Annotated in this window: 48 protein-coding genes and 1 tRNA gene; 22 read left to right on the plus strand and 27 right to left on the minus strand. The window is 40.6% G+C overall.

The features are described from left to right. Positions 1-147 precede the first annotated feature (147 nt). Complete coding sequence (gene nadC, locus ASL19_RS07960) at positions 148-1014, plus strand: carboxylating nicotinate-nucleotide diphosphorylase (protein ID WP_057177935.1); 867 nt, start codon at positions 148-150, stop codon at positions 1012-1014. A gap of 14 nt (positions 1015-1028) precedes the next feature. Here nadC and ASL19_RS07965 read toward each other — a convergent pair whose 3' ends face one another. Beyond that, positions 1029-2705, minus strand: a complete 1677-nt coding sequence (locus tag ASL19_RS07965; protein ID WP_235528952.1) for a substrate-binding domain-containing protein — start codon at positions 2703-2705, stop codon at positions 1029-1031. Positions 2706-3055: 350 nt separating this feature from the next. Here ASL19_RS07965 and ASL19_RS07970 point away from each other — a divergent pair, with 350 nt between their 5' ends. Continuing rightward, positions 3056-4144: a serine/threonine-protein kinase gene (locus ASL19_RS07970; RefSeq protein ID WP_057177937.1), complete on the plus strand. Its 1089-nt coding sequence runs from the start codon at positions 3056-3058 to the stop codon at positions 4142-4144. Between the two features lie 9 nt (positions 4145-4153). On the opposite strand, the gene aroB is transcribed toward ASL19_RS07970, so the two are convergent. After that, entirely contained in the window at positions 4154-5251 is a 1098-nt protein-coding gene (gene aroB / locus ASL19_RS07975) for a 3-dehydroquinate synthase (protein WP_006278034.1), read from the minus strand. Between the two features lie 74 nt (positions 5252-5325). Here aroB and petL point away from each other — a divergent pair, with 74 nt between their 5' ends. Further along, complete coding sequence (petL, locus tag ASL19_RS16710) at positions 5326-5418, plus strand: cytochrome b6-f complex subunit PetL (RefSeq protein ID WP_065179930.1); 93 nt, start codon at positions 5326-5328, stop codon at positions 5416-5418. Between the two features lie 82 nt (positions 5419-5500). Here petL and bioB read toward each other — a convergent pair whose 3' ends face one another. After that, positions 5501-6478 carry a biotin synthase BioB gene (gene bioB, locus ASL19_RS07980; RefSeq protein WP_276613096.1) on the minus strand — a complete coding sequence of 326 codons (978 nt, stop codon included), beginning with the start codon at positions 6476-6478 and terminating at the stop codon, positions 5501-5503. 140 nt (positions 6479-6618) lie between these two features. On the opposite strand from bioB, the gene ASL19_RS07985 reads away from it, so the two are divergent. After that, on the plus strand, positions 6619-8064 hold the full coding sequence (locus ASL19_RS07985) for a YdiU family protein (RefSeq protein WP_057177939.1): 1446 nt from the start codon (positions 6619-6621) through the stop codon (positions 8062-8064). A 67-nt stretch (positions 8065-8131) separates the two neighbouring features. Here ASL19_RS07985 and ASL19_RS07990 read toward each other — a convergent pair whose 3' ends face one another. From ASL19_RS07990 to gcvT, 5 genes are all read right to left on the minus strand, one after another. Then, positions 8132-8359, minus strand: a complete 228-nt coding sequence (locus tag ASL19_RS07990; RefSeq protein ID WP_057177940.1) for a photosystem II protein, Psb35-related — start codon at positions 8357-8359, stop codon at positions 8132-8134. 178 nt (positions 8360-8537) lie between these two features. After that, positions 8538-9539, minus strand: a complete 1002-nt coding sequence (gene petA, locus ASL19_RS07995; protein WP_057177941.1) for a cytochrome f — start codon at positions 9537-9539, stop codon at positions 8538-8540. 86 nt (positions 9540-9625) lie between these two features. Further along, positions 9626-10165, minus strand: a complete 540-nt coding sequence (gene petC / locus ASL19_RS08000) for a cytochrome b6-f complex iron-sulfur subunit (RefSeq protein WP_006278029.1) — start codon at positions 10163-10165, stop codon at positions 9626-9628. Between the two features lie 235 nt (positions 10166-10400). Further along, positions 10401-10793: a glycine cleavage system protein GcvH gene (gcvH, locus tag ASL19_RS08005; protein ID WP_200959819.1), complete on the minus strand. Its 393-nt coding sequence runs from the start codon at positions 10791-10793 to the stop codon at positions 10401-10403. Positions 10794-10951: 158 nt separating this feature from the next. Further along, on the minus strand, positions 10952-12103 hold the full coding sequence (gcvT, locus tag ASL19_RS08010; protein ID WP_057177942.1) for a glycine cleavage system aminomethyltransferase GcvT: 1152 nt from the start codon (positions 12101-12103) through the stop codon (positions 10952-10954). A gap of 73 nt (positions 12104-12176) precedes the next feature. On the opposite strand from gcvT, the gene ASL19_RS08015 reads away from it, so the two are divergent. Next, the gene (locus ASL19_RS08015; protein ID WP_006278024.1) at positions 12177-12671 is read left to right on the plus strand and encodes a pentapeptide repeat-containing protein; all 495 of its coding nucleotides are present in this window, start codon (positions 12177-12179) and stop codon (positions 12669-12671) included. 8 nt (positions 12672-12679) lie between these two features. Here the strand turns inward: ASL19_RS08015 and ASL19_RS08020 are convergent. Beyond that, positions 12680-12751, minus strand: a tRNA-Gly gene (locus ASL19_RS08020). 116 nt (positions 12752-12867) lie between these two features. On the opposite strand from ASL19_RS08020, the gene ASL19_RS08025 reads away from it, so the two are divergent. After that, complete coding sequence (locus ASL19_RS08025) at positions 12868-13980, plus strand: ABC transporter permease (protein WP_057177943.1); 1113 nt, start codon at positions 12868-12870, stop codon at positions 13978-13980. Between the two features lie 63 nt (positions 13981-14043). Here ASL19_RS08025 and ASL19_RS08030 read toward each other — a convergent pair whose 3' ends face one another. Next, positions 14044-15069, minus strand: a complete 1026-nt coding sequence (locus ASL19_RS08030; protein WP_057177944.1) for an ABC transporter permease — start codon at positions 15067-15069, stop codon at positions 14044-14046. A gap of 26 nt (positions 15070-15095) precedes the next feature. Further along, positions 15096-16733: an ABC transporter substrate-binding protein gene (locus ASL19_RS08035; protein ID WP_057177945.1), complete on the minus strand. Its 1638-nt coding sequence runs from the start codon at positions 16731-16733 to the stop codon at positions 15096-15098. A 419-nt stretch (positions 16734-17152) separates the two neighbouring features. On the opposite strand from ASL19_RS08035, the gene psbB reads away from it, so the two are divergent. From psbB to coaBC, 3 genes are all read left to right on the plus strand, one after another. After that, on the plus strand, positions 17153-18682 hold the full coding sequence (gene psbB / locus ASL19_RS08040; RefSeq protein WP_057177946.1) for a photosystem II chlorophyll-binding protein CP47: 1530 nt from the start codon (positions 17153-17155) through the stop codon (positions 18680-18682). Between the two features lie 142 nt (positions 18683-18824). After that, a complete protein-coding gene (locus ASL19_RS08045) occupies positions 18825-18932 on the plus strand; it encodes a photosystem II reaction center protein T (protein WP_006276052.1) in 108 nt (35 codons plus the stop codon). Between the two features lie 86 nt (positions 18933-19018). Then, on the plus strand, positions 19019-20224 hold the full coding sequence (coaBC, locus tag ASL19_RS08050; RefSeq protein ID WP_057177947.1) for a bifunctional phosphopantothenoylcysteine decarboxylase/phosphopantothenate--cysteine ligase CoaBC: 1206 nt from the start codon (positions 19019-19021) through the stop codon (positions 20222-20224). Here coaBC and pheA read toward each other — a convergent pair. Further along, complete coding sequence (pheA, locus tag ASL19_RS08055) at positions 20207-21079, minus strand: prephenate dehydratase (protein WP_057177948.1); 873 nt, start codon at positions 21077-21079, stop codon at positions 20207-20209. The two genes, coaBC and pheA, sit on opposite strands and share 18 nt — an antisense overlap. Before the next feature lie 87 nt (positions 21080-21166). Between pheA and ASL19_RS08060 the strand changes: the two genes are divergently transcribed. Next, positions 21167-21757, plus strand: coding sequence for a DUF1997 domain-containing protein (locus tag ASL19_RS08060; RefSeq protein WP_006276049.1), 591 nt, complete (start codon positions 21167-21169; stop codon positions 21755-21757). On the opposite strand, the gene ASL19_RS08065 is transcribed toward ASL19_RS08060, so the two are convergent. From ASL19_RS08065 to ASL19_RS08075, 3 genes are all read right to left on the minus strand, one after another. Continuing rightward, positions 21741-22382, minus strand: a complete 642-nt coding sequence (locus ASL19_RS08065; RefSeq protein WP_006276048.1) for a ribonuclease HII — start codon at positions 22380-22382, stop codon at positions 21741-21743. The two genes, ASL19_RS08060 and ASL19_RS08065, sit on opposite strands and share 17 nt — an antisense overlap. Before the next feature lie 49 nt (positions 22383-22431). Further along, positions 22432-24525: an Rne/Rng family ribonuclease gene (locus tag ASL19_RS08070; protein ID WP_057177949.1), complete on the minus strand. Its 2094-nt coding sequence runs from the start codon at positions 24523-24525 to the stop codon at positions 22432-22434. Between the two features lie 312 nt (positions 24526-24837). After that, positions 24838-27444 (minus strand): TIGR03960 family B12-binding radical SAM protein, encoded by a 2607-nt coding sequence (locus tag ASL19_RS08075; RefSeq protein ID WP_057177950.1) that lies wholly within the window; start codon positions 27442-27444, stop codon positions 24838-24840. A gap of 328 nt (positions 27445-27772) precedes the next feature. Here ASL19_RS08075 and ASL19_RS08080 point away from each other — a divergent pair, with 328 nt between their 5' ends. The 4 genes from ASL19_RS08080 (at position 27773) to ASL19_RS08095 (ending at position 30227) form a co-directional block, all read left to right on the plus strand. Next, positions 27773-27964, plus strand: coding sequence for a hypothetical protein (locus ASL19_RS08080; RefSeq protein ID WP_006276045.1), 192 nt, complete (start codon positions 27773-27775; stop codon positions 27962-27964). 198 nt (positions 27965-28162) lie between these two features. Then, positions 28163-28444, plus strand: coding sequence for an ATP-dependent Clp protease adapter ClpS (gene clpS, locus ASL19_RS08085; RefSeq protein WP_006276044.1), 282 nt, complete (start codon positions 28163-28165; stop codon positions 28442-28444). A gap of 20 nt (positions 28445-28464) precedes the next feature. Further along, positions 28465-29286, plus strand: a complete 822-nt coding sequence (locus ASL19_RS08090) for a CPBP family intramembrane glutamic endopeptidase (protein ID WP_006276043.1) — start codon at positions 28465-28467, stop codon at positions 29284-29286. A 53-nt stretch (positions 29287-29339) separates the two neighbouring features. Next, entirely contained in the window at positions 29340-30227 is an 888-nt protein-coding gene (locus ASL19_RS08095; protein ID WP_057177951.1) for a DNA/RNA non-specific endonuclease, read from the plus strand. Positions 30228-30309: 82 nt separating this feature from the next. Here the strand turns inward: ASL19_RS08095 and ASL19_RS08100 are convergent, their stop codons facing one another. The 6 genes from ASL19_RS08100 to ASL19_RS08125 all read right to left on the minus strand — a co-directional run bounded on the left by ASL19_RS08100 (position 30310) and on the right by ASL19_RS08125 (position 35786). Next, the gene (locus ASL19_RS08100) at positions 30310-30747 is read right to left on the minus strand and encodes a hypothetical protein (protein ID WP_057177952.1); all 438 of its coding nucleotides are present in this window, start codon (positions 30745-30747) and stop codon (positions 30310-30312) included. A gap of 311 nt (positions 30748-31058) precedes the next feature. Next, positions 31059-31700 (minus strand): pentapeptide repeat-containing protein, encoded by a 642-nt coding sequence (locus ASL19_RS08105; protein ID WP_057177962.1) that lies wholly within the window; start codon positions 31698-31700, stop codon positions 31059-31061. 29 nt (positions 31701-31729) lie between these two features. Further along, on the minus strand, positions 31730-33016 hold the full coding sequence (locus tag ASL19_RS08110; RefSeq protein ID WP_057177953.1) for a DICT sensory domain-containing protein: 1287 nt from the start codon (positions 33014-33016) through the stop codon (positions 31730-31732). Between the two features lie 26 nt (positions 33017-33042). After that, on the minus strand, positions 33043-34638 hold the full coding sequence (locus ASL19_RS08115; protein ID WP_057177954.1) for a photosystem II high light acclimation radical SAM protein: 1596 nt from the start codon (positions 34636-34638) through the stop codon (positions 33043-33045). Between the two features lie 51 nt (positions 34639-34689). Beyond that, entirely contained in the window at positions 34690-35148 is a 459-nt protein-coding gene (locus tag ASL19_RS08120) for a DUF4079 domain-containing protein (RefSeq protein ID WP_057177955.1), read from the minus strand. Positions 35149-35384: 236 nt separating this feature from the next. Further along, complete coding sequence (locus ASL19_RS08125; RefSeq protein WP_057177956.1) at positions 35385-35786, minus strand: DUF1830 domain-containing protein; 402 nt, start codon at positions 35784-35786, stop codon at positions 35385-35387. 222 nt (positions 35787-36008) lie between these two features. Between ASL19_RS08125 and ASL19_RS08130 the strand changes: the two genes are divergently transcribed. Next, the gene (locus tag ASL19_RS08130) at positions 36009-36548 is read left to right on the plus strand and encodes a hypothetical protein (RefSeq protein WP_006276035.1); all 540 of its coding nucleotides are present in this window, start codon (positions 36009-36011) and stop codon (positions 36546-36548) included. A gap of 10 nt (positions 36549-36558) precedes the next feature. Next, the gene (locus ASL19_RS08135) at positions 36559-37347 is read left to right on the plus strand and encodes an ATP-binding cassette domain-containing protein (protein WP_006276034.1); all 789 of its coding nucleotides are present in this window, start codon (positions 36559-36561) and stop codon (positions 37345-37347) included. Positions 37348-37355: 8 nt separating this feature from the next. Here ASL19_RS08135 and ASL19_RS08140 read toward each other — a convergent pair whose 3' ends face one another. After that, the gene (locus ASL19_RS08140) at positions 37356-38135 is read right to left on the minus strand and encodes a response regulator transcription factor (RefSeq protein WP_006276033.1); all 780 of its coding nucleotides are present in this window, start codon (positions 38133-38135) and stop codon (positions 37356-37358) included. A gap of 464 nt (positions 38136-38599) precedes the next feature. Between ASL19_RS08140 and ASL19_RS08145 the strand changes: the two genes are divergently transcribed. The 3 genes from ASL19_RS08145 (at position 38600) to ASL19_RS08155 (ending at position 41892) form a co-directional block, all read left to right on the plus strand. Beyond that, positions 38600-38854 carry a DUF6761 family protein gene (locus ASL19_RS08145; protein ID WP_057177957.1) on the plus strand — a complete coding sequence of 85 codons (255 nt, stop codon included), beginning with the start codon at positions 38600-38602 and terminating at the stop codon, positions 38852-38854. 321 nt (positions 38855-39175) lie between these two features. Beyond that, entirely contained in the window at positions 39176-40357 is a 1182-nt protein-coding gene (locus ASL19_RS08150; RefSeq protein WP_057177958.1) for a 2-isopropylmalate synthase, read from the plus strand. Positions 40358-40404: 47 nt separating this feature from the next. Continuing rightward, positions 40405-41892: an MFS transporter gene (locus ASL19_RS08155; RefSeq protein WP_057177959.1), complete on the plus strand. Its 1488-nt coding sequence runs from the start codon at positions 40405-40407 to the stop codon at positions 41890-41892. On the opposite strand, the gene grxD is transcribed toward ASL19_RS08155, so the two are convergent. The 3 genes from grxD to ASL19_RS08170 are packed head-to-tail and all read right to left on the minus strand — an operon-like array spanning position 41889 to position 43116. Further along, the gene (gene grxD / locus ASL19_RS08160; protein ID WP_006276027.1) at positions 41889-42224 is read right to left on the minus strand and encodes a Grx4 family monothiol glutaredoxin; all 336 of its coding nucleotides are present in this window, start codon (positions 42222-42224) and stop codon (positions 41889-41891) included. The genes ASL19_RS08155 and grxD overlap by 4 nt on opposite strands. Positions 42225-42259: 35 nt before the next feature. Beyond that, positions 42260-42490 (minus strand): BolA family protein, encoded by a 231-nt coding sequence (locus ASL19_RS08165; RefSeq protein WP_006276026.1) that lies wholly within the window; start codon positions 42488-42490, stop codon positions 42260-42262. A 56-nt stretch (positions 42491-42546) separates the two neighbouring features. Next, positions 42547-43116, minus strand: coding sequence for a type IV pilus biogenesis/stability protein PilW (locus tag ASL19_RS08170; RefSeq protein ID WP_057177960.1), 570 nt, complete (start codon positions 43114-43116; stop codon positions 42547-42549). A gap of 77 nt (positions 43117-43193) precedes the next feature. Between ASL19_RS08170 and ASL19_RS08175 the strand changes: the two genes are divergently transcribed. Further along, the gene (locus ASL19_RS08175; RefSeq protein ID WP_235528953.1) at positions 43194-45266 is read left to right on the plus strand and encodes a S8 family serine peptidase; all 2073 of its coding nucleotides are present in this window, start codon (positions 43194-43196) and stop codon (positions 45264-45266) included. On the opposite strand, the gene ASL19_RS08180 is transcribed toward ASL19_RS08175, so the two are convergent. Continuing rightward, on the minus strand, positions 45263-46030 hold the full coding sequence (locus ASL19_RS08180; protein WP_006276023.1) for a 1-acyl-sn-glycerol-3-phosphate acyltransferase: 768 nt from the start codon (positions 46028-46030) through the stop codon (positions 45263-45265). The two genes, ASL19_RS08175 and ASL19_RS08180, sit on opposite strands and share 4 nt — an antisense overlap. A gap of 101 nt (positions 46031-46131) precedes the next feature. After that, positions 46132-46596: a tRNA adenosine(34) deaminase TadA gene (gene tadA / locus ASL19_RS08185; RefSeq protein ID WP_006276022.1), complete on the minus strand. Its 465-nt coding sequence runs from the start codon at positions 46594-46596 to the stop codon at positions 46132-46134. Positions 46597-46851: 255 nt separating this feature from the next. Here tadA and glpX point away from each other — a divergent pair, with 255 nt between their 5' ends. Together glpX and ASL19_RS08195 are read left to right on the plus strand one after the other, a co-directional pair. Further along, a complete protein-coding gene (glpX, locus tag ASL19_RS08190; protein WP_006276021.1) occupies positions 46852-47889 on the plus strand; it encodes a class II fructose-bisphosphatase in 1038 nt (345 codons plus the stop codon). 118 nt (positions 47890-48007) lie between these two features. Beyond that, positions 48008-49294 carry a glutamyl-tRNA reductase gene (locus tag ASL19_RS08195; RefSeq protein ID WP_006276020.1) on the plus strand — a complete coding sequence of 429 codons (1287 nt, stop codon included), beginning with the start codon at positions 48008-48010 and terminating at the stop codon, positions 49292-49294. The last annotated feature ends 153 nt before the right edge of the window (positions 49295-49447 follow it).

The raw sequence follows: 49447 nt of genomic DNA on the forward strand, positions 1-49447 counted from the left end.
AACTACTTTTTTCACTTTTTTTGAAAAAAGTTTTTTACCAAAATTTTAGGGGCTGAATCCTTTATGGATTGGGCATTTGAACCATTGGTAAACTGTTGAAATCTCCGCTTAGACTTGATTATATTTAAACAACTGATGGAAAGTTCGATGAAAGGTTTTTTGGGTGTATTACCACCGGTTTTGTTGCTTGACCCCATGCTGCGGGTCTGGTTGATGGAGGATATTGGTAGGGGCGATCGCACGACCCAAGCTCTGTTATCCCAGCACCACACTAGTGTACAAGCTAGGTGGGTAGCTAAAGCAGAGGGGATAATTGCTGGGTTGCCAATTGCAGCTAGGGTGTTTTATCTATTAAATGACCAAATCAATTTTGTGCCACTCAAGGCTGAGGGGGATAAGTGTCAAGCTGGTGAAGTGGTAGCGGAAATTACAGGGGCTTGGGATGGGTTATTGATGGGGGAGCGGGTGGCACTGAATTTGGTGATGCGGTTGAGTGGAATTGCTAGTTTGACTAATATGTATGTGGAAAAAATAGCGGATCTACCCACTAAGTTTGTTGATACTCGTAAGACTACTCCCGGGTTGAGAATTTTAGAAAAGTATGCTAGTGCGGTGGGTGGAGCTACTAATCATCGTATGGGGTTAGATGATGCGGTGATGATTAAGGATAATCACATAGTCGCAGCTGGCAGTATTACTAAGGCTATTCAACAAGTGCGATCGCAAGTTCCATACCCGTTAAGTATTGAGGTAGAAACGGAAGCTATAGAGCAGGTTGAGGAAGCTCTACAGTGTCAAGCTGAAATTATTATGTTGGATAATATGTCCCTGGATCTGATGACTCAAGCAGTAAGTTTGATTCGTCAACAGGATAAACGGGTGAAAATTGAAGCATCGGGCAATATTAGCCTAGATACTATTCGCAGTGTAGCACAAGCGGGAGTTGATTTTATTTCTAGCAGTGCTCCTGTAACTCAATCACGATGGTTAGATCTGAGTATGAGGTTAATGTAGATGCCTACAAGTGGTTATAGCTCTTTATCGGGAAGATTATAGGTCCAAATGGTTTGAGAACGGGCCATGTTTAGCCACTGATGGTCATCGGTCAAATACCCGATTTCTGTCATGTACTCATGATGGGTTCTGGGAATAGCCAAGTAGTAATCTGATCCTGATTCTTCACACTCATATTCCTTAACCAAAGGAGGAGATTGAACACTTAGATCCAGATTGGTCACATCATAAAGTCTAATAGCTAGAATGTTCCCTCCTCTCTGTTTTGCCAACTGGCGATCGCTCTCGGAAATATACCAGTGAACATAGGCCCATTTGGCTGAGCGTGGTACAAAAGTAATGGAGCTTCCGGTACCGATTTGGGAAGTATTTGGGGGAATGTGATTCTCTACCACTGGTGCAGATGGTGTCAATATTGGGGATTCTGGAGAATCAAGAGTATTGATGACTGAGACTGGTGCTTCTATATCCCAAACCAACTCACCGAAATCTAAGCCTACTGCTTGATCGAAAACATCGGAGTCATTGCCAATTACTTCCTCCGTGTTTGGGTATGATGTTTCCAATTCGTTTATCCCTCCAGCAACAAGATTTTTCTTTCGTCGAGATTTTCTCCCCATTAATAGCCAAAGTAAAAACGTTAGGAATATTACTAGAAAGCATAAACCAATTAATAGTCCTAGGAGTTTTCTGTTTCCCACTACACCGGAAAATAGCCGACTAGCATAGCCAAAATAATTACCATTATTTCTTGAAGTTGAAGCGTCTGGGGAGACAGAAGTTGACAGCAGGGCATTTTGGGAATAGATGGGAACTAGAGACTCGGAACCGGGGGTGGAGTTTTGTGCCGTATTTGGTAGTGTCGCGACTGCTGACATCTCTTCTTCTTTAGCCTTGGATATAGCTTTTTTTCCTACTTGGGTAGTAGCAAGATCCACAAAATTCACCACTGTAGGATCAGAGTTACGCTTGTAAGCATAAACCAGGGGTAATGAAAAGGGATATTTGGAATGGTCGGGATAAGTACCCTGAATTTTGAGTATTCTTACTTGGGGGACTGTTTTTACCTGGCTGACTATGGCGTAGCTGATACCATCTTTACCCAATTGTTGGATAATTTCCGTAGTTTTATCTCGGATGACAGTAAGATATTTATCACTGTTACTAGTCAATTCAGGAAAATTGAACACCGGGTAACCACCGAGAGAACGGCGAGTTTCACTGGTGACAGAACGATCAATAAACCGAATTGCCATAGGAGGCCCACCTACCTGAGACCAGTTAGTAATTTTACCCCTAAATATCCTCGTAAACTCCCCAATAGTTAAACCACCCTGAAATGGATTATCAACACCAACCACAACGGCAATTTTTTCTCTGGTTAGACGAACTTGCTCCAGTCCCTGAGCTTTTTCTGCTGGAGTCAATCCTCTAGCGATCGCCGCCACATCAATTTGTCCGTCCAATAAGGATTTAATAGCTGCCTCATTACCGCTTGTTCCTATTTCTACCTGAGTATGGGGAAACAGTTCCTGAAAACTATTTTTCAGCTTTTGGTTGATCATTAACAATTTAATCGAACCATCAATTCTGACTTTATTCTTGTTGGCAACTCTTGGTAATAGTTCTAGACCATTACTTTCCGTATTTGATTGTGCTAGTGCTGGTGCAAAAAGGTTTGTTGTTAGCAAACTGCCACTTAATGTCAAAAACAACAATAATAAACTACGTGTTATTTTACTTAGACTATTTAGATTTAGATTATTATTTTTACTTTTTTTCCACATACCTTATTTACCAAAATGCTGTACTTTACATATCTGTCGAGACAGGTAGTTCATTAACCAACAACAACTGACAAAAAAAATAACACACTAAAGTTGACTTTTTGCCAATATTTTTCTAGCTTTTAATAATTATACATTATATGCCACTTTTCTTAACCATTCCACCTGGCAAAAATAACGATCACTCCCGGAACCATTCGTGCTAAAATAAACCACCTTAGATATTCAGTAACAATATCCGCTCACCAAAAGCCATGAATCAGATATGCTGTCTGAATCCTACTTATGAATGTGATAACCCCCAAGTTCCAGAGGGTACTAGTTATTGCCCTACCTGTGGCACTCCTTTAGTAATCTTGAAGAATCGTTATCAACCAGTTAAACGTTTAGGGGGTGGAGGATTTGCTAAAACCTACTTGGCGCTGGACACTCATAAATTAAATGAACTCTGTGTAATTAAACAGCTGGCACCTTCTTTAGGTAATCAAACAACACAAGCCTTAATCAAAGCTACAGAGTTATTTCTACAAGAAGCACAGCAATTACAAAAGTTGGCGGAACACACTCAAATCCCTAGCTTGTTTGCCTACTTTGAAGAAAATCGACAGTTATATTTAGTAGAGCAGTTTGTTGATGGCAAAAATTTACTCGAAGAACTACAAACCGAAGGGGTGTTAAACGAAGCTAAAATTCGCCAGTTTTTGCAGGACTTATTGCTCATCCTCCAGGAAGTTCATAAGCAAGGGATTATTCACCGAGATATTAAACCGGAAAATGTTATGCGTCGTCATAAAGATGGTAAATTGGTGTTGATTGATTTTGGTGCTTCAAAAGAATTACAAGGAGGAGCAACTTCAGGAACGCGGATTGGCACAGATGGTTATGCACCTTGGGAACAAAGAGTTGATGGTGTAGCAAGTACGGCCGGTGACTTATACAGTCTTGGTGTAACCTGTTTTTATTTGCTTACTAGTAAAAATCCCTATGAGCTTTGGCTTAAAGACGGTTACAACTGGGTTGCAAACTGGCGTAACTATTTAAATCAACCTCTAAGTCAGAAATTGCAGCAGATTCTAGATAAGTTATTAGTAGCTAATTCTGAGAACCGCTATAGCTTGGCGGAAAAGGTACTAGAAGAATTGAGACAACCCTATAGTATTATCCCATCAAACTCTCCTAAAACAATAATATCACACACTAAAAAACCTCGGACATTCGGTTATATCCTAGCACTGATTAGTGTGGTTCTACTAGGAATTGGTTACCTATTAATCACCAAAACTCCCCAACTTCAGCCTAAGACTGAGCCCAATGGAATCCAAGAAACAGATAGGGGACTTTAATAACCGCATCTAAAAACCAAAACTCGACAAAACCTGAGTAATAATATCCGTTGGTACCTGGTCTGTAACTAGAACCTTTCCTATTTGACTAGGTAGAACAAATCTCACCCTACCTGATTTAACCTTCTTATCTAATTGTAAGGCATCAATTAGTTGATTAATATCTAAACCCACTGGCAATTTAGTTGGCAGTCCGGCTTTTTGGATAAGTGTATTTTGACGCTCTGCATCTGATTTTGACCAAAGTTCCAACCTAACAGCAATTTCCCCCGCTGCTATCATACCAAGACCGACGGCTTCACCATGCTTAAACACTCGATATTTAGTGACACTTTCCACTGCGTGACCAATAGTATGACCGTAATTCAAAATTGCCCGGATTCCAGATTCTTTTTCATCTTGACTGACCACATTTGCTTTTGCTTCACAAGAATGAGTTAAGATATAGTTTATCAGGTCGGATTTTACATAGCGGAGTTGATCAAGGTGCTTGCTCGCTTCCAACTGAGTAAACAATTGGGGATCCCAAATTACCCCGTACTTGATCACTTCCGCCATTCCCGCTCTGAATTCACCACTGGGTAAGGTTTGGAGAACTTGAGGGTCAATTAGTACTAACCTGGGTTGATAAAATGCACCAATTAGGTTTTTACCATGGGGATGATTAACCCCTGTTTTTCCACCTACGGAAGAATCAACCATCGCTAGTAAACTAGTGGGTACTTGTACTAAATTAATTCCTCTTAGCCAGGTAGCAGCAGCGAATCCCGTCATATCACCGACAACACCACCACCTAAAGCTATCATGGTGGAGTTGCGCTCTAATTTATGTTCTAAAGCTGTATCATAAATTTTTTGAATAGAGTTTAATGTTTTATATCGCTCTCCAGGTGGGAGATTATAGTGAACCACATCAAAACCAGCATTTTGCAAAGAGGCGATCGCCCGCTCTCCATAATGCTTAAATATGATGGGGTTAGAAACCAAAAGGGCCTTTTTACCTAGATTGAGACTAGCCATTTGTGGGCCCAGTTGATCCAGACTACCTGGTGCAACAATGATTTGATAGGAATTTTCTGGTATATCTACTTTAATTACGGAAGTCATTGAAAAACCCGGATATAATGGGAAATTATATATGATTGAATAAATTTAGTGAACTAAATTCTGGAGCGAGATCAATGGCCGTAGTGGAATATGTGGCTTTTTTAGCCGCGTTTACAGTTATCGCAGTGGGACTATTATTTGGTCTTCGTGCTGCTAAGATAATCTAGAGACTGTGGGAGACAGGGAATTAATTCCCTGTCTGAAAGCCAAAGTCAGTTCTCAATCAACTGGTTTTGTGGGTTGGGTATATTAAGAAAGTTTAGAAGGAGGACGCATTTGCAAACCCAATAGCTTTAACATTTCCCCATCCGTGTCATAATCGGGACAAGGGGTGGTAACCGTCAACATTTTCTGGTCATCACTAGAAAAAATTGAATTGGCACCCGCCATAAAACACAAAGACTGTTCCACGGGAGAAAGTCTAGCTCTTCCAGCACTTAAACGCACGTCAGAGGTGGGCATAATGATTCTAGCAGTAGCAATCATCCGCACCACATCCCAAATAGGAACTTCCGGTTGATCGGACAGGGGTGTTCCCTCAACCTGGGAGAGGATATTAATCGGAACTGATTCAGGATGGGGTTCCAAACTAGATAGAGTATATAACATTCCCACCCGGTCTTCCACACTCTCACCTAAACCCAGAATACCACCAGAACAAACAGTCACATTAGTTGATCGAACATTTCTAATTGTATTCAGGCGATCGCTATATGTTCTCGTGGTAATAACACTACTATAATATTCTTCGGAAGTATCCAGGTTATGATTATAAGCGTAAAGACCTGCATCTTGCAACTTTTGAGCTTGACTAGCTGTTAACATGCCCAAAGTGCAGCAGACCTCCAGTCCCATAGAGGTTACATTTTTAACCATATCCAAAACTTGTTCAAATTGGGAATTATCTCGTACTTCGCGCCAAGCAGCGCCCATACAGATTCGACTGACACCATTTTCCTTAGCTTTGTGAGCAATATTTAATACTGTTTCCTTAGCTAATAAAGCTTCTGGTTTGACTTCAGTTTTATAATGGGAGGACTGGGCGCAGTAACCACAGTCTTCTGGGCAACCACCAGTTTTAATAGATATTAGCTTGCATACCTGTATTTGTTTAGGATTATGAAATTGACGGTGTACAGTAGCAGCTTGATAAACCAGCTCTAAAAATGGTGTATTGTAGATAGCGAAAATCTCATCTTTTTGCCAATCGTAGCGTATTTGCGCCATTACTATCCTTTTGCTATCCTTTATAATGAACAGAAAGACACGGAAATTTTAACCGTGGGATACAAGTAGAGTAGCATCATCTACCGACCAATGGCAATTGGTAATAATGTAGAATCAAGAAAACACCAAAAATAGTAAAAATGAACCCAGCTGAAACGCCAAATGATACAACCTCCCCCAACCGGTTACATTCTCTCAACTATGAATATAAATTGGAGTCATTAGGTAATGACTACTATGATGAAGTTGATGCGGAAGAATTTCCCCAACACATTTTACGCTGGCGAAATAATTCATTATTAGAACGTTTAGGAATAGACCATCAAATAATTACAGACCAAAACTTTATTGATAGCTTTGGCAAATTTGAAGGAAAGAAACCATTTTTAGCACTGCGTTATCACGGCTATCAATTTGGTGAATATAACCCCCATTTAGGAGATGGTAGAGGTTTTCTTTATGGACAAGTTAGGGGTGTGGATGGAGAACTATATGATTTTGGCACTAAGGGATCAGGGAGAACGCCTTATTCCCGTGGTGGTGATGGAATGCTAACCCTCAAGGGAGGGGTGAGAGAAGTTTTAGCAGGGGAAGTATTACATCGTTTAGGTGTGAGAACATCCCGGTGTTTAAGTATGATTGAAACTGGATTATCTTTATGGCGAGGAGATGAACCTTCTCCCACCCGTTCATCAGTCATGGTGCGCATGAGTAAATCCCATATTAGATTTGGCACTTTTGAGAGATTACATTATTTAAAACGCCCGGATTTAATCCAGAAATTATTAGATCATGTGATTGATCAATATTATCCAGATCTAAACAATCAGGAGAATAAATATGCTTTGTTTTATGCTGAACTAGTGAAGAGAGTAGCCCAGTTAGTGGCACAATGGATGTGCGCGGGTTTTTGCCATGGTGTTTTAAATACTGACAACATGTCTATTACAGGGGAAAGTTTTGACTATGGACCCTATGCTTTTATCCCCACCTATGATTTAAATTTTACTGCTGCCTATTTTGACTATTATCGGCGTTATTGTTATGGTCAGCAACCAAGTATTTGTTATTTAAATTTAGAACTGTTGCAAGAGCCATTAAAAGCGGTGATTGACCCAGTGGATCTGGATTATGGGTTAGCAAAATTTCAGGAATACTATCATGCAGAATATGGGAATTTGATGTTGAAAAGATTAGGTTTTGCCCAACCCAAATTTCCAGAAGCTGATGATTTGTTAGATCTCACAATTGGTTTTTTAAAAGAAAGTCAAATTAATTATCATCAGTTTTTTGCCGATATGGCAAAGACATTTTCCCCCAGATGGCGTGAGGAACCTAGTTTAATTATGGAGGAATCACAAATTTTGCCGAGGTCATTATCTGTTTTTAAAAACTGGTGCGCACTTTATCATCAAGTCCTCAACAACTCGGTTTCCCAAGAAATGACGAATGTTGGCACAACCTTAATCCAATATAATCCCCAGTCTAATTTACTAAGACCAGTAATTGAAGAGATTTGGCAACCAATTGTGGAACAGGATAATTGGCAACCTTTTTATAATTTGATCCAAAATTTTCATACCTAATATAACAAACCGTACTGTCTAAACTTTTGACAGCACGGCTATTTGCTCTATTTATTATTTACAAACTCTACTCAGATAAGCCTTGGCTGGTATAAGCATCCATACCATAAGCAGGAGTGCGGGTTTCATAATTAATTTCTTGACCGGTAATTGACTTGGCTAGTCTTGCAAACGACTCAGAACGCCAGTTACGTTCATGAATGGGCTTGCTTTGCTCACCCATAAAATATGCTAGGGAACCAATCAACCCAGCTGCAACCCAACCAATAACAAATAATGCAATTAACACAACCATTTGAGTAACTCCTTGTTGAATAAGTCTTTATTACTCTATGTAAACAAAGATAACAAAATGTTAAGAAAATTGTCAAATGGGTCTCAAGTGTGGTATCCGCCATTTAAAGTAGGGTTTACTAGAAAAAAAGACAGGCTTTTTGCCTGTCCCAAGAAAAAAGTGCGATCTAGCAGGGAATTTAGAAATTCATCTCAGCAGCTTGGACTTTTTCTATTTGTTTCTTCTTCAGCACTAACATTACCTGTGCCATCATGACTAAACAGATAAAGGCAATCAGCCACACAACCCTAGAACTATCTTGTAAGACAATTTCTGCGTCTTTCTGACCAAAACCACCCACATTAGGGTTATTGGTTAAAGCATCACCAGATGCTACAGTTTGTCCCTCAGAAACAATTAATTCCGGACCTGCGGGCACAGTATCTTCCACCACATCTCCCGATGCAGTGGTGATGCTAACTATATATTTGACATTACCATCTTCATCTTCGGTTTGAGCAATCTTACTAATTGTCCCCCCAGCAGAAGCATTGTAAATGTTATTGTTACTCTTTTCACCTGTGGGGTAAACTTGTCCACGTCCCCGATTTCCGCCAACATGAATGGAATATTTGCCAAAGTGGATATTTTTGTCGGTAGCAGGGTTAGGTGACAATACAGGAAAAACAATTTCTTGATATTCTTCCCCAGGTAATGGCCCAACAATAATTACGTTTTCTTGATCTTCCTTGTAGGTTTGGAATGGTAGATCCCCTACTTCTTCTTTGAGTTCTTCTGGTATGCGATCTTCTGGAGCAATCTTAAACCCTTCCGGTAACATTAATACCGCTCCAACGTTTAAACCAACCTTAGAACCATCCGCTCCTACTTGCTGTACGCTGGTATCGTATGGTATTTTGACCACCGCTTTAAATACGGTATCAGGTAATACGGATTGTGGTACTTCTACTTCTGTGTTCTTGGCAGCTAGGTGACAGTTGGCACATACAATTCGCCCTGTGGCTTCGCGAGGTGTTTCAGGAGCAGTTTCCTGCGCCCAAAAGGGGTAAGCAGCAGCACTTTGGGGTTGAACGAAATCGCTAACCAAGGAAAATGTCACGGAGGCGATCGCTATTAGTAATGTATTTAGCATTACCTTAGCAGCGCGAGTTAACCTCGCTGGTGTAAGGGCGTTTCTCATCTCTATAAAGTCATGTTTCGGTTTTAGTTAGTCAGTTGTCATTGGTCAGCATTGACTAATGATTAGTTACTCAGCACTTTATTCTATTAAGCCCACCATGGGTTTTCATTAGTGCGGAAGTCGGTTTCCGTCCAGGGGGTCAAAACGATAGTGTCATCGTTGACATTAGCATGAGCTAAAGCTAGAGATTTAGGTGCAGGTCCGCGTACAACTTTACCAGTCGCATCGTATTGAGAACCATGGCAAGGACATTTAAACTTATTCTCTGCTACGTTCCAGGGAACAACACAACCCAGGTGGGTACAGATAGCATTAATGCCATAATCAGCAATTGCTTCTTTAGTTTCCACCACGATGTAGGTAGGGTCTCCCTTTAATCCTTGAACTAAAGTCCGATCTCCCACATTGTGACTAGAAAGGAACTTGCTGAGACTAACATCATTGCCCAGTTCATCCTTTGCGACTGAACCGCCACCAGCACCACCGCTGGCGGGCGGGATGAAGTAGTTCACAACGGGATAAAGAACTCCAGCAGCTACCCCGGTTACAGTCCCAAAGGTAAGTAAGTTCATAAACTGGCGACGACCCATATCAGGTACGTCCATTGATTCAGAAAATTGAGCCATAGTCTACACGCTCTTTGTGTGATTTGTTGAGTATTTTGACAAGAGTGGTAGCACTATATCAACTCTTGTCTGAGTCGAAATGCTAACGCCCCCAGTGATGTCTGATCTTATAGGATTGATCTGGCATCATCATTTATTAGCATTACATTTCTTTATATCCCTATCATACTTGAGTTAGGGAACTTAATATCATGACTCCATTTTTTATCTGGAGAGGGTGGAATCCAAGCAAAAGTTATGCTCCCTCCACCAAAGCAGCATATTTTTCAGCAGACATTCCCTGCACCACTTCTTGGGCATTACTTATATGCACTTTAATAAACCAGCCATCCCCATAGGGGTCCTTTCCTATGGATTCTGGAGACTCAATCAAGGACTCATTTCTTTCTATAACTACTCCTGTGACTGGGGATTTTAATTCTTCCACTGCTTTAACTGATTCGATTGTGCCAAATGATTCTCCTTGGGAAAGGTCATTTCCAACCTCTGTCAGTTCTAAAAATACTATATCTCCCAATTGGTCTATGGCAAAATTAGTAATGCCCACAGTAGCAATTTCACTATCTAGTCGTACATATTCATGAGTATCGAGATACAGTAAATCTTCGGGATATTTCAGCTCCATAATTTTCCTTTCTACATTCAATAATGTTCTACATAATTGACACTCCCCGGTCTAAATACACGGGGATTCTACATTCATCGTCAAAACTTGCTCAACCAGGTTTGCACCAAGTGGAGGCTTTACGCCATGCTCCAAAACTTAACCTCAAGGTTTTTCAACCATTATTTGTGGGCACGATTTTGGGATTTATAAAAAGGGCGTTTTACTACTTGGGCTGGATAGGTTTTACCACGTATATCCACTTCTATTTGCTGTTTAATATTTGCTAACTCAGCAGTTACATAAGCTAGAGCAATAGGATAGTTTAAGGTGGGAGACAGAGTACCACTGGTCACCTGTCCAATGATTTTTCCAGATGATAGAAGGGAGTAGCCATGACGGGGAATATTTCTTCCCTGAGTTTGTAAACCCACCAATTTACGCTCCACACCCTGGATTTTTTGCCTTTCTAAAATGTCTCGACCAATAAAATCACCTTTTCTATCTAAATGGACTAACCATGCCAAACCAGCTTCTAAAGGTGTAGTATTATCATCAATATCTTGACCATAAAGTGACATAGCTGCTTCTAACCGCAATGTGTCCCTACAACCTAATCCGCAAGGGGTGACACCTGCACCATGGAGACGTTGCCAAAATTCCAGTCCCGTTTGCGAATCTACCATGATCTCAAAGCCATCTTCCCCTGTGTAACCAGTACGAGCTAAAAAGGCCCCACCACCCAAAATTTCGGTTTCTAAATGGCCAAAAGCTTTGATAGGTGTCAAATCATCAGCTACAAAAGACTGTAATATAGCAGTAGCTTTTGGACCCTGGAGGGCAATTAATATCTTATCCCTAGACAGGTCTTCAAATTGAATTTGATTCAAGTCCAGATTTTGCGACAACCAATTCCTGTCTTTATCTGTAGTAGAGGCGTTAACAATAATGACAACTTTTTCATTATCTGTATTTTTTCCACTTTGACGGTAAATAATGATATCGTCAATAATCCCACCTTGAGGATTTAACAGTACAGTGTATTGAGACTGACCAGGTTGCAACCTACTTAAATCAGAAGGGACTAGTTTTTCCAGTTGGACCATGAGGTTTTTACCCTGGAGGTTAAACTTACCCATGTGGGAAATATCAAACATTCCCGCACCATTTCTCACAGCTTGGTGTTCCTCAATAATACTGGTGTATTGTAAAGGCATTTCCCAACCGCCAAAGTTGGTAAATCTGGCTTTCATTTCCACACCAGTTTGATATAGAGGGGTTTTTCCCCCTGGTGAAGGAACAGAATGATTTACAGGACTGTCTGATTTGATCACGAGTTTTGAGTTAACTGACTGTATTTTAGATATTCTAATATTGTAGATTGATAAGATTTATTACTCAAAAATCATGAAGTATTGGCAAATATTTGTCGGTTTAGTTTTAACCGCAGTGTTCTTTGTATCTAACTTATCCGCACAAGCAGCCAGTTCTTCTAGTATTACCCGGTCTGCAGGGAGTAAGATAGAAATTCAAGATTATTCGGGAAAAAGTTTAGTAGGTAAGGAGTTCACCAACATTAAATTGGAAAATGCTAACTTTAGCAATGCTGATTTGCGAGGTGTAGTATTTAATGGCACACTGTTGATTGATACAAATTTACATGGAGTCAACTTTAGTGACGGAATCTCTTACTTGTCTAATTTTAAGAATTCTAATTTAAGCGATGCCATTTTTACTAATGCCATGATGTTACGCTCGACATTTAACAATGTGGATATTACCGGTGCTGACTTTACCAATGCCATTTTAGATGGAGTGGAGGTGAAAAAATTGTGTGCTGATGCTAGTGGAGTTAACTCTCAAACGGGAGTTGACACTCGTGAATCCCTAGGTTGTAGATAGGGACTAAAAGCGGGTGATGGGACTCGAACCCACGACATTCTGCATGGGAGGCAGACATTCTACCACTGAATTACACCCGCATTAAAGAGTTGAATAAGCCATTGAACCCAGGTTCAATGGTAAGGCAAAAATCTGTTACTGTCAAGATATTTTTGCTATATCGCTCCTATTGTAATTAAAATCAGAAATTAGAACTATGAACTGGTGGCAAAGACTAAAGAATAACAACTTAGCGCGATTTGGTGCAATAATACTGTTAGTATTTTACATAGGAGTAATTGGTGCCGATTTTATAGCGCCCTATAATCCCTATGATTCTCAACCTCACGGTTCCCTATTACCACCAACCAAAATTTATTGGAAAACGCCAGATGGTAAATTTATTGGACCACATATTTATCCCACAACTCAGGGGGATACAAATTTAGAAACCGGAGAAAGAAAACTAATTGTTGATTTTCAAAAACCATCATCTCTGGGTTTATTTGTAGTTGGTTCTGAATATACATTATTCGAGGTAAAATTACCCTTACCTCCCGCATGGGAAGAAGTAAAGATTATTCCTGGTATCACCCTAAATTTACATTTGTTTGGTGCTAAAGATTCAGCCAAATTTAACCTATTGGGAACAGATGAACAGGGTAGAGACCAATTTAGTCGGTTGCTACATGGAGGAAGGATTAGTCTATTTATTGGGATTTTTGGGATTATTATTACCTATCCCTTAGGTTTAATCATTGGTGGTATTTCTGGCTATTTTGGTGGTTGGATTGATATTATTATTATGCGGTTGGCAGAAGTTTTGATGACCTTTCCTAGTATTTATTTATTAGCAGCACTGTCAGGAATTTTAAGTCCTCAATTGACCAGCACACAAAGATTTCTGCTAATAGTCTTAATTACTTCAGTGATTAGTTGGGCTGGTTTGGCCAGAGTAATTCGTGGTCAAGTCTTGTCTATTAAAGAACAGGAATTTGTTCAAGCGTCACTAGCTATGGGAGGCAAACCTTTTTATATCATCTTACGTCATATATTACCTCAAACTGCCAGTTATGTAATTATTTCAGCTACTTTAGCTATTCCTAGTTTTATAGGTGCAGAAGCAGTATTAAGTCTAATTGGTTTAGGTATTCAACAACCTGATCCTTCTTGGGGAAACATGCTTTCTTTAGCCAGTAATGCTTCTATTTTAGTTTTACAACCGTGGTTAGTTCTAGCTCCAGCTATGCTGATAATATTGACGGTTTTAGCATTTAATTTGCTTGGTGATGGATTGAGAGATGCTCTTGACCCCCGGAGTATTCGTTAAACCCACCCAAATCTAAGATTTAGGTGGTTCCATTCAAATCAGGAGAACTAAACAAGCCTACACCTAATATCTAATTCTTGGATCTATATAAGCATTGAGAATATCAATCACAATACTAGCACTAACAACAATTCCCCCGAAAAATACTAACACTCCCTGCACGGTGGTATAATCCCTGTCAGCAATTGCTTGATATAGTCTATTGGCCAATCCAGGCCAAGAAAAAGTCACCTCGGTTAAAATTGCTCCTCCCAATAGGGAAGCAAATGTTAACCCTAAAACTGTAATTACTGGTATGAGGGCATTTTTTAAAGCGTGGGATACTAAAATCTTGTTTTCTGGTATTCCTCTAGCTCGAGCTGCTTCCACATAGTCAGCTTTTAGAGTTTCTTTTAAGTTGACTCTAACTATTCGCTCAAAAATACCACTTAATAAAATTCCTAGGGTTAAACTGGGTAGAGCTAAATGATGCAAGGCCAGGAAAAAATAATTCAAGTTACCACTCAATAAACTATCAATGGTATATAAACCAGTAATGGTTGTGGGGGGACTAATATTGGGAGGAAAACGATTAGAATTAGGGAACCATTGTAACTGGACAGAGAAGACTAATTGTAATAACATCCCCGCCCAGAACATGGGGAGTGCATAGGTGATAATGCCAAATAATCTCCCCCCCAAATCCAAGGGAGTTCCTGGACGGGATGCAGAAAGGGTTCCTACTAAAATCCCCACAATGAGCGCTACTAACATGCTACAAACTGCTAGTTCCATCGTTGCAGGAAAATGTTGACTGATGATTTGCCAGACATTTTGACCCCGACTAGTTAGGGAACTACCCAGGTCAAAACGTAGGATGTTCCCCAGGTAGTTGATATACTGTAGCCAAATGGGTAGGTCTAATCCTAATTGTTTTCTCAGTTCTTCTTTGGCACTTTCTGGAGCCCTACCTCCTAAAATTGCATCTGCTGGATCTCCCGGTGTTGCTCTTAGTAAAAGAAAAACAATGGTGACAATGGTTAATAATTGCAGCGGTGCAAATAATAACCGAGAAGCTATGTAATACTGTAGGGCTTTAGACCGAGACATAGGGCAATAATTAGGGTTGTTGGTTTTTATTTTTTGATGTTTTTGTAAATCAGATTCTGAGTGGGATCAAGTTGGACGTTGTTCACACCTTTTTGGGCAAAAACATAATCTTTATTTTGCCATAGGGGAATATAAGGAACATCTTCTAAAACCAGGTTCTGAATCTGATTAAATATTTTCTTTCTGGCTTCTGGATTCTGCTCTTGACGCTGTTGATCAATCAATTTATTCATGGTTTGGCTATAATAAAAAGCTCCTTGGGTTTGACTACCACCTTTTTCACAACCTTTGCTTTCTGAACCTTGCTCACATGCCAAAAATGGTTGGACATAGTTATCGGGATCTAAAAAGTCCGGATACCAATCTAATAGGGCTATGGGATAGGAACCTTTAGAAATTTCTTTGAAGAATGTTGCTCCTTCTACAGTTTTAATTTCTAGTTGTAATATTCCACCCATTTTGGTGTCAGCTAGGGATTTTAAGGTTTGTGCCACTAAACTGCGGGTAGGTGAACTGGAAGGATACCAAACTTGAATTTTGGCTGGCTTTTCTACAGAGAATCCCGCAGCAGTTAACAGGTTTTTGGCTCGGTCAAATTCTCCATCACCATATTTGTTTTTAAATAATGGTTGGGAAACATTAAATGTTGTCGGAATCATGCTATAAAGCGGATCCGCTTGACCATATAACACCCTGTCGTTCAATAGGGAACGATTGACTAATGAGGCGATCGCCTTTCGTACTTCTGGTTGATCTAGGGGTTGTTGATTTCTATTGAGTACCATATAACTAACTACACTACCTTGAGCAGTTATTGCTTGCCAATTTCCTGTTTTTGCTCCCTCTTCTAAACTGCGAATTTGATCTGGTTGTAATGACAAATAAGCAACGTCAAACGCCCCTGTTTTAAAGGCATTAAACAGGTTGACGGGACTAGATTGAATTTGTACGTTAATCCCCTTATTTGCCGGTTTTTCTCCCCAATATTGGTCAAAAACATCAAATTTTAACGAATCCGCTCCATATTCTTGGAGTTTATATGGACCAGTTCCCACAAATATATTAGGTTGGAATTTACCCGCCCCAATTTGATAGGATTTAGGTGATACCGGACACACCCCCGAAAAGGCTAATAAAGCAGGAAAAGCGGCAAAAGGTTTTTTTAACCTAATTGTTAATTCATGTTCCTTAGTTGCTTTTACTGAGTCTATAGTATCAGAAAGTAAAAACGAGGGTTTACCCTTATTTTCTATAAACCGCTGAATACTGAATTCCATAGCTTTAGCGTTAAAGGGAGTACCATCGTGAAAAACCACATCTTTACGCAAAGGTATGGTATATGTTAACCCATCCGCACTAACTTTAGGTAAAGAAGTAGCCAGTTGTGGTTGAATTTCCGTGCTACCTGGATTATACGTATACAGGCGATCGCTCATATTAAAAATTAAACCCAGGGATGCTAACTCATAAGCATCAGCGGGGTCAAGAGTTCTTGGTTTGGCAGTAGTGCCTATGGTAATGCGAGCATCAGCGGAAAGATTCTGGGGAGGGGTATTGGAATGCTGAGTGGGACTACAGCTAATGGTCAGTAAGAAGCACAAAGAGAATAGGGATAGAAATTTAACTGGTTTCCCTAACCAGCGGAAAAACTTAGTTATGGCCATTGTTGTTTTAAACTTAGCAATAATTTGGCGAACTTACCAAACTTGACCTCCTTCTCCTGGAATAATAACAAAGACATTTGGATCAACAATCACATTTTCAGGTTATACTTACTAAAAAATTCTCATTTTTGCTCGGAGCTGAAATAAGAGAGTTCTTAAAAGTGATGAGCTGGAAGACTTAACTTATGAAGGCAAATCGGCGATAATAAACCTAGCCACACGGCTATTGAGTAAATGCGAGGTTTCAACCCGTATGCACTCACCAATTAGAATCCCCATTTTTCTAAAGCGGGGAAATATCAATCAAGACTGGCAATAACAAAAACTCACCGGAGACCTGTGGATGGTAGATTATCACCTGAGCAGTCTCAGTAAGAAAATTGCTTTGTAAACTAACTTTTTAAGGAGGGGCGTAGTCAATGGGACTACCTTGGTACCGAGTACATACAGTGGTGCTGAACGATCCAGGCCGACTGATTTCCGTACACTTAATGCACACAGCCTTAGTTGCTGGCTGGGCTGGTTCAATGGCACTCTATGAATTAGCTGTTTACGATCCTAGCGATCCTGTTCTCAACCCGATGTGGCGACAAGGGATGTTCGTATTACCCTTCATGGCACGTTTGGGTGTAACCGAATCCTGGGGCGGTTGGAGCGTAACAGGTGGTACAGCAGTAGATCCTGGCTTCTGGTCATTTGAAGGCGTAGCTGCTGCTCATATAGTTCTCTCCGGTCTATTATTCCTAGCTGCTGTTTGGCACTGGGTTTATTGGGATTTGGAACTGTTTAGAGATCCCCGCACTGGCGAATCTGCTTTAGATTTGCCAAAAATGTTTGGCATTCATTTGTTCTTATCCGGTTTACTTTGTTTTGGATTTGGTGCTTTCCATCTCACTGGTCTATTTGGTCCAGGAATGTGGGTTTCTGATGCTTATGGTTTAACTGGCAGTATTCAACCAGTAGCACCTGAATGGGGACCAGCAGGCTTTAACCCCTTTAACCCTGGTGGTGTTGTGGCTCACCATATTGCTGCAGGGGTGGTAGGTATTATTGCCGGACTATTCCACCTATCGGTTAGACCACCGGAAAGGCTCTACAAAGCTCTACGGATGGGTAATATCGAAACCGTACTTTCCAGCAGTATTGCAGCAGTGTTCTTTGCCGCTTTCGTAGTAGCAGGAACAATGTGGTATGGAAATGCAACTACACCCATTGAACTGTTTGGACCTACCCGCTACCAGTGGGATCAAGGATACTTCCGACAAGAGATTCAACGTCGTGTGCAATCCAGTGTAGCTGGTGGTGCGACTTTAACAGAAGCATGGTCACAAATCCCTGAAAAGTTAGCTTTTTACGACTATGTGGGTAATAGTCCGGCTAAAGGTGGATTATTCCGCACAGGTCCTATGGTTAAGGGTGATGGCATTGCCCAATCTTGGCAAGGTCATGCAGTATTCACAGATTCGGAAGGAAGGGAACTGACTGTTCGTCGTCTACCTAACTTCTTTGAAACCTTCCCTGTGATTTTGACCGATAAGGATGGGGTTGTCCGCGCTGACATTCCTTTCCGTCGGGCGGAATCCAGATACAGCTTTGAGCAAACGGGTGTAACTGTTAGCTTCTACGGTGGTAATTTGAATGGTCAAACATTCACAGACCCTGCTGATGTGAAGAAATATGCTCGGAAAGCTCAAGGTGGGGAAATTTTTGAATTCGACCGTGAAACCTTGGGATCTGATGGTGTGTTCCGCACCTCTCCTAGAGGTTGGTTTACCTTCGGTCACGCTGTATTTGCTCTCTTATTCTTCTTTGGTCACATCTGGCATGGTGCTAGAACTATCTACCGCGATGTATTCGCAGGTGTGGAAGCGGATCTAGAAGAACAAGTAGAGTGGGGTCTATTCCAAAAATTGGGTGATAAGACCACTCGTGTTCGCAAGGAAGCTTAATTAGGTGTAAGGTAAAAAGTATGGGTCTTCAGACTTCCTACTTTTTGCCACCGGGCCTGTTTAATGTCAATTGGTGACCAAACCTCCCGGTTTTCACTGTGTTTGATAAAATCAAAATACTACCCTGATAGGAAATCCTAACATGGAAAGCGTTGCATACATTTTAATTTTGGCTTTAGCAATAGGCGTTCTATTCTTTGCGATCGCCTTTCGTGAACCTCCTCGCTTTGAAAGAAAACCCAAAGAGTAATACTTAGGGTTGAACCGCTCAAAAATCACTCAAAACTACCCAGATCTAGATCTTGGGTAGTTTTGATTTTCATTTGTACCAATTTCATGTCAACTAGCAATTCGGAAAGAAAAAAGGTCATTGTTGCTGTGGGAGGTGGTATCGCAGCTTATAAGGTTTGTCAGTTAATTTCCACCCTGTTCCAATCACAAGTGGAACTAAGAGTTATCCTCACCAATTCAGCTCAAAAATTCATTACTCCCCTAACTGTTTCTACCCTTTCTCGCCATCAGGCTTATACTGATGATGACTTTTGGCAACCAATCTACTCCCGTCCGCTTCATATAGAATTGGGAGAGTGGGCCGATCTTATGGTTATCGCTCCTTTAACAGCCAATACTATAGCTAAATTGGCTTATGGCATAGCTGATAACTTATTAACAAATACGGTTTTAGCTTCTACCTGTCCCATACTTTTAGCACCTGCTATGAATACCGATATGTGGGAACAGATCACAGTGCAAAGGAATTGGCAACAAATATTGACAAATCCTCGGTTTTATGCTATGCAAACCGCTCAGGGACTATTAGCGTGCGATCGCACGGGGGAGGGGAGAATGGCGGAACCGGAGGAAATAGAGGTTTGGGTGAAATCTTTATTACATACTCAAGGGAAAAGAGATTTAAGGGGAAAACAAGTTTTGATTAGTGCGGGAGGAACTAGGGAATATTTAGATCCGGTGCGGTTTATTGGCAATCCAGCAACAGGTAAAATGGGATTAGCTCTTGCACAAGCAGCACTACACAGGGGAGCGGAGGTAACACTAGTCCATTGTCCTTCCAGTTGGAGTGTTCCCCTGGGGGTAAAGGGTATACCGGTGATTAGTGCAGCACAAATGCAAGAAGTGATGTTAGAATATTTTCCCATTGCCAATATAATTATTATGTCCGCAGCAGTTGCGGATGTAAAACCGAGGGATTATAGTGCAGAAAAAATCCCTAAGTCCTCTTTACCTGAAAGTATACCTTTAGCACCAGTATCAGATATAATAGCCCACCTGGGCAAAATCAAACAACCCCATCAATTACTAATTGGTTTTGCAGCACAAACTGGGGATATTGTCACCCCTGCGCAAGAGAAATTACAAAGGAAGAATTTAGATGTTATCGTGGCCAACCCCATTGATAAATCTGACAGTGGTTTTGGCTCTGATAATAATCAAGCAGTGTTTTTAAAAACAAAAGGAGAGCGGTTAGATATTTCCTCCTGTTCTAAGTTGCAACTGGCCCATTATTTATTTGATTTTATCTGAATCAACTGTTAAGACTGTATAACTACCAAATATTTTTAATATTTCAACATTAATACTTATATTTTTTAGAGCAGTAGTCATTAACGATGAGAAAACACTGGCTTCTATATCGAGAAAAAACAGGTATTCCCCCAAAGAGCGTTTGGTAGGACGAGATTCAATTCGGCTCAAATTAATTCCTAAATCCGCAAATACTTGTAATACTTTAACTAATGCACCGGGAATATTGGCCGGGACACTAAATGCTAAGGATGTGTGGGTTGATGAACTTGAAGAACTTCCCCCCCCACTTTCTGGTGCTACCACCCAAAATCTCGTACAGTTGTCAGGATAGTCATTAATTCTGTCACTCAATATGGGTAAATCATACATTTGAGCTGCTTTCTCCGAGGAAATAGCTGCTGTTGTTGGTGATTTACCCAGCTTTTCCAAAGCTTGAGTGGTGGAACTAGTTGCACTTAAATTTGCTTGGGGGAGAAATTTCCCTAACCACCCTTGACATTGTGCTAATGCTTGAGGATGGGAATAAACTATTTCAATATCTTCTAATTTGGTAGCACAGGAAATTAAACAATGGTTAATTGGCAGCACTAAAGCTTGTTTAATCTGTAAATTTTCCAACTGCCATAAATTATCCATAGTCATACTTACACTTCCCTCAATGGAATTTTCCACGGGAACCACTGCCAAATTAACTTCTTGAACTGTTACAGCCTGTAGTGTTTTAGCTATAGTTGGACATGGACGTAGAATGACTTCTCCCTTAAATTCTTGATTTCCCTTAATCCAGTTTAAATAAAACGAAGCTGCTTGTTCCGAATAAGTGCCCGGTGGTCCTAAATACCCAATGTTCATTTCTTCGCTTGATGTGATGATATCCACCTATCCTCCCCTACCAAAAAACGTTACAATTGTGAATATTTGTAAATATCGCCTTAATCTATGGCTACTAAGTTCACTGCTTCCCAATCGGTTACAATTGCTGTTCCTAAACAGTCCATCCCCATTCAGCACTACTTACGTCAGCCCCATCGCTTAGTCAATGCTATGGTTGATAACAGTAGAGTTCAACATATCTCCGAAGAAGTGTTTCGTCTTAAAATGCGTCCTTTAACTTTCATGTCATTAAATATCCAACCTATAGTAGATATGAGAGTTTGGGCGGATGCCAACGGAACCATATATCTATGTTCACAAGGATGTGAAATCCGGGGTTTTGAATATGTTAACCAGCGGTTTGCTCTGAATTTAAAGGGGTATCTCTCCCCTCACCATGATGCTGATCATACCCGATTAGAAGGTAAAGCGGATCTAGAAGTTTTGGTGGATATTCCTTACCCCTTTTCCCTAACTCCCAAGGCGATTTTGGAAACCTCTGGTAATGGTCTGCTCAAGAGTGTTCTACTCACAATTAAACAACGAATATCCCACCATCTTCTTGCTGATTACCGTTCCTGGGTAAGTTCACAAATGGAAATCAATCAGACAACTAATGATAACACCGATATCTCTATCCTCAAAGTTGACTTTTAAAGTTGATATCTCCCCTCACCTGACAGGGACTAAAACTCCGTCGATGCAGGGGAGACGGCCCATACTTTTGTAAAGCTAATAAGTGTTTCCTACTCCCATACCCCTTATTACGGTGTAAATCATACATATCATACTTCTTGCCTAATCGCACCACTAAATCATCCCGCCACACTTTAGCCATAATACTGGCAGCTGCTATGTTGAGCGATCGCCTGTCACCCTGTATAATAGTTTGCTGCTCTATTAGTAAATCACGAATAAATTGATTACCATCCACAAGACAAAGAGAGGGCTGGGACTTGAGTTTGAGGACAGCCCGTTTCATTGCCAACAGAGTAGCTTGCAAAATATTTAACCTATCAATTTCCGCAGTGGTAGCATAACCGATTTTCCATTCCACAGCTAATTGGGCGACTTGCTGTGCTAGGTAATGTCTACGAGAAACAGATAGCTGCTTACTATCCTTAATTTTAGATTCAACCAGTATTGATAAAGCGGAGTTTGGCAAGATAACTGCAGCAGCGACTACGGGCCCAAATAAAGCTCCGCGCCCCACCTCATCCACACCAGCAATCCACCCTTCCTGGTTCCAGTGGTCAGACAATTCCTGCCAATTTGATTCCATAAAAACCAGAATCTAGGATAAACAAGGAGTTTGAAAATGAACAGGGGATTTACTCTTGAGCGGAGGGACGACGACGACGACGACGGGTAGGAGAATAGTTAGATTCGTCCTCTGATAGAGGTTCAAAACCTATATTGCCCAATAATTCCTCCGTGGGGGACTCAATTGCCATTTGGGGGCGAGAAAATTCCTCTAAAGGGATTTTTGATGTAGGAAGTTTGACCTTAGGAAATTCCAATTTAGGCTTTTCCTCAAGCATAGAATCCATATTAAACTCACCTGCATCAGATGTAATTTCCCCTGGTTGCATAATATTATAAATTACTGACTTGGGAGTTTTTGCCTCCGTCTCTAATTTAACACCGGGAGAAATTCCCATCAAGGCAAACATATCCTGTTCCTGGTTCGTCATTTCCACCTCAACGATTCGGGGTGGCTCTATCACTGGTTTAATTGGTTCTATTTTGACTTTAGTTCTCTCCGGTCTTTCAGTCCATCCCACCCTACCAAAGCTTGGTGCTTTGGGAGATTCTTTTACCAACAGACTTTCTGATAGCAGGGAGGGTATGTCGACCATGGGAGTGATTTCTGTGTCAGCTTCCAAATCCATCTCGCCACCAAATCCAGAAACCTCTGGTCTGCTTTCCTCTTTGAGGTTAGCACCACCAATGCGACTGCGACGGGTGCGAGTACGACGTTTGTGATCTCCCAACTCTTGATAGCTGGGATGGTTGACTAGATTACCAACTTCAGAATCGGTGTCAAACGCTTCACCAAAGCTATCAAATATCTCTCGATTTTCTCTAATTTCTGGGGCACGCACTACTGGGGTTCTAATTTCCCTAGGTTGGGCTGGGGTAAACTTTTCTGGCGCTTCCGCAGCGGGTATGGGCATGCGGTTTTCTACCTCCCCTGGTAGATGGACGATGTGTCCTAAACCACCACAAGTGGGACAGCTTTCACCAAACAGTTCATAAATATTTTGACCTTGACGTTTACGCGTCAGTTCTACTAGACCTAATTCTGTTAGTTGGGCAATTTGAGGACGAGCTTTATCTGCTTTCAGGGTCTTATTAAAGTGCTCTAAAACTTGCAGTTGGTCGCGTCTTGATTCCATGTCGATGAAATCTACTACAATTACGCCAGCAATATTTCTCAGTCTCAGTTGACGCGCTATTTCCGTTGCTGCTTCGCAGTTTGTCCACAGCACGGTTTCTCTAGCTGTTGCAGAGCGGGTAAAAGAACCCGAGTTCACATCAATTACTGTTAGTGCTTCCGTCGGTTCAATGATAATGTAACCCCCAGAGGGCAAATCTACCCTAGGACGTAATGCTTCTCTAATAGCAGCATTAATGCGAAAATATTCTAAAATCGGTGACCTGTCACGATGATGATCCAGTAGTACACCCTGGGGTGTCTGTCCTCCACTCCAATTTTGTAAATATTGTTTAACTCTTCTTAACCCTGTACTGGAATCCACTACAATACGGTTTACGTCCGCACCATACATATCCCGCAGTACCCTCTGAATGAAGTCGTCATCTCGATTTAATAAAGATGGCGCTCTCGTGGATGCTGCTTCCTGCTGAATGACTTCCCATTGCTTTTGTAGCAATTCTAAGTCTTCAATTATAGCTTCCTCTGGTTTACCTTCTGCCTCTGTTCGCACTAATATGCCCATACCAGCAGGTTTGATGAGTATAGCTAGAGCGCGAAGACGGTTCCGTTCACTTTCGCTCTTAATCCGTCTGGATAGGTTTACACCCTTTCCATAGGGCATGAGAACTACATAACGTCCCGGCATAGTAATATTACCGGTTAGTCTGGGACCTTTTGTTCCTGTAGGTTCCTTCATTACTTGTACTAACACTTTCTGTTGTGGTGTCAGTAACTCCGTAATTGCTGCGGAACTACGTTTAATCTTTAATGGACCTAGATCGGTCACATGGATAAATCCGTTACGTTCTGGATCACCGATATTCACAAAAGCTGCGTCTATACCCGGTAATACATTCTCCACAACCCCTAAATAGATATCACCAATCTGGTGATGACCAGTTGCTACAACTAGTTCTTGTATTTGATCTTCGGAAAATACGGCAGCAATTTGATGCTGTTCTGCGATAATAATTTGTTTTGGCATTCAAGTTCCTCAAAAATTGGCAGCACCAATGGGGATTAGGAGGAGCTTATTTTATACCTCTAGCCCCTACTGGTAGCCCTAGGACTGCTACTGGTAATAAAAATTTCCTCACGGACACGGCTTCACAAACCAGGAAGCCCATGGCCTTTTGTAATTGCGTTGCACACGCTTGATCATTGCTAAGAGTTTGGAGACCTTGGGTCTACCAATCTAGGAGCATTCTATCAAAAAGTCCTGCTCAACAAACTGGGTTTTCCACCCTATTTTCTGTTGACACTCTCTGACTTAATAAATTCACTGATGTAACTGGACCTAATTTGCGGTTCCCAAAACTATCCGATTGCGGTGGATATGCAAAAGTTGAAATTTTACACTGGTCACCATCTCCAGCATAAACAATATTTGCTCAGGACGCAAGATCACACCATCATGACGACAGCTACCCAAATAACGCACTATGGCTTCAGATTCCACTGATGAGTTTTCTAATTTGACTAGACTTAACTCAAACAGGCGATCGCGCAGATTTATGATTTGCTGCTTCCCGGACTTTGTCCGATGTTCTGACAAAATCTCTCTTCTAGCTAGTATGGATTCTATCCAATTTTGCCATATTTGTGCGTCAATCAGTTCTGAAGTAGAAATGGTGAGCAGGTATTCAGCTGCTACCATAGATTGATTAGCAGCAGGTGATGACAAGTCTATTTCTTGGACTTGATATAGGGGGATATTGGAGGGAAGTTGGCGTACCAATTGGTGACGAAAGTCTTCTAAATTCATGGATTGGGTTAATTCCAGGTCCAAAATTTCCCCACTGCTGGTGCTACCCAAAGACAAAGCACTTGCTAGAGCAATGCGGGGGTGGGGATGAAATCCTCCAGTAAAAGCAATTGGTAAACCCGCTCTTCTAATTACCCTATCAAATAACCGCATCAAATCCAAGTGACCGACCAAAGCCATATCATCTTGTTTACCGAACCACACTCTTAACCTTTGCACCCTGGTGGTATTAGGAACAAAATCGCCTGCGAACTCTGGTATGGGGTGGGGTTCAATTACCACATTGTGACCGAAATCTGTGCTACAGACACCGCAATGGGAACAACCCTCAAAAGAACAATCGGGAACGATCGCCGCAGCTAAAGCCCGTTTAAGATCTTCCTGTAACCACCTTTTATCAATCCCGGTATCTATATGATCCCATGGTAAAGCTGCTTCCAGCAGGGAATCGAAGTTAATGAGATTGTCATCTCCCATTTCCATTACATTCCATTCACCATTTTCTACCTGGCGGTATTTCCAGTTTAGTCCTGCTTGAGAGATAGCTTCTCCCCAAGCTCGAAAAGCAGTTTCCACGCTGTCATACCAGGAGTCCATTCCTGCACCCAATTCCCATGCTCGTTTGAGAACCTTCCCTAAAGTCCGATCTCCCCTACCAATAAAGTCTTCCATTGCAGAAAGACGAACATCGGTAAAATTTACCTTTACATTCCTGGTTCGGCGAAATTCTTGTTTGAGTAGGTTTTGCTTGCGGACAAATTCTGATGTAGAAACAGAATGCCACTGAAAAGGTGTGTGAGGTTTAGGGGTAAAATTAGAGACTGTCAGGTTAAAGTTGATAGACCTTCTATCCTGAGCGCGACATTCTCGTTGTAACCATCTGACGGTTTCTGCTATGGCCAGGATATCCGCATCCGTTTCCCCTGGCAGTCCAATCATAAAGTACAACTTAATTTTATCCCAACCTTTTTCCCAAGCTGTTTTTATGCCCCGCAATAACTCTTCGTTGGTCAGACCTTTGTTAATAATATCGCGCATCCGTTGACTACCCGCCTCCGGTGCGAAGGTCAAGCTCCCTTGTCTTGTCCCTCCTAATATGTTAGCAATATTTTCATCGAATCTATCCACTCTTTGGGAAGGTAAAGACAGGGTAATATTTTCATTCTTTAGACGGTTTTTGATTTCCATCCCCACTGCAGGTAGAGATAAATAATCGGAACAACTTAAAGATAATAGTGAGAACTCATTATAGCCTGTTTTGTGCATTCCATCAACTATGGCTTCTACCACTTTTTCTGGCTCCACATCCCTGGCTGGCCTTGTCAACATCCCTGGTTGACAAAATCTACAACCACGGGTACAACCTCTTCTAATTTCTATTGTTAACCGATCATGCACTGTTTCCATATATGGCACTAGACCTATAGAGTAAGCAGGTATGGGCACTGCTACTCTTCTAATAATTCTTTGCGGTACATCCGGTCGCAAAGCTCTTATTTGACCATTTGTCATTTCGTAAAACTGTGGCACATACACACCTGGAATTTGTGCTAAATCCCACAGCAATTCTTCTCGACTTAGACCCCCTGCTTTACCCTCTTCTATCACCAGTCCAATTTCTGGTAGTAGTTCCTCTCCATCACCCAGTGCGATAAAATCAAAAAAGTCAGTGTAAGGTTCGGGGTTTGACGTTGCTGTTTGTCCACCAGCAAAGATTAAGGGGTATTCCCCTCCCCTTTGTTCCCGCATGAGCGGTATTCCCGCTAAATCTAACATTTCCAGGATATTTGTCGCCCCCAGTTCATAGCTGAGGCTAAATCCGATAATATCGAAGTCTTTTAACTGGCGTTTTGACTCTACTGCAAACAGGGGTGTTTGGGTTTGACGCAATTTTGCACCTAGATCGGGCGCGGGGAGGTAAGATCGGTCACACAGTTGATTCCGCTGGGCATTGAGGATGTTATATAGGATAACGTGTCCTAGGTTGGAAGCTCCTACCTCATACACTTCTGGGTAGCTTAAAACCCATCTCACTCTAGCCTGCTCCCAGGGTTTATGTGTTGCTAAGTACTCATTCCCTAAGTAGCGTGCTGGTTTTAAAATGTCCGGTGTTATTAGTTCTTTTACTGAAACAGTCACTTTACGATTTATTATTTTGGAGTTAATTAGTAGCTATTGTCCATCATCTTAACAAAGGGAACTTTTTTCGGTCAAATACTTCTTATAATTCTACACCTCCATTTTACCAAATTCCAGCTATATGGGAAAAGAAAATCAATAAGCAAAAAAAATATTAAAAAAAGTTGGAATTTTAGTTAATTATTTTTTTATATGCTAAAATTCACCTCTATCTAAATATGTCCGCTCTTTTTTATTCGCCAACTACAAACCAATCTCCAGCTCTAGGAGTGTGAACGAGTGTTTTAATTTCAGTTAATGAGTAATAATTACAACTAGTTAGTTAGCTATGAACACAAAATACGCAATACGTCAGCTTGTGGAAAAGGCTCTGGAAACAAAAAAGCTGACACTGGAAATTGAGAATCAGATTAATTCGGAACTCACTCAATTAGGTTATATTTCAGACGTTGACTACGAAGCTCTAGAGCTATTAATGGCAGAAATGGATGCAGGTAGAGTTCAGGTGGTTCCATACTAGACTTTTTACGCCTAGACTATATAACACTAAAAATGCGATCGCCCGTAATACTTATGGTAAGTGGAGCTATCCTGAATTCTTCCCTCTCCACTTCCCATAAACGCGATCGCCAAAATTGTGGAATATAATAGAATATAATGGGTAGTGGGAGCAAACCCAAACTTCCAAATGTAGTAAATCCACAATCATTCAAGAGCAGTGTCAGTCGAAACCATTGAAAAACCCTCCACAACCCGCAAGCTGGCGCCCCGTTATCGCGTTTTGCTGCACAATGACGACTATAATTCCATGGAGTATGTCGTTCAGGTACTCCTTTCCACCATACCTAGTCTTACCCAACCTCAAGCTGTTTCCATTATGATGGAAGCCCACAGTCATGGTTTAGCTTTAGTTATAAGCTGCGCTTTGGAGCATGCTGAATTTTATTGTGAAAGTTTAAATAATTATGGTCTTACTAGCACCATTGAACCCGATGATTAGTGATAGAAAATAATATTAAAATGTTTAGACCTAGCAAAATAGCTTTGTGGATTTCCCAAAGACCTGCTCCACAGAGGGTGGGTTGTTTTATATTGTGTTTGTTAGTATTATGGTTGCCTTTTGCCATACCCATATACTTATTGGTGGAGGATGGCAACTTAGAAAGCATTTTCACCATGGTCTTGCTGTATGGAGAGTTTATTTTCTTGGTGAGGTTGTGGGGGAAAAAAATTTATCAAAGAGACAAAATACTAACTGACTATGGTTTAGAACTGTCTAGCTTAAATGGTGTAGATTTCTGCCAGGGTTTAAGTCTAGGAGTATTGAGTATTATACTATTATTTGGAGTACAAGGTTTATTAGGTTGGATCCTATGGCAACCACCAAAAGCATTTATAGTTCAAATCGTTTTAGAAGGCTTACTAGTTGCTGGTGGTATTGGTTTTGCAGAAGAATTATTATTTCGTGGTTGGTTGCTAGATGAGCTGAACCGAGATTATGATCCCCGTTTATCCACGGCAATAAATGCCATTTTATTCGCAGTTGCCCATTTCATTCGACCAATATCAGCTATTGTTAGTACATTACCGCAATTTCCAGCTTTAGTATTACTAGGCTTGACTCAAGTGTGGGGAAAGCATAAGAAAAGAGGAAGATTAGGTTTACCTATGGGTTTACATGGTGGACTGGTCTGGGGATACTATATTATTAATGTGGGGGGACTGGTTCAACCTTCAGGAGTAGTTCCCGATTGGGTAACAGGTGTTAATAATAATCCCTTTCAAGGTATTGTGGGAATGTTAGGTATGGCTCTGTTGGCATATCAAATGCGATTAAGATAGAGTAAATGCTCTTGTCATCTTGTTATAATCTCTTAATGGAATGGTTATAAACCATGAAAGAATTGAAAAAACTATATTTTCTATCAATGCCCACACTAAACCGTATTATTTTTGCGGCTTTTTGTCTATTTATTAACTTGACACTGATTGTACTAACCTCGTTTCTACCAGCAAAGGCAATATCACTACCAACAAAACCAGATACAATACAGAACAGTGTGACATCGATTCATCTATTATTAGGTAATCCCAGTAATGCCACATCCAGTCTTGACAATCCAGATAATTACCTAATGATAAAACCTCAATATGCATTGTCCTACAATCGGAGTCATGGTAGTGCTAACTGGGTTGCTTGGCAACTTGATAAATCCTGGTTAGGAGATGCTAAACGCCAAGACAATTTTAGACCGGATGACACCCTACCTGATAGTTGGCCACGTATAAAACCAAGTGTTTACAATAGTTCAGGATACGATAGAGGTCACATTGCCAGATCAGCAGACAGAACCCAGAGTGTGGAAGACAATTCAGCCACTTTTTTAATGACTAATATTATTCCTCAAACACCCGACAACAATCGTAATACCTGGGGTAATTTAGAGGACTATAGTATGAAATTAGCTGAGGAAGGAAAGCAACTTTATATTATTGCTGGTGGGACTGGTGACAAAGGTAAACTGAAAAATTTGGTGACAATTCCCCAATACACCTGGAAGATTATTGTGGTTTTAGATGGCCCTGGTTTGGGACTGCAAGATGTGAATGTCAACACTCGTGTGATTGCTGTCAATATTCCCAATGATGAACAACTGGATAACAATTGGAGACTCTTTAGAACCAGTGTTGACAAGTTAGAAGAATTAACAGGATATGATTTTCTGTCTACTGTTTCTCCCAATATTCAGAAGGTAATTGAAAGCCAAGTTGATAACCTGTAAGTGGGTGGTTGGAATTAAAAAATATAAGATGAACGTGGGTTGGGTTACGCCACCCCTAACCCATCCTATAAAATCTCCAGTTCTAATTTTTAGCGTACTTGTCAAGAATCTGGGCTAAATCAGGTACTACTTCTTCCACATGCTTTTTGACTGGTACTCGTAGTTTGCCATAAACACCCTTGATGGTGGAATTAGTGCTTTTTTCAATGCGAATATCAGTAACACTAAATATCGCATCTGCTGTACGAGAGCGATTTTGGGTGAGGTGGGTTACCGCGTCTCCCGCTTCTAATCCCTCATTCCATAATGGTTCAAGTGCAGCAAAAGACTCTGGTAAAAGACGTTCAACCGCCCCAGCACAATACTTGGGACTTATTCCCTTAATAGTAGCATAGCCAGCTTTAATAGCAATGCCAGAAATACCTCCAATATTGGCAACTCGTGTTTCCAATAGGTTCATGCAATCAGCTACCAGCATTTGTCTTTTATCATCATTTTTTAGACCATCAATCAGAGCCATGTTTATTTTTCCTTCCAAGAATCTCTTGAAGTAGTTTATATGTAGCACAACCCATTTAGCAAGTGATAAACAACAGAATCAGGACTGTTATTTTGGTTTTTAAAAACTTGCCAAATAATCAAAATAAACAATAAATAATTCTATTAAATCTAAATCTAATTCCGATTTTTAAAAATAGCCCAAATGATAAATAAGGCAAATCCCACGTATGCAAAGACGGTCAACCATTCCGCAAGGTTACTCATATTCTATCCTATATTAATATAATGGTGAATCCCCCGATAAATCCGGGGAATTCTGTGGACACTGTGTTAATCATGATAAGTTTCTAGAATTGTACCCAATAAACAAGCTTGATATAAATTAGCTCCATTTAGACTAGCTGCTTCTAGCTCAGCACAAAGTAAATTTGCCCCGGCTAAATTTGCCCCAGCTAAATTTGCTCCTCTTAAATCAGACTCTTCTAGATTCGCTTGATTTAATAATGCTCCTTGTAGGTCTGCACGACTCAAATCAGCACCTTTAAGGTTTGCTCCGGTGAGGTTAGCACCCCGTAGGTCAGCACCTCGGAGGTCAACCCCCTGAAAGTTAACACTCATCAGGTTAGCACCGCTGAGAAAAGCTGCGGTTAAAGACGCTCCTGCAACTGTAGCGCCCATTAAATTTGCACCTCGTAAATTACTTCCCCTCAGATCTGCACCAGTAAGATCTGCTTGCATTAGATTAGCACCTAGCAGATTTGCTCGTAAATCTGCTCCCTGTAAACTTGCACCCATTAAGTTAGCTCCTTCAAGATGTGACCCCTCCAGGTTAACACTGACTAAATGAGCGCCAATTAAATTTGCACCTGCTAAATTCACAGCAGTTAGGTCAAATTCAGACAGATCCTGGTCTTCTAAATTTGCTCCTGGTAGTTGTTTAGTTTTTTCTGATTTTAGAGTTTCTATGTTCATTTTGGCTCTTAGATTTGAGATTGGTTGAATCATGACTGTCGGGAATCAATTAACCACATACTATTACTAAATTTGGGTGTCATACAAGGTAGATCCAGTCCCTGTTGTAAACCTAGGACTAATAAATTAAGGGTATTTATTAGTTCAGGGTCAAAGCGAGTCTGCTCTTGCTGTTTACATTTGGATAAAGCGAGGGCAAATATATCCTTATCCTCCATACCTTGTGGATTTTTGTGCTGTTGGTTAATCTCCCGTTGAAATTCCATCAGTAAAGCTAGAATTCTGGACTCCAAAGGTATTTTCTCCCCCGACAACCCCTCCGGAACACCATTGCCATTCCACCACTCATTCTGATGGATAATTATTTGAGCTATGTCCTGCAATTCTGGCATCCTGTCTAACACCTGCACTTCCCCATTGGTTTTATTTTGTTTCAGGTTATATATACGATGGAGTAAAGCGGCTAAACGTAACCTTTTAATTTGCCATGGGGGAAGGTCAAGTAATTGTGCCATAACTTCTGCCATTCCTGCTACCTGAACCGCAGCCATGGGATTCTCAATATCTCTCATCTCTATCAATTCAGCCATTCGTAACAAAGCTTGTAATTCATTAGAAACTAAGTTACGACTGAGGGAGTTTTTCCCCGTGGCAGATGTAACAGTGTTTTCACTACTCTTTAGGTACTCAATGACACGAGATACAATTACCTCAACCTCCTCAGAAGAAGCCATTTGCGTCTCAATTATCTGTTTATGGCTATTGAGCTTGTGTGCCAATTCCTGATTGTAATTTTCTATATGGGCGATCGCCAGTTCTGTAGTTTTGAGGACTAAATCTGGCTCAAAGGTCCACATTCCATAAAACTTTCTTTCTAGGTCAGAAGTTGGCAAACCCTGCATGCCATAATCCGCATCCGATAATTCTTGACAAATAACCATTGATGCGTAGCTAGGGGCCAAAATAATTAAATGCCATTCTTGAGATAAGGGATCTGTGGTGTTCAACTCCACCAAATTGACGTTTGGCAGTTGACTGGTGGAATGTGCTGCAAAACCCGCATCATCAGTAGCCATAATTACGACGTCTTGACTACATGCAGCTATATCCCTGTATCTATCGGCTTCTTGCAAATACCATTTACCGCGCTGAAAACAAGTAATTACTATAGGTTGCTCTCTCTTGTCTAGAATATGGTCTTCCAGTGCGTGACAGAGAGAGACCAAGGTATTTTTATAATACACTCCATAGCGAATAGGTCGGTTACTATGGCGACAAACGGTTTCTAGTTGTTGGAGAATAGAACCTTTTAACATGAGAGGAGGGGGGTGGGATAATGATTTTAAGATACACTAGTCAAATGTTGTGGCTGATTCCTTTCCATGGAAGCTGTCAATGCTGATTCCAAGTCAGCACAACCTAACTGTTCTTCTAAGATGTTCATTACCTCTCTTCCGAAATCGTTAGGATTACGACGCCAGGCCTGTAAACATACTTCTCCAAAAAAGGAACCTAGTGGTTCTGGGTTCCACAGAAGTTTTTTAGCTGTCCATGGCATTAAACTCATAGGATTATAACCTGGTTTGAGGACACCAGTTTTAAACGCATATTCTTCTAGATGGGTATGGGGTTGCAATCCAATAAAGAAAATTGCCGGTTCCACCTTATCACTGCCAAATATTCTTTCTAGCTCTCGATGATAGGCAATAGTTTGACGAATGGTTTCAAAACTTTCATCAATAACATTGAAAGAGTAGTTGACGGAAACTAAATCATTAAAACCCGCTGATTTTAGATCTCGGCAGTTTTGTAAAACCGTGCGCAAGTTATAACCCATACGCATTTTGCGTACAAGTTCCTGAGAACCGCTAGTAATACCAATTTCAAAGTAATTCATGCCAGTTTTAGCCATCAACTGACACAGTTCAGGTGTTAAGTTGTCTGCTCTAATATAGGCGGCCCAATGGATATCCGTCATACCAGAATCAACTATTTTCCCTAATAGTTCTATGGCATCATCAATATACTTACGAGCAGGGATAAATTGAGCATCAGTAAACCAGAAGTTACGAACCCCACGTTTATATAACTGTCTAATTTCAGCTACCACTTCATCAGCAGGGTTAATACGAACTTGTTTACCTTCTACTACAGTGTATACGCAGTAGCAACAGTTATGGGGACAACCACGCTTGGTTTGTACTCCAATATAAAAATCTTTGTCCTGTAAATAATAGTTGAATTCCGGCCAAACGGTCTCGATATAGTCGTAGTTACAAGCGGTTTTTTCTAGGGGGGTTGGTTGTTCGTGAATTAACCGTTGACGGGGAGCATTTTGCCCTACCACATAACAGCGTTCATCACGGAATTCTTCTCCTTTAAGATATTTAGTCAGTAAGGTTTCTCCTTCCCCCACGGAAACAATTGTTCCTTTGGGTAAACTTTTTCCCAACTGTTCATAAAATACACTCACTGCTCCACCACCAACCACTGCACGTGCTTGAGCCTGGTATTTTTTGGCGCGTTTCATCCCACCCCGGATTAAACCCAGGTTTCGCCACAGTTCTAAATAATAGGCAATGAAGATGCGCAACCCACCCAAAGCCCCCCTGAGTTTGATTAGGGGGTTTTTAGCGTAGTAAAATTCAAAGGCGTTTTGTAAAGGGTTCCCACCTCTACCACCCACGGGAGCATATATTTGAATATCTCGCCAAGAAAAAACTAATAGTGTGGGTTGAAATTCGTCTATACATCTATCCAGCGCAGCATCATAGTCCAGGGGTGGAACTGTTCCCAGGTCAAAAATTCTTTGTTCAATGTCAGGGAATTGTTTGTGAACATGATCACAAAGGTAAACTACCCCAATAGGAAAGATGGGGTTACAGGGAAGACGAACATAGAGTATTCGGTTTGCCATCATGGTTGTTTTAACTGCCATCTTGCCAAGTTATCGGGGATTTTTGAGGTTAAAAACTCAATTCATCTACTATTATAAATACTTTTGAACCACATTCCAACCTGTGAGACAGACCCAAGCAAAACCGAAAAACAAAATTGCATTGAGGGTGATGTGTAAGGGTCTGGCCCAAAATTTGCCCTGACTAATTTGAGTAGCACTAAGAGCGGAAGTCAGAACTAGTATGACTACGGTTAATCCAGCAAATAAATGGGAAGAATGCCCTAGGGATCCAAAATGCCCTAATGTACCAACTATACCAATTAATAACAGTAATAATACTAAAAATATTAGGGTAATACCAAGAAGATAATGAAAGGCTTTTACCAAATTATTGACTTTTGGCACAACTAGGCCTAAGGGAGATCTACCATTAGTTCTGACTTGCCATAACCAGTAAGCTGTAATAGCTAGAATAGTATAGACGAAAATGGCTAGACCCATAGACCAGGCAGCTATTCTCCATAGCCATAAAAAAGAAGGTAGGTGCATATTAAGTCTTGTTGAGTAAAATTTAGTAGTTTATGGTTTTCTTACGGTTTCAATCTCGATTATCCTAACATTTGGTGTGTATTTCCATAAAAAAGGTGCTGAAATTAGCACCTTTGTGGTTAACAAGGATATTTTTTTCTAATCACAACATATTAATCGGGGGTTAAAAAAGCACAACTGTTTAATTGACATGCTCAGTCATGATTGAGTCAATTGGAGTAGTTGCAGAATAATCTTTAATCCTTACTGTAGGAGGTTGAATAACTCGCAAGTGTTCTTGCTTCTAACAATGCGAATTGTTTATGAATTTCGCTAGAAATATCACGATTGTTATCAACATCTACTGCTAGTGTCTGGTTTCCATCATTCTCATCTTCATCTGTTTCTGTCAATCTTAGGCGATCACAGGGTATAGTATCGGAGAGAATTGCACTAGCCATCATTCCCGTATGAATTTCCATTTGAGCATATTTAGGAGCTTCAAATATAAGTCGCTGTCCGGGAAAGATAACTCTTTCAAAATACCAATTAGGAACGTTAGAGATACGAGCTACCTGGATTTTACTCGTAGCATTGATGTAGCAGCAGAGGATTTTCCCCGATTGCTCTGGTGGTAGAGAATCTAATATTTGAGCCATAACTGCTGAGGAGCTTATTACGCCGCAATTTTACATTACATATTTAACTTTAGCACTCAATGATCCCCAATTGCTGTAACTGGGACTACCAACTGGAATTTTCTGCATTATTTCTATCGAAAATTGGAAGGTTCCTTCCGGTTTTGCCACTGGTTTTTTAGATTTATGATAAGATATAATACCCCTCTCAATCCCACATCTGGATTCTGTCCTAGAAAGTCTATGACTGAAAGCACCACGTTTTTCCTTTCTCCGTTGATTAGGATTACTCTTCTAACACTCTATATAGCCTTAACACTACCTTTACCATTTTTAGCGGAAGTTACACAAGCACCTGTCACACCACTACTATTATGGTTAGGGATAATAATTGGATTAGTGGCATTATATGCTGTGCTTACCCAAAGAGTGATTGTCAACGAACAAGAAATTCAAGTCACCTATCCTGTTTGGGTTCCTAAACTGTTACGTCAAGACTGGTCCTTACCCTGGTCTGAAATTAAAAGTCTCAAATGTCGCACCACAGGACAGGGAGGTTTGGTTTACTATTTCCTCACGGATGAGGGTAAAGCTTATTTGTTACCCATGCGCGTTGCTGGATTCAACCGTCTAGTGAAGTTTGTTCAGTTAAAAACAGGTATGGACACCACTGATGTCCGTCCCCTATCCCAACCCTGGATGTATTTAATCTTATTGATTTGTACTATTATCCTATTATTAGTAGATGCTTGGACTATTAATATAGCTAATTCTATGATTTAACCTTGATTTAATGCTTGAAGATGCTCCCGAAAAATTATCACCCCTGCTCAAACTGGAGCAAGTTAGTTTATGGGCAAAATTGAAAGCCCCATCGCCCAAAAACATGATGGGGTATCCAATCTTGCAAAATATCTCCTGGGAAATCTTTCCAGGCGATCGCACAATAGTCGTAGGTAAATCGGGATCTGGAAAAACATCACTGCTGAGACTACTAAACCGACTAGAGGATCCTAGTAGTGGTAAGATTTACTTAAATAACCAAGAATACCCTGGAATTCCCATAGTAGAACTGCGTCGACAGGTAGTTCTTGTAGCACAAGAACCTAAACTATTGGGGATGACAGTCAGGGAATCCCTAGCATATCCTTTATTGTTAAGAAATATATCTCAGGGAGAAATTGAAGAAAGAATTGGATATTGGAGAGAGCGACTAAAAATTCCTCAAACTTGGATGGGAATGACAGAATTACAGCTTTCCCTGGGTCAGCAGCAATTAGTAGCCCTGGTGCGCGCTCTTGTCACCCGGCCCAAAATTCTGTTGTTAGACCAACCCATTTCCGCTCTAGACCCAGTTGAGACTTCCTGGTTGCTAGAAAGAATCATAGAAGGGATTTCTGACCTTTGCCCAGATGTAAAAACCGCAGTTTTGATGGTCACTTATCAAATTAACATTTTCCAAGAGTTTAGTAATCGTTTATTGCATCTTGAGCAAGGTCAAATTGTTACCAACCTAGCAAGCTCACAAGTGGAATGGGATGCTCTAAAAACTAGTCTCATAACAGCAGCAGAAGAATGGTAAAGCACACCTCAACCCCTCTGAGTAGCCAAAGTAGCACGATTATCAGTAAATCTTTCCCTTGTTAACCTGGTTTGAGCTGGTAAAACAGGTGAAACAGTTGCCTTTAAAATTTCCATGTTAAATCTATACCCCACATTACGAATGGTTTGGATCAAACTAGGTTGGCGCGGATCCAGTTCTACCTTTTTCCGCAATGATAAAACATGAGTATCAATAGTTCGGGGATTATCAATAGCATCTGGCCAAGCACGACGTAGCAACTCAGATCTACTTAAGGGTGACCCACCAGCTTGCGCTAAAACATAAAGTAAACTAAACTCCTGAGGTGTTAAGTCTACAAACTCCCCTTGTAGACGTACCCGGCGTTGAACTAAATCAATTTGTAAACTACCATAATCTAAATGAGCTGGTGCAGTAGGCGTACGTTTACGGCGAATCAAAGATTCTACTCGTGCAAGAAATTCTTGCATACCAAAGGGTTTACTCAAATAGTCATCCGCCCCCGCTTTTAACCCTGCTACAATATCTGCTTCATTATTACGAGCAGATAGCATCAGGATTAAAGGTTGATCCTGACCATGTAACCAGTGGCAAAATTCCACACCGTCACTGTCAGACAAATCAGCATCCAGAATAACCAAAGTTGGCTGATGGGTTAAAAAAACTTCCCTTGCTTGATAGATACTAGCGGCTTGATGTACTTTGTATTCTAGCTGTTGCAAGTGCCAACCCAGCAAAGATCTCAGATGAGGATTCCCCTCAATAATTTCAATACAAACCGATCCCACAGTTGTAAGACCCCTTAGCGTCGATGATTTTCAAATTAACAATCTCAGGCGGAATGTTTTGTAGTTTTTGTTACTTGAGTTGACCTAATCTTTATATTTACTCACCCAAAACCTCACAAAAAATTTAAATCTCCTGGAAATTTGGCAAAATCTTATTTTATTTTAATTTTATCTTATTTTAACTTTTGCAACCAATCCCCACCCTGATATTTGTTAGGTGCAATGCGGGAAATTTTAATCTTAGTTTTGCTTTTGGGAACTGGGAAAAAATGTTTAATCTTGACTATAATTTAGGATATGATCAAGTCGTTAACTGCTGGAGGGTTTATTTAACACTGCGGGGGACCCTTGAATATCCCTTTCAAGCAAGTCTTAAAGAATCCGCCTCTCTTTAGATGGTGGAGTGTCAATTTTGATTGTAAATCATATACAATTCCCATTCTCACTAAATTAAATCAGCGGTTATGCTTCAAGACACACAAACCATCCGCTACTACCAAAGACTTACGGACGCCTTCGTCGAATTATGGAATCGCGGTTACCATCAAGATGATATGCGGATGTACTTGGATGGATATCTAGCAGCTCTGCGACAAAGTAATGCTATTGAACCCTATCTAATTCATCGCTTAGAGGAGGAGGCCATTCGCTACTTACATGATGGGTCTAACTTTGCGGTGGTGCAACCAGAACCTGAGCGTTATCATGGTTATTACTAGCTGTTTTTATTCCTACTGATAACTCAACTACTGTTTTAACCCCCTTTAGCACGACTGAGCTAAGGGGAATTTTAGTGTCAGGTACCTTAACTAAATAGGCGATCGCCTGTCAAGGAGAAAATGCAAGTCCTAGTACTAGTAGGGAGGCACAATTATTTGTAGGATAGGTCGAGTAACGAGACCCGTGGCGTTGGGTTTCATACTTCAACCCAACCTACGTTCATCTTATATTTAATTCCACCCACCTACTTAGAGTAATTAATTTTTGTGATTTAGAGTTTTGTAAAGATATTCAACACTTCTGAATTAAAGGAACATAATATGATTAAAATTCTGGATTCCACGCTAAGAGAAGGTGAGCAGACACCAGGAGTTTATTTTTCTCCGGAAAAAAAGTTAGTAATTGCCCAGTTATTAGATGAAATAGGTGTAGATGTGATTGAGGTGGGTAATCCATCAGTAGATAATGAAATTGCTTTGGCTATTCAACAAATAGTTAAGGAGGGTCTTAAAGCTAAAATTGGTGCTCATTCGCTGTGCAAAATAGATGCTGTCAAAAAAGCTATTGATTGCGGAGTTGACTTTTTGGGGGTGTTTTTCAGTGTTTCGCAAAAGCGATTGAAACAAGACTATAACATTTGTTTATCAGCAGCAATAGAGAAGATTGTAGAAGTAATTGAATATGCAAAAACCCAAAAACCCGATTTATTAATTAGATACACACCGGAGGATACAGTTAGATCATCTATGGAAAATGTTGTTCAAGCAGCTACTGCAGCGATTAAAGCGGGGGCGGACATCGTTAGTATAGCTGATACAACAGGTTATACGACACCTTTTGATCCCAGTCGTAGTATTTATGTGCAGGTAAAAACCTTGAAAGAAGAACTAGCCAATCAAGGTTTATACCCGCAAATAGAAGTACATTGTCATAATGACAAGGGCCTAGCGCTAACCAATGCTTTAGATGCTTATAGAGCGGGGGTAGATATGATTGATACAGCAGTTATGGGATTGGGAGAAAGAGCGGGAATTGTGGACTTGGCAGAATTATTAGTTAACTTAGTTGACATGGGAGAAGCAAAAAAATGGCAACTCCATTTTCTGCGAGATTTATATGATTTTGTTAGTAAATATGCCCACATTGTAATTCCTCCCAATCGACCAATAACTGGTAAAAATGCCTTCACCCATTATGCGGGTGTTCACGTAAAAGCAGTAGTAAAAGATGAGAGTTTGTATCAGAGTTTAGATCCCCAAACTTTAGGAATGAAAAGTGGTATAGCATTGGGAATGCAATCTGGATCTACTGCTGTAGAACAGGCTTTAATTCACATTGGTAGACAAGATTTGGCACAAAATAAAGATTTAGTCAGCAAAATCTTACAAGCAGTCAAGGAAATTGCCAAAAGAGGTGTACCCATAGATATTCAGGAGGATTTACCAAGTATTATTGACCGTTTTCAAATTCAAGGATCTGAAAAGTTCCTGAACATACCCTAAGCAAATAAACAAAAAATTTGGTTTTTAAAAACACCCCACTCAAAAATATGAAAGCAATTTACACCCAGCAAGAAGAAGTCAAAAATCCCCACAGGTGGTTAACAGTTCTAGGTATTGGAATTGGGGTGTTTATTTTTGCCCTAGATGTTTATATTGTCAATTTGGCCTTACCTGTGATGATTCAATCACTCCATACTAACTTTGCCACAATCCAATGGGTGGTTTTAAGTTACTTATTGGCGATCGCAGTTTTTGTGCTTAGTGCTTCCAAACTAGGCGATATGTGGAGCAAAAAAAGGCTTTATATTGCTGGTCTTTCAGTATTTACATTTAGCTCTTTGCTATGTGGAATTGCTCCAAATGTGGAGATTTTAATTTTCTTTCGGGCTTTACAGGGGTTAGGTGCTGCATTTATATCTGGTTTGGGTACAGCTATACTTGTAGAAACATTTCCCCAGACAGAAAGAGGTTTAGTATTAGGAATTAGAGCTGGGATTTTTGGATTAGGAATCATGTTAGGTCCAACTATAGGTGGGGTATTAATTAATTTAGGAGATTGGCCACTGATATTTTTGATTAATGTTCCTATCGGGATTATTGCCTGTTTAATAGTCGCCTATTTAGTACCAGATAACCAAATTAGCTTAGAAGACCAAAGATTTGACCTAGTGGGAACCCTAATTTTGACTGTTACTCTAACCTGTTTAACATTAGGCATTAGTATATTACAAACTCAAGGTTTAAATTCTTCATTAGGAGTGATTTTACTATTTATCTCCGTAATTTCTTTAGCTATTTTCTTGGTAGTGGAATCCAAAATATCACAACCGATGCTAGATTTGAAAATTTTCCAGTCTCTGGAATTTAGCCTAGGTTTAGTGTTAAGATTTTGGGGTAATTTCGTTATGGCGGGATCTATTTTCATGTTGCCGTTTTTTCTCGAATTAGTGAAAAAATACCCAACACAGAAAACAGGGTTACTCTTAGCAGTACCACCAATCATTATCGCGATCACTGCTCCCCTATCTGGAATTTTATCCGATAAGTTCGGTTCTCGAAATATTAGTATAATCGGGTTACTATTAATGGCAATTGGCTGTTTATCAGTCAGTGGATTTAACACGGACTTGACGGTTTGTGGTTACATTGTAGCTATTATCCCCTACGGTTTAGGAGTGGGGATGTTTCAATCTCCCAATAACAGCACCATTATGGGTGCAGCACCCTCACATAGCTTGGGTATTGCTTCTGGTTTGTTATCCTTATCCAGGATTTTAGGACAAACGGTAGGAGTTCCCCTGGTGGGAGCCATATTCTCTTTTACGACTATTACCAGTGCTGATCTTAGTTTTAGTATAGATGTGACGAATGCACCAGTTGAAGCTCTAGTTTTTGGCACACAAATTACCTTTAGAGCTGTAGCTGGTCTGTTATTGATATCTACAATGTTGGTAATTTGTTTTTGGTGGCTCAATAAAAACTTTGCCAACGGGTTCCCCCTTAGATTAAAAAGGGGGATTAAAGAGGATATTTAAGAAGCTAATGCTACTTCAACTTTTTGCTGTAATTCACCTTTTTGATATAGTTCAATCAAAATATCAGACCCACCAACAAATTCCCCATTAATGTAAACCTGGGGAATTGTGGGCCAGTTTGAATATTCCTTAATACCTTGACGAACGTTATAGTCAGAAAGAACATCAAAGGTCTCAAAGGGGACTCCTAAAGTGTTGAGAATTTGTACAACATTATTAGAGAAACCACATTGAGGCATTAATTTAGTTCCTTTCATGAAAACCATTATTTTGTTTTCTTTGACTAATTTATCAATTGTTGCTGTAATTTCTGTTGGGTTTTCTACTGTCATGGTTTTAATTCCTTGTTGTGTTAATTGTCAATAGTCTAGGGAGCAGATGTTTTCAAAGCCAAAGCGTGAATCGCCTCGGTTGACATAGCTTGTTTTAAAGCATCATAAACTATCCGATGTTGTTGTACAAGTCCTTTACCCGCAAACTGGGATGAAACCACTGTTACTTGATAGTGGTCTCCACCACCGGTTAGGTCTTGCACTTGCACTTGTGCATCCGGTAGTTCTCCTTTAATCATTTGTTCAACCTGTTGGGGAGTTATCATTGTTATTCCTGAAAAAACATCCTTCTTTAAATTATTATCAGTTATTCCAGAATCTGCTACTTTCCTGGATTGTCCGTCTTTCCAGGATAAGGTGTGTCGACAAAACCTAGTTCCCACAGTTGTTGATAAGCCTTTTTGCCTAGTTCCCAGGTAGGGTTTTGACTCTTAATGACTTGAATTAAAAGAGGTATGGCCAAATCAGGTTGGTTTAATGAACGATGTACCAATGCTAACTGATAAGTTGCTTCATCTCGTTTTTGGGCTGTTTCTAGGGCCTTTTTGCGGTGGGAATCAGAGATGCTAAAGTCAATCCCGGAAAAACTGGCATTTAAATCTTGGTAAAAAGTAGATAGCTGATTATATATTTGACGAGCTTCCTGGAGTTTTTTCACCGCTAGGGTATAGTTTTTGCCAGACACCGCTTCCTGTCCCTCCTTCATCAGGCGATCGCCTCCTGTAATACTTAGTAGACTGGTATTTTCACTCTTGCTTGGGGTTGGACTGGGTTGCTTATCATTAGGTTTAGTCTGTACTGGTTTATTTTGTGACTGGACTACCTGAGATTGAGCGGGTAAGGACAGACCACAAAATATTATGGGCAATAAGTAAATAGTTTTTAGATTCATATATACTAGAGTGACCACCACACTAAGTTAAGCATAGTTTCCAGTATCTTTATCAAAAATATTTAATGATCAAGAATATGATCAACAACCAACCAGTAGTTTTACAACGTGGAGGAGAAGAGTTAATTCTCATAAAATCCACGGAACGTTTTACCCTTCGTTTCCATGCTGACCTAAGCAAAGAGGAATTATCCAGGATCTCCTGGGGAAAATGGCAGCGTACTATTCCCAGAGCGAAGTTGGAATTGTTCACTGTTGCACCGAATCAGATAGAATTGGCTATGTCCCAAGCTAGATCTGATCAAAGAGTGGTTTTTGCCAGTCATGTTTATCAATTACAGGATAACCCTAGCAGCTATGTCTATTTAAGTGATCAGATAACAATTCAATTTGCCGCTTGGGTAGATACTAATAAGATTACTATTATAACCTCTTCACTTAATCTAACTGAAGAAAAACCCATAGCTGATTTACCCAATACCTTTATATTTTTAGTCAGCAAAGAGTCCCCACATAATCCTCTCAAAATTGCCAACCAACTACAAACCTTACCAGAAGTCTTAGCAGCTGAACCAAACGTTTTTATTCAACAAGAAACCCATTACAGACCCAGCGATTCCCTCTATCCTCAACAGTGGTATCTCAATCACAATGGTGGAAATCAACTGGCGATCAGTTCACACATTTGTGTAGAGCAAGCTTGGGATATAACTCGTGGGATACGTTCAGTGGTAGTCGCAGTTGTGGATGACTCCTTTGATTTGAACCACCCAGATTTACAAGGAGTGGGTAAAATTGTTGCTCCCAGAGATTTGAAAGAAAAAGACTTTTTACCCCTACCAGGAGAGCAAGAAACTAGTCATGGTACTGCTTGTGCTGGACTAGCAGTTGCTGAAGAAAATGGACAGGGTATTGTTGGTGTGGCCCCCGGTTGTGCCCTCATGCCAATTCGTACAACTGGATATTTGGATGATGAATCAATTGAGGACATATTCAACTGGGCATTAAAATACAATGCCAGTGTTATCTCCTGTAGCTGGGGAGCATCTGCGGTTTATTTTCCCTTATCTTTACGCCAAAAAGCAGCAATTACCCGTGCTGCAACCCAGGGACGGAATGGAAAAGGATGTGTAATTCTTTTTGCAGCAGGTAATGCTAACCGTCCCATTAGTGGTACAATAGACGAGAAGAATTGGCCTAAGGATCTGTTAAAAGGCAAAACCAAGTGGTTAAGTGGTTTTGCTATTCATCCCGATGTAATTGCCGTTTCTGCATCTACAAGTTTAAATAAAAAAGCCGCCTACAGCAATTGGGGAGAGAATATTTCTGTTTGCGCTCCTAGTAATAATGCTCCTCCGGGAATGTGGTTTCAAGAAAGTGGTTTTGTTTACACCCAACCGACTATTTCAACAACTATAGATGGCCTGGGAATGTTGACAACAGATCAAATAGGGAAAGCGGGTTACAATCCTGGAAACTTCACTAATAATTTTGGTGGAACTTCCAGTGCTACCCCTGTGGTTGCTGGAGTAGCAGCATTAATGTTATCAGCCAATCCGGATTTAACCGCTCAACAAGTCAACCGTATTTTACAAGAAACCACTGATAAAATTGTTGATCCACAACCAGATCCCCAATTGGGTTTGCAGGGAGGTACTTATAATAGCAATGGTCATTGCTTGTGGTTTGGTTATGGTAAGGTGAATGCAGCTAAAGCAGTAAGAGCAGCCCAAAAATTAAGAGGGAATGGATTGGTTGCCAATAATGCCAATAAATTGATCAGGGGGGAAAATAAAACTCAGGTTACTATTCCCGATGGGCAAAAACAAGGAGTGAGAACTACAATTGTGGTTCCTCAAAATATTATTATTAATGATATTAGAATTGCCGTGAATATTAGCCATGATTTTTTGGGAGATCTAGAAATTTATTTGATTTCCCCCAACAGTCAATCTTTGTTATTGCAAAGTCGCACTCTAGGAAGACAAACCCGTTTAGAAAAAACCTATACACTTAGTTCCCAACCGGTTCTCAAACAGCTGCTAAATTCATCAGCTAAGGGAAATTGGCAGTTACATGTTGTTGACTGTTCTCCCCAGGATATGGGTAAACTCAATGGTTGGGAATTACTGATTGCTTATGGGGATTAGGAGTTGGTTAAACAATTAGCTCTTAAAGAGAAATCTGGTTGGGAATCAGCAACTTCTTGTAATTTACTTCTTAAATCCCTAGTTAAATACTTAGCATTCTGTTTTAAACAACCATGTATATAATCCGTAACTTTAACTGGTTCACCAATACGAATTTTGACTTTTGTTCCCCAACTAGGGTAGGGTCGATCGTAATTAATAGCAACAGGTATAATCTTGATGTCTAAATTAGGGTCTAGAGATTGAGCATTTATAGACAAACGAGCTATACCGGATTTTAAGGGATGAATCTTACCATCTCGAAAAATTCCACCCTCGGGATAAATAACTAACATTTCTCCCCCTAACATTAAATCTACAGCATGACGTAGAGATCTAATCCCAGGACGTTGAAGATTGACAGCAAAACCCCCCATACTGAGAATAAACCAACCTTGTATCCCTCGACATTCACTACTCATCACCATAAATCTCAGATCCCGTCCGGTAATATAACGCCCCGCAGCATAAGCTAAAAGCAGGGGATCCCAGCGAGAACGGTGTGTAGGTGCTAGAATTACTGGACCTTTGATGGGAATATGTTGTTGACCCGCAACATCAATACGACCAAAAAACGAGGGTATAACCAAATTATATCCTAACCAATAGGCCAAGGGAGTTAACCAGGGAGAAATCCATGACCTAGTGTGGGAAAAGGGAGGATCTAAGCAAATATTTGGAGACTGACCCGCGAAACTGGTAGAAGCAGAGTGAGATTCCTTCATGGTGGTTAGTAGTTAGCGGATGTGACGCAAACTGGATTGTTTCTACCGTAAATTTTCTTGGGTAATTTTTGTTTTAGTATCTGGACAGTTTTACCTTGTGTCTATGATTCATAAGCAGATTTTTGATTTTTTTGGTATCTTTGACCCACAAACCAAGACTGTAATTTTTCACGGGAAGCTGATTCCAGCATACCTCCAATAACTTGTAAACGGTGATTGGATGCAGGACTACCAGGGATGTTAATAACAGTACGAATGGCACCAGTTTTAGGATCGTCCACTGCGTAGACTAAAGTCTGTAACCGTGCGTGAATTATAGCACCAGCGCACATAGGACATGGCTCCAGGGTGACATAAAGTGTACATTGATCTAAGTGCCAATTTTGTAAGGTTCTTGCTGCTGAACGAATGGCAATAATTTCTGCATGGGCGGTAGGATCTTGATCTCGTTGTTTGCGGTTTTCCCCCTGACCAATTAAATTACCCTGGGGATTCACAATTACACACCCCACAGGTACTTCTCCCGCATCACCCGCAATCTGTGCTAGTTTAAGAGCTTCACTCATCCATCCCTGATGATACTTGATCAGTGATAGGTAGTCGGATTCGATATTTTTGCTTTCCACTTCTTATCCTTGTTTAGTTGACAAAATTCTACCTTTGTGCATGGGAAAATAGACCCCTGTCTTCTCCTGGTTGTAAAACTTAACAAACTGATTATCCAAAGTATTTCTCATTGAAGTACCGGACTTTGGTAGACTTATAGACTGAAATAGCCATAGCAAAAGTCGCTAAAGATCAGCAATTAAGAGGGTAGACCTGTGGAAAATACAATTGGTTTAGAAATTATTGAGGTTGTCGAACAAGCTGCGATCGCCTCTGCAAAGTGGATGGGTAAGGGTGAAAAGAACACTGCTGACCAGGTAGCAGTAGAAGCTATGCGCGAACGGATGAATAAAATCTATATGCGCGGTCGCATTGTAATTGGTGAAGGGGAACGTGATGACGCGCCCATGCTTTACATCGGTGAAGAAGTGGGAATTTGTGCTAACCCAGACAATGCTATCTCCTGTAGTCCTGATGAGTTAATGGAAATTGATATTGCTGTTGACCCTTGTGAAGGTACTAATCTGGTAGCTTATGGACAACCAGGTTCCATGGCAGTTTTAGCAATTTCTGAACGAGGTGGTCTTTTTGCTGCTCCTGACTTCTATATGAAGAAGTTGGCCGCACCCCCAGCAGCTAAGGGTAAGGTTGATATCAACAAGTCAGCTACTGAAAACCTCAAAATTCTGTCGGAATGCTTAGGCCGATCTATTGAGGAACTGGTGGTCGTTGTTATGAAGCGCGAGCGCCACAATGATTTAATTAAGGAGATCCGTGAAGCTGGTGCAAGAGTTCAATTGATCTCTGATGGTGATGTGGGTGCAGCTTTGTCTTGCGGTTTTGCTGGTACTAATATCCACGCTCTCATGGGTATTGGTGCAGCTCCTGAAGGTGTAATTTCTGCTGCTGCTATGCGCGCCCTAGGTGGTCACTTCCAAGGTCAGTTAATTTACGACCCCGCAGTGGTTAAAACTGGTTTGATTGGCGAAAGCAAGGAGTCTAATTTAGAACGACTTTCTTCTATGGGTATTAATGAACCAGATAAAGTTTATGATGCTCATGAATTGGCATCTGGTCAAACCGTCTTGTTTGCAGGTTGTGGTATTACTAGTGGTAATTTGATGCAAGGTGTGCGGTTCTTCCAGGGTGGTGCAAGAACTCAAAGTTTGGTCATCTCTACCCAGTCTAAGACTGCTCGCTTTGTAGATACTATTCACATGTTTGAACAACCTAAAGTTGTGCAACTGCACTAATTTTTGTTAACTAACTGGTAAAGGGTGATTGGCAAATGGTATACCATTACCTGTTACCCTTTGCCATGATAACTACGAAAAACAGCAAGAGCGTTATTCCAGTCATAAGAAATTAAAGATGAATATTGCAGTAGTGGGGTTAAGTCACAAAACAGCCCCAGTTGAAGTAAGAGAAAAATTAAGTATTCCTGAACCCCAAACCGAAAGTGCGATCGCTCACTTGCTCAACTATCCTCACATTGATGAGGTGGCTATCCTCAGTACCTGTAACCGGTTGGAAATTTATGTTGTCAGCAGCGATATCCCCCAGGGAATTCGGGAAGTGACACAGTTTCTCGCTGAGCATAGCAAACTACCTGTAGGTTCTTTACGTCAACATCTGTTTACTCTTATCCATACCGATGCTGTGACTCATATCTTGCGAGTTGCTGCTGGTTTGGATAGTCTAGTTCTTGGAGAAGGACAAATTCTGGCTCAGGTGAAAAATACTCACAAACTGGGACAGCAATACAATGGTGTAAAAACAATTTTAAATCGTTTATTTAAACAAGCTTTAACTGCTGGTAAAAGAGTTCGTTCTGAAACGAGCATTGGCACTGGAGCGGTCTCTATTAGTTCAGCAGCTGTAGAGTTGGCACAAATTAAGGTAGAAAATTTAGAACTATACCGGGTACTAATTGTGGGTGCGGGAAAAATGTCTCGTCTACTGGTACAACATTTGATTTCTAAGGGCGCATCCCATATTAGTATTGTTAATCGCTCCCAAGAACGAGCAGCAGAACTGGCTAAACAGTTCCCAGAGGTGACTATTCACATTCATCTCCTCCCAGAAATGATGTCTGTTATTTCTCATAGTGATTTAGTCTTTACTAGCACTTCCTCCACAGAACCAATTATCAACCGCTCTAAATTAGAAATGGTTTTAGACCCTAACCATTCTCTCATGTTGTTTGATATCTCCGTACCTCGCAATGTGGACTCGGATGTAAATTGTTTAAATAATGTCCAGGTTTTTAATGTGGATGACTTAAAAGCAGTGGTAGCTCAAAACTACGAAAGTCGTCGCAAAATGGCCCAAGAAGCTGAAAAAATCTTGGACGAAGAGGTGGAGTCTTTTGATATCTGGTGGCGCAGTTTGGAAACTGTCTCTACTATCAGTTCTTTGAGAAATAAAATCGAACACATCCGCGAACAAGAATTACAAAAGGCTCTTTCCCGATTGGGTTCGGAATTTGGCGAAAAACATCAGGAAGTAATTGAAGCCCTGACTAGGGGAATAGTTAATAAAATATTACATGACCCTATGGTACAATTACGATCACAACAGGACATAGAAGCCCGACGTAACTGTATGCGAACTTTACAAATGTTATTTAATTTGGATACGGAGGAGCAATTCAGCTAGTAAAACTCGAAGTATCTGGGAGTTTCTTACAATCTAAGATCCTGTAACTCCCTGGTCTGCTCTTCTAATCTAACCTGCAAGCGATCGCACACTAAATCGCACAGTTGAAACAATATGGGATCCACAATCTCATAAGTAGTTATGCAAAATTAA

This window comes from Cylindrospermopsis sp. CR12 (genome assembly GCF_001432185.1).
GTDB classification, from domain to species: Bacteria; Cyanobacteriota; Cyanobacteriia; order Cyanobacteriales; family Nostocaceae; genus Raphidiopsis; species Raphidiopsis raciborskii.

Bases quoted from the DNA above. Each gene is read 5' to 3' on its own strand.
- ASL19_RS08045 (WP_006276052.1), top strand. From the start codon at position 18,825: ATGGAAAGCGTTGCATACATTTTAATTTTGGCTTTAGCAATAGGCGTT.
- ASL19_RS07990 (WP_057177940.1), bottom strand. From the start codon at position 8,359: ATGGTTGTGTTAATTGCATTATTTGTTATTGGTTGGGTTGCAGCTGGG.
- petC (WP_006278029.1), bottom strand. From the start codon at position 10,165: ATGGCTCAATTTTCTGAATCAATGGACGTACCTGATATGGGTCGTCGC.
- ASL19_RS08090 (WP_006276043.1), top strand. From the start codon at position 28,465: ATGTTTAGACCTAGCAAAATAGCTTTGTGGATTTCCCAAAGACCTGCT.
- ASL19_RS08170 (WP_057177960.1), bottom strand. From the start codon at position 43,116: ATGAATCTAAAAACTATTTACTTATTGCCCATAATATTTTGTGGTCTG.
- bioB (WP_276613096.1), bottom strand. From the start codon at position 6,478: ATGGCGCAAATACGCTACGATTGGCAAAAAGATGAGATTTTCGCTATC.
- aroB (WP_006278034.1), bottom strand. From the start codon at position 5,251: ATGACTTCCGTAATTAAAGTAGATATACCAGAAAATTCCTATCAAATC.
- ASL19_RS08030 (WP_057177944.1), bottom strand. From the start codon at position 15,069: ATGTCTCGGTCTAAAGCCCTACAGTATTACATAGCTTCTCGGTTATTA.
- petL (WP_065179930.1), top strand. From the start codon at position 5,326: ATGGCCGTAGTGGAATATGTGGCTTTTTTAGCCGCGTTTACAGTTATC.
- ASL19_RS08180 (WP_006276023.1), bottom strand. From the start codon at position 46,030: ATGAAGGAATCTCACTCTGCTTCTACCAGTTTCGCGGGTCAGTCTCCA.
- ASL19_RS08015 (WP_006278024.1), top strand. From the start codon at position 12,177: ATGAAGTATTGGCAAATATTTGTCGGTTTAGTTTTAACCGCAGTGTTC.
- ASL19_RS08120 (WP_057177955.1), bottom strand. From the start codon at position 35,148: ATGCACCTACCTTCTTTTTTATGGCTATGGAGAATAGCTGCCTGGTCT.
- ASL19_RS08125 (WP_057177956.1), bottom strand. From the start codon at position 35,786: ATGGCTCAAATATTAGATTCTCTACCACCAGAGCAATCGGGGAAAATC.
- petA (WP_057177941.1), bottom strand. From the start codon at position 9,539: ATGAGAAACGCCCTTACACCAGCGAGGTTAACTCGCGCTGCTAAGGTA.
- ASL19_RS08150 (WP_057177958.1), top strand. From the start codon at position 39,176: ATGATTAAAATTCTGGATTCCACGCTAAGAGAAGGTGAGCAGACACCA.
- ASL19_RS08025 (WP_057177943.1), top strand. From the start codon at position 12,868: ATGAACTGGTGGCAAAGACTAAAGAATAACAACTTAGCGCGATTTGGT.
- tadA (WP_006276022.1), bottom strand. From the start codon at position 46,596: ATGAGTGAAGCTCTTAAACTAGCACAGATTGCGGGTGATGCGGGAGAA.
- ASL19_RS07970 (WP_057177937.1), top strand. From the start codon at position 3,056: ATGAATCAGATATGCTGTCTGAATCCTACTTATGAATGTGATAACCCC.
- psbB (WP_057177946.1), top strand. From the start codon at position 17,153: ATGGGACTACCTTGGTACCGAGTACATACAGTGGTGCTGAACGATCCA.
- grxD (WP_006276027.1), bottom strand. From the start codon at position 42,224: ATGACAGTAGAAAACCCAACAGAAATTACAGCAACAATTGATAAATTA.
- ASL19_RS07985 (WP_057177939.1), top strand. From the start codon at position 6,619: ATGAACCCAGCTGAAACGCCAAATGATACAACCTCCCCCAACCGGTTA.
- ASL19_RS08065 (WP_006276048.1), bottom strand. From the start codon at position 22,382: ATGGAATCAAATTGGCAGGAATTGTCTGACCACTGGAACCAGGAAGGG.
- ASL19_RS08060 (WP_006276049.1), top strand. From the start codon at position 21,167: ATGGCTACTAAGTTCACTGCTTCCCAATCGGTTACAATTGCTGTTCCT.
- pheA (WP_057177948.1), bottom strand. From the start codon at position 21,079: ATGAACATTGGGTATTTAGGACCACCGGGCACTTATTCGGAACAAGCA.
- ASL19_RS08145 (WP_057177957.1), top strand. From the start codon at position 38,600: ATGCTTCAAGACACACAAACCATCCGCTACTACCAAAGACTTACGGAC.
- ASL19_RS08035 (WP_057177945.1), bottom strand. From the start codon at position 16,733: ATGGCCATAACTAAGTTTTTCCGCTGGTTAGGGAAACCAGTTAAATTT.
- coaBC (WP_057177947.1), top strand. From the start codon at position 19,019: ATGTCAACTAGCAATTCGGAAAGAAAAAAGGTCATTGTTGCTGTGGGA.
- ASL19_RS08110 (WP_057177953.1), bottom strand. From the start codon at position 33,016: ATGTTAAAAGGTTCTATTCTCCAACAACTAGAAACCGTTTGTCGCCAT.
- ASL19_RS08130 (WP_006276035.1), top strand. From the start codon at position 36,009: ATGACTGAAAGCACCACGTTTTTCCTTTCTCCGTTGATTAGGATTACT.
- ASL19_RS08100 (WP_057177952.1), bottom strand. From the start codon at position 30,747: ATGGCTCTGATTGATGGTCTAAAAAATGATGATAAAAGACAAATGCTG.
- ASL19_RS08155 (WP_057177959.1), top strand. From the start codon at position 40,405: ATGAAAGCAATTTACACCCAGCAAGAAGAAGTCAAAAATCCCCACAGG.
- ASL19_RS08080 (WP_006276045.1), top strand. From the start codon at position 27,773: ATGAACACAAAATACGCAATACGTCAGCTTGTGGAAAAGGCTCTGGAA.
- ASL19_RS08105 (WP_057177962.1), bottom strand. From the start codon at position 31,700: ATGAACATAGAAACTCTAAAATCAGAAAAAACTAAACAACTACCAGGA.
- ASL19_RS08095 (WP_057177951.1), top strand. From the start codon at position 29,340: ATGAAAGAATTGAAAAAACTATATTTTCTATCAATGCCCACACTAAAC.
- nadC (WP_057177935.1), top strand. From the start codon at position 148: ATGAAAGGTTTTTTGGGTGTATTACCACCGGTTTTGTTGCTTGACCCC.
- ASL19_RS08135 (WP_006276034.1), top strand. From the start codon at position 36,559: ATGCTTGAAGATGCTCCCGAAAAATTATCACCCCTGCTCAAACTGGAG.
- ASL19_RS08070 (WP_057177949.1), bottom strand. From the start codon at position 24,525: ATGCCAAAACAAATTATTATCGCAGAACAGCATCAAATTGCTGCCGTA.
- ASL19_RS08175 (WP_235528953.1), top strand. From the start codon at position 43,194: ATGATCAACAACCAACCAGTAGTTTTACAACGTGGAGGAGAAGAGTTA.
- ASL19_RS08195 (WP_006276020.1), top strand. From the start codon at position 48,008: ATGAATATTGCAGTAGTGGGGTTAAGTCACAAAACAGCCCCAGTTGAA.
- ASL19_RS08165 (WP_006276026.1), bottom strand. From the start codon at position 42,490: ATGATAACTCCCCAACAGGTTGAACAAATGATTAAAGGAGAACTACCG.
- ASL19_RS08115 (WP_057177954.1), bottom strand. From the start codon at position 34,638: ATGGCAGTTAAAACAACCATGATGGCAAACCGAATACTCTATGTTCGT.